The 57,671-nt window shown below is 64.4% G+C and carries 43 protein-coding genes and 1 other RNA gene (1 of these 44 running past the window's edge); 29 read left to right on the forward strand and 15 right to left on the reverse strand.

The features are described 5' to 3' along the window. Positions 1 to 101 precede the first annotated feature (101 nt). Complete coding sequence (locus tag OXU50_03620) at positions 102 to 725, reverse strand: hypothetical protein (protein ID MDD9868968.1); 624 nt, start codon at positions 723 to 725, stop codon at positions 102 to 104. Positions 726 to 1,305: 580 nt separating this feature from the next. Between OXU50_03620 and OXU50_03625 the strand changes: the two genes are divergently transcribed. Further along, positions 1,306 to 11,091 (forward strand): hypothetical protein, encoded by a 9,786-nt coding sequence (locus OXU50_03625; GenBank protein MDD9868969.1) that lies wholly within the window; start codon positions 1,306 to 1,308, stop codon positions 11,089 to 11,091. Between the two features lie 84 nt (positions 11,092 to 11,175). Continuing rightward, entirely contained in the window at positions 11,176 to 13,119 is a 1,944-nt protein-coding gene (locus tag OXU50_03630; protein ID MDD9868970.1) for a transglycosylase SLT domain-containing protein, read from the forward strand. 41 nt (positions 13,120 to 13,160) lie between these two features. On the opposite strand, the gene OXU50_03635 is transcribed toward OXU50_03630, so the two are convergent. Next, positions 13,161 to 14,438, reverse strand: a complete 1,278-nt coding sequence (locus tag OXU50_03635) for an aminotransferase class I/II-fold pyridoxal phosphate-dependent enzyme (GenBank protein MDD9868971.1) — start codon at positions 14,436 to 14,438, stop codon at positions 13,161 to 13,163. 156 nt (positions 14,439 to 14,594) lie between these two features. Between OXU50_03635 and OXU50_03640 the strand changes: the two genes are divergently transcribed. Beyond that, positions 14,595 to 15,014, forward strand: a complete 420-nt coding sequence (locus tag OXU50_03640; GenBank protein ID MDD9868972.1) for an ATP-binding protein — start codon at positions 14,595 to 14,597, stop codon at positions 15,012 to 15,014. Positions 15,015 to 15,041: 27 nt separating this feature from the next. Here OXU50_03640 and OXU50_03645 read toward each other — a convergent pair whose 3' ends face one another. Then, complete coding sequence (locus tag OXU50_03645) at positions 15,042 to 16,214, reverse strand: SpoIIE family protein phosphatase (GenBank protein MDD9868973.1); 1,173 nt, start codon at positions 16,212 to 16,214, stop codon at positions 15,042 to 15,044. 3 nt (positions 16,215 to 16,217) lie between these two features. Further along, positions 16,218 to 18,239, reverse strand: a complete 2,022-nt coding sequence (locus tag OXU50_03650; GenBank protein ID MDD9868974.1) for a PhnD/SsuA/transferrin family substrate-binding protein — start codon at positions 18,237 to 18,239, stop codon at positions 16,218 to 16,220. 115 nt (positions 18,240 to 18,354) lie between these two features. Here OXU50_03650 and OXU50_03655 point away from each other — a divergent pair, with 115 nt between their 5' ends. From OXU50_03655 to chrA, 8 genes are all read left to right on the forward strand, one after another. Beyond that, positions 18,355 to 19,884: a TolC family protein gene (locus tag OXU50_03655; protein MDD9868975.1), complete on the forward strand. Its 1,530-nt coding sequence runs from the start codon at positions 18,355 to 18,357 to the stop codon at positions 19,882 to 19,884. Next, on the forward strand, positions 19,884 to 21,146 hold the full coding sequence (locus OXU50_03660; protein ID MDD9868976.1) for an NHLP bacteriocin system secretion protein: 1,263 nt from the start codon (positions 19,884 to 19,886) through the stop codon (positions 21,144 to 21,146). The genes OXU50_03655 and OXU50_03660 overlap by 1 nt, the downstream gene beginning before the upstream one ends. Positions 21,147 to 21,179: 33 nt before the next feature. Next, on the forward strand, positions 21,180 to 23,543 hold the full coding sequence (locus OXU50_03665) for an NHLP family bacteriocin export ABC transporter peptidase/permease/ATPase subunit (GenBank protein MDD9868977.1): 2,364 nt from the start codon (positions 21,180 to 21,182) through the stop codon (positions 23,541 to 23,543). Further along, a complete protein-coding gene (locus OXU50_03670) occupies positions 23,540 to 26,497 on the forward strand; it encodes an NHLP bacteriocin export ABC transporter permease/ATPase subunit (GenBank protein ID MDD9868978.1) in 2,958 nt (985 codons plus the stop codon). The genes OXU50_03665 and OXU50_03670 overlap by 4 nt, the downstream gene beginning before the upstream one ends. Positions 26,498 to 26,560: 63 nt before the next feature. Beyond that, positions 26,561 to 28,090, forward strand: coding sequence for a SagB family peptide dehydrogenase (locus tag OXU50_03675; GenBank protein ID MDD9868979.1), 1,530 nt, complete (start codon positions 26,561 to 26,563; stop codon positions 28,088 to 28,090). Between the two features lie 10 nt (positions 28,091 to 28,100). Then, the gene (locus OXU50_03680; GenBank protein ID MDD9868980.1) at positions 28,101 to 29,639 is read left to right on the forward strand and encodes a SagB family peptide dehydrogenase; all 1,539 of its coding nucleotides are present in this window, start codon (positions 28,101 to 28,103) and stop codon (positions 29,637 to 29,639) included. 52 nt (positions 29,640 to 29,691) lie between these two features. Continuing rightward, the gene (locus OXU50_03685) at positions 29,692 to 30,699 is read left to right on the forward strand and encodes a sulfotransferase (protein MDD9868981.1); all 1,008 of its coding nucleotides are present in this window, start codon (positions 29,692 to 29,694) and stop codon (positions 30,697 to 30,699) included. Next, complete coding sequence (gene chrA, locus OXU50_03690) at positions 30,692 to 31,906, forward strand: chromate efflux transporter (protein ID MDD9868982.1); 1,215 nt, start codon at positions 30,692 to 30,694, stop codon at positions 31,904 to 31,906. Before OXU50_03685 ends, chrA begins: the two co-directional genes overlap by 8 nt. A gap of 4 nt (positions 31,907 to 31,910) precedes the next feature. Here chrA and OXU50_03695 read toward each other — a convergent pair whose 3' ends face one another. Together OXU50_03695 and asd are read right to left on the reverse strand one after the other, a co-directional pair. Continuing rightward, positions 31,911 to 32,249 (reverse strand): anti-sigma factor antagonist, encoded by a 339-nt coding sequence (locus OXU50_03695; GenBank protein ID MDD9868983.1) that lies wholly within the window; start codon positions 32,247 to 32,249, stop codon positions 31,911 to 31,913. A gap of 79 nt (positions 32,250 to 32,328) precedes the next feature. After that, positions 32,329 to 33,213: an archaetidylserine decarboxylase gene (gene asd / locus OXU50_03700; GenBank protein ID MDD9868984.1), complete on the reverse strand. Its 885-nt coding sequence runs from the start codon at positions 33,211 to 33,213 to the stop codon at positions 32,329 to 32,331. Positions 33,214 to 33,294: 81 nt separating this feature from the next. On the opposite strand from asd, the gene aroC reads away from it, so the two are divergent. Further along, positions 33,295 to 34,371, forward strand: coding sequence for a chorismate synthase (aroC, locus tag OXU50_03705; GenBank protein MDD9868985.1), 1,077 nt, complete (start codon positions 33,295 to 33,297; stop codon positions 34,369 to 34,371). A gap of 6 nt (positions 34,372 to 34,377) precedes the next feature. On the opposite strand, the gene OXU50_03710 is transcribed toward aroC, so the two are convergent. Both OXU50_03710 and trxB read right to left on the reverse strand, forming a co-directional pair. Continuing rightward, positions 34,378 to 35,637 carry a GNAT family N-acetyltransferase gene (locus tag OXU50_03710; GenBank protein ID MDD9868986.1) on the reverse strand — a complete coding sequence of 420 codons (1,260 nt, stop codon included), beginning with the start codon at positions 35,635 to 35,637 and terminating at the stop codon, positions 34,378 to 34,380. Then, the gene (trxB, locus tag OXU50_03715) at positions 35,627 to 36,598 is read right to left on the reverse strand and encodes a thioredoxin-disulfide reductase (protein MDD9868987.1); all 972 of its coding nucleotides are present in this window, start codon (positions 36,596 to 36,598) and stop codon (positions 35,627 to 35,629) included. Before trxB ends, OXU50_03710 begins: the two co-directional genes overlap by 11 nt. A 253-nt stretch (positions 36,599 to 36,851) precedes the next feature. Between trxB and OXU50_03720 the strand changes: the two genes are divergently transcribed. Next, positions 36,852 to 39,146 carry a DNA translocase FtsK 4TM domain-containing protein gene (locus OXU50_03720; protein ID MDD9868988.1) on the forward strand — a complete coding sequence of 765 codons (2,295 nt, stop codon included), beginning with the start codon at positions 36,852 to 36,854 and terminating at the stop codon, positions 39,144 to 39,146. Continuing rightward, positions 39,143 to 39,802 (forward strand): outer membrane lipoprotein chaperone LolA, encoded by a 660-nt coding sequence (gene lolA, locus OXU50_03725; protein ID MDD9868989.1) that lies wholly within the window; start codon positions 39,143 to 39,145, stop codon positions 39,800 to 39,802. The genes OXU50_03720 and lolA overlap by 4 nt, the downstream gene beginning before the upstream one ends. Positions 39,803 to 39,856: 54 nt before the next feature. Here lolA and smpB read toward each other — a convergent pair whose 3' ends face one another. Further along, a complete protein-coding gene (gene smpB, locus OXU50_03730; protein MDD9868990.1) occupies positions 39,857 to 40,327 on the reverse strand; it encodes an SsrA-binding protein SmpB in 471 nt (156 codons plus the stop codon). An 83-nt stretch (positions 40,328 to 40,410) separates the two neighbouring features. On the opposite strand from smpB, the gene OXU50_03735 reads away from it, so the two are divergent. From OXU50_03735 to OXU50_03750, 4 genes are all read left to right on the forward strand, one after another. Further along, positions 40,411 to 41,796 carry a sodium-dependent transporter gene (locus OXU50_03735; GenBank protein ID MDD9868991.1) on the forward strand — a complete coding sequence of 462 codons (1,386 nt, stop codon included), beginning with the start codon at positions 40,411 to 40,413 and terminating at the stop codon, positions 41,794 to 41,796. Between the two features lie 48 nt (positions 41,797 to 41,844). Continuing rightward, positions 41,845 to 42,312, forward strand: coding sequence for a type II toxin-antitoxin system RatA family toxin (locus tag OXU50_03740; GenBank protein MDD9868992.1), 468 nt, complete (start codon positions 41,845 to 41,847; stop codon positions 42,310 to 42,312). A 50-nt stretch (positions 42,313 to 42,362) separates the two neighbouring features. Continuing rightward, complete coding sequence (locus OXU50_03745; protein MDD9868993.1) at positions 42,363 to 42,647, forward strand: RnfH family protein; 285 nt, start codon at positions 42,363 to 42,365, stop codon at positions 42,645 to 42,647. Between the two features lie 128 nt (positions 42,648 to 42,775). After that, the gene (locus tag OXU50_03750; GenBank protein ID MDD9868994.1) at positions 42,776 to 43,522 is read left to right on the forward strand and encodes a sulfotransferase family 2 domain-containing protein; all 747 of its coding nucleotides are present in this window, start codon (positions 42,776 to 42,778) and stop codon (positions 43,520 to 43,522) included. A gap of 5 nt (positions 43,523 to 43,527) precedes the next feature. Here OXU50_03750 and OXU50_03755 read toward each other — a convergent pair whose 3' ends face one another. Next, a complete protein-coding gene (locus OXU50_03755) occupies positions 43,528 to 43,764 on the reverse strand; it encodes a hypothetical protein (GenBank protein ID MDD9868995.1) in 237 nt (78 codons plus the stop codon). Here OXU50_03755 and OXU50_03760 point away from each other — a divergent pair. Next, positions 43,747 to 43,899 (forward strand): RnfH family protein, encoded by a 153-nt coding sequence (locus OXU50_03760; GenBank protein ID MDD9868996.1) that lies wholly within the window; start codon positions 43,747 to 43,749, stop codon positions 43,897 to 43,899. The genes OXU50_03755 and OXU50_03760 overlap by 18 nt on opposite strands. Before the next feature lie 128 nt (positions 43,900 to 44,027). After that, positions 44,028 to 44,702 (forward strand): sulfotransferase family 2 domain-containing protein, encoded by a 675-nt coding sequence (locus tag OXU50_03765; GenBank protein MDD9868997.1) that lies wholly within the window; start codon positions 44,028 to 44,030, stop codon positions 44,700 to 44,702. Between the two features lie 5 nt (positions 44,703 to 44,707). Here the strand turns inward: OXU50_03765 and OXU50_03770 are convergent, their stop codons facing one another. Together OXU50_03770 and OXU50_03775 are read right to left on the reverse strand one after the other, a co-directional pair. Beyond that, on the reverse strand, positions 44,708 to 45,553 hold the full coding sequence (locus OXU50_03770; GenBank protein MDD9868998.1) for a DNA ligase: 846 nt from the start codon (positions 45,551 to 45,553) through the stop codon (positions 44,708 to 44,710). A 164-nt stretch (positions 45,554 to 45,717) separates the two neighbouring features. Next, positions 45,718 to 46,086, reverse strand: coding sequence for an outer membrane protein assembly factor BamE (locus OXU50_03775; GenBank protein MDD9868999.1), 369 nt, complete (start codon positions 46,084 to 46,086; stop codon positions 45,718 to 45,720). 86 nt (positions 46,087 to 46,172) lie between these two features. On the opposite strand from OXU50_03775, the gene fur reads away from it, so the two are divergent. Continuing rightward, positions 46,173 to 46,613 (forward strand): ferric iron uptake transcriptional regulator, encoded by a 441-nt coding sequence (gene fur / locus OXU50_03780; protein MDD9869000.1) that lies wholly within the window; start codon positions 46,173 to 46,175, stop codon positions 46,611 to 46,613. 11 nt (positions 46,614 to 46,624) lie between these two features. Here the strand turns inward: fur and recN are convergent, their stop codons facing one another. Both recN and OXU50_03790 read right to left on the reverse strand, forming a co-directional pair. Beyond that, entirely contained in the window at positions 46,625 to 48,319 is a 1,695-nt protein-coding gene (recN, locus tag OXU50_03785; protein MDD9869001.1) for a DNA repair protein RecN, read from the reverse strand. A 12-nt stretch (positions 48,320 to 48,331) separates the two neighbouring features. After that, positions 48,332 to 49,219 carry an NAD(+)/NADH kinase gene (locus tag OXU50_03790; protein ID MDD9869002.1) on the reverse strand — a complete coding sequence of 296 codons (888 nt, stop codon included), beginning with the start codon at positions 49,217 to 49,219 and terminating at the stop codon, positions 48,332 to 48,334. Positions 49,220 to 49,428: 209 nt separating this feature from the next. On the opposite strand from OXU50_03790, the gene grpE reads away from it, so the two are divergent. The 7 genes from grpE (at position 49,429) to bfr (ending at position 56,613) form a co-directional block, all read left to right on the forward strand. Next, positions 49,429 to 50,070, forward strand: a complete 642-nt coding sequence (gene grpE, locus OXU50_03795; protein ID MDD9869003.1) for a nucleotide exchange factor GrpE — start codon at positions 49,429 to 49,431, stop codon at positions 50,068 to 50,070. Between the two features lie 85 nt (positions 50,071 to 50,155). Further along, positions 50,156 to 52,081 carry a molecular chaperone DnaK gene (gene dnaK / locus OXU50_03800; GenBank protein MDD9869004.1) on the forward strand — a complete coding sequence of 642 codons (1,926 nt, stop codon included), beginning with the start codon at positions 50,156 to 50,158 and terminating at the stop codon, positions 52,079 to 52,081. 27 nt (positions 52,082 to 52,108) lie between these two features. Next, the gene (gene dnaJ / locus OXU50_03805) at positions 52,109 to 53,269 is read left to right on the forward strand and encodes a molecular chaperone DnaJ (GenBank protein ID MDD9869005.1); all 1,161 of its coding nucleotides are present in this window, start codon (positions 52,109 to 52,111) and stop codon (positions 53,267 to 53,269) included. Between the two features lie 143 nt (positions 53,270 to 53,412). Next, positions 53,413 to 54,204 carry a 4-hydroxy-tetrahydrodipicolinate reductase gene (dapB, locus tag OXU50_03810; GenBank protein MDD9869006.1) on the forward strand — a complete coding sequence of 264 codons (792 nt, stop codon included), beginning with the start codon at positions 53,413 to 53,415 and terminating at the stop codon, positions 54,202 to 54,204. A 198-nt stretch (positions 54,205 to 54,402) separates the two neighbouring features. Beyond that, a complete protein-coding gene (locus tag OXU50_03815) occupies positions 54,403 to 55,713 on the forward strand; it encodes a selenium-binding protein (protein MDD9869007.1) in 1,311 nt (436 codons plus the stop codon). 92 nt (positions 55,714 to 55,805) lie between these two features. Beyond that, positions 55,806 to 56,015 (forward strand): (2Fe-2S)-binding protein, encoded by a 210-nt coding sequence (locus OXU50_03820; GenBank protein MDD9869008.1) that lies wholly within the window; start codon positions 55,806 to 55,808, stop codon positions 56,013 to 56,015. A 133-nt stretch (positions 56,016 to 56,148) separates the two neighbouring features. Then, entirely contained in the window at positions 56,149 to 56,613 is a 465-nt protein-coding gene (gene bfr / locus OXU50_03825; protein MDD9869009.1) for a bacterioferritin, read from the forward strand. An 89-nt stretch (positions 56,614 to 56,702) separates the two neighbouring features. Here the strand turns inward: bfr and ssrA are convergent. After that, positions 56,703 to 57,057: a transfer-messenger RNA gene (gene ssrA, locus OXU50_03830) on the reverse strand. 93 nt (positions 57,058 to 57,150) lie between these two features. Here ssrA and purL point away from each other — a divergent pair. Then, on the forward strand, positions 57,151 to 57,671 hold the 5' portion of the coding sequence (purL, locus tag OXU50_03835) for a phosphoribosylformylglycinamidine synthase (protein ID MDD9869010.1). 3,445 nt of this gene lie beyond the right edge of the window; only the first 521 of its 3,966 coding nucleotides appear in the window; its start codon is at positions 57,151 to 57,153; the stop codon falls past the right edge of the window.

Genomic DNA, 57,671 nt, shown 5'->3' on the forward strand with positions numbered 1-57,671 from the left:
CGCCGGAACGGGCGCCTCATGGTACGCCGGCCTGTCATTCGGGCCGCCCGGCTGAGGGCGGCCCTTTCAACTCAACCAGTCATGCCCGGCAACGCCCAGAATCACACAACCGGGAAGAAAATGAGTTTGGCGAGTCCGGCAATTATGGTGATGAGTCCGACAACGATGGCGACCCCAAGCGTGCCCACAATCCATTTGATGGATTTTAAATCGCTTTCCATTACGCCCATGCGGGTTTCCACATTGCCGATTCGCTCCATTGCTTTGCCGTGCAGTTTGTCCATCTGCCCCATGGCTTCGCCGTGCAGTTTGTCCATCCGCTCCATGGCTTCGCCGTGCAGTTTGTGCATCTCTGCCTTGGTCGCCATGTGGTCCATGTGCGCTTGCATAACATCCATGCGCGCCATGGCTTCGCCGTGCAGTTTGTGCATCTCCGCCCTGGTTGCGTCTATCCGCCCCATGGCTTCCCCGTGCAGTTTGTGCATCTGCGCGACGGTTGCGTTCATATCCGCCTTGGTTGCCATCCTCTCCATGGCTTCCCCGTGCAGTTTGTGCATCTGCATAGTGGTTGCAGCCATCTGCTCCCTGGTTGCAAGATGATTCATGCGTTCCTGCAGAACCTCAAATTGCGGGTGCGGCGGCGTGACGGGCTCCACCTTTTCGGTGAGAGGCTCGACTTTGCGGTGCTGGCCGGGCAGCGGTTTCTTTTTTTGCGTCGTCATCATTGGATGTCCTCCAAACAAGGTTCAAGATTTATCGAGAACCCAATTTGGAGGAGTTTGCAAGGCTTGGCGCGCGCAAGCCGACAAGCGGTAGCATTTGGCCGACGAATGACCGTTGGGCGGCCCAGGCGCCGCCGCGCCACCGGATGCGAACAATTTGTCAATGCGCCGTTGTTCATGGATTCATTGTAAGCACATCACAGCGCCCCTGCACGGCCAAAAATCGCGCTTTCCGGCCAAAAAACAGCCAAGTGTATGAAGCGGCAATCAATCTCTTCTGACGAACGGCGTACGCGGGATGGAGGGGCAAAACACGGGGCACGGGGCAGGGCGGTCAGGCGGGCCGCGCCGCGCTCCTGCACCCCGCGCCCGCGCCCGCACCCCGCGCCGTGCCGCCATTTTTCGGCGTTGCGGCGGCCTTTGCGCGCCCGGAATCGCCTGTCGGGCGGCGGTTTTGCAATGGCGGCGGGGGCGGGATATAATTGCCCGCGCCCGGAACGGTCTCGTTGCACGGGGCGCCCGCGAGCAAGGCCGCGAAGGTTGCGGCGGGAAACGCGAGATTCGTTATAACAAACAGGGCTGAATGAAAATGAGAAATCATTGCATTGACATCTTTGCCGACCGGCGAGGCGCTCAGGCGCTGGCCGGGCGCACCGCCGCCGCCGGGCGCGGAGCCAACTCCGCCGTCAGCAAGATGATTCATGCGCCGGCAAGATTCGCCGTTGCCACCGCCGCCGCGTTTTGTCTTTATCTGCTGGCGCCGCAGGCGGCCAATGCACAGGCTTATTCCTGCTCCCACATGGTGACCGCCGGCACCGTCAGCATCTGCATCTCCGGCGACAACGGCGACCGGCGCACCGCCAGCACCGGCCTGCAACTGGCCGAGGGCGACAATGCCGTCGTCTCGGTTCGCGCCCACGGCCTGACAGCCGGCAGTTTGAGCGTAACCCTGAATCTCGGCGGCGGCGGCAGTTCAAGCACCGATATCCGGCGCTCCGCCGGCCTTGTCTTTAACCTGACTGTGGCTGACCCGGAGGTCCTCAGGAGCTTCTTCATTGAGGATGACGCGAACATGGAGTCCGATGAGACCGCCTTTTTCAGCATTACGGACGCCAACATCGTGGAAACAAGCACCACTCCCCCCTCTTTCTCTCGCGGCACGCCAAACAGCGTAAACTTCGGCATCATTTCCAACGACGCCCGCACCATCACCGTCACCGGCCCGGCCACCATCACCGAGACCAACAGCAATGTCCAGAGCAGCGACTACACCATCACCCGCGCCGGCACCGCCTTCGGCGCCGCCACCGATGTTAACTGGAGGGTAATCCACGGCACCACCACCGACGCCGACTTCAGCGCAACCAACGGCACGGTCAGTTTCGCCGCAGGCGACGCCACCAAGGCATTCCAGCTCACCGTCATCGGCGATGGCACATTGGAAAGTGATGAAACTTTCACTGTCCAGGTCAGCGTGGCCGACCCTCTCGGTGACGGCGGCACCAATTACGGCGCCGCCGCCGCCACCACCATCAACGACGACGACGGCTACACCCTTGCACCGGCCGGCCTGACTCCCGTCGGCTTTGGCATTGACGAGGGCGCGGTTGCAGCCAGCCGCACCCTCGCCGTCCGCTACACCGCCGACGACGGCAGCACCGCGTTGCGAGCACCGGCCACCATCACCCTCGAACTCACCGGCGAGGCGCAAGGCCACCTCAATACCGCCACCAGCGGCTATCCGTCGGGCCTGCTGTCCGAGCGTGCCGCCACCGTGGCCGATGATTTCGCCTCCGCCAGCGTCACCTGCACCATCCCGATGGGCACCGCCCACAATGCCATCGCCGAGTGCGTCCTGCCGGCCGTCACCGACGACACCCTGTCCGAGCGCGTGGAGCATTTCAGCGTGGCCCTGTCCGGCGGGCCGACCGGCGTGCAATACGGCGCCAAGCAGTTCCACTTCATCCGCGCCTCCGACCCCATCCGGATGCGCGTGGACCAGGCCTCGTACACCGCCGGGGAGGGCACCGCCACCACCGTGCGCATACACTTCGACGGCACGGCTGCCGGCACCACCGTTCCCTCCGGCCTCACCCAGTTCCGCATGCTGTTTGACAACGGCCCCGACAACCTCGGCGCCGCCACCCTCTCCGAGAACTACCGGCTGGAGTCGCCGCCCTTAGCCGACGGCCTCGTCCTGCTCGGCGCTATGCCGGTGTGGGAGCGCACGAACAAATACTACGATGTTGAAACCTGCATCATCTTGGCGAGCTGCGGCAGCGTGGAAGACACCACCGCCGAGGTGGATGATGTGCAGACCTGGCAGTTGCGCGGTTTCCACGATGTGCCGGTGAGTTGGGAGATAACCGGCGGCGACAGCGACAACGACGGCACCTTCCAGATTACCTTCATTGACGACGACCCCACCGAATGGACGGTGCGCGCGCGCGGCGGCGGCATCGCCACCGAGGATGTGAACGAGGACGCCGCGGCCATCGCTTTGCCCACCACTCCCGACACCGGCAGCGACCACGCGAACACCATGTATTTCCGCTTCGTCAACCACCAGTTTGCGGCGCGCGGCGATACAACCCTGACCTACTGCCTGCGCGGCACTGCCACCGGCGGCACTGCGGCGCAGGTGGCGGCCAGCCCGACGGAATATGACTACACCTGGCCCGCAGGCTACGACCCGGATTCCACCTCCGCCGCCGCCGCCGAATACCCCGGCAGTTGCAACACCGGGCGCGGCGATTTCGCGATTCCCGCCGGCAACCAGGTTTACCGCCTCGGCATCACGCTGAACAACGACAGCCTGAACGAGGGCGATGAGACCATCATTCTGGAAATCGTCAACGCCGCCGAGACCGGCTACCCGGTGCTGGTGGACAACAACGACAATGATCCGATGGATGCGACGAACATGCAAACGCACATCGCCACCCGCACCATCAAGGACAACGACGCCATCAGCGTCAGCATCGCCAACCGCGGCGTTGACTCCGACGGCAACGCCGCCAACGGCTTTCAGATACCGGAAGGCCGCAACGCCGAGTTCACGGTAACCCTCAGCGCCGCCGCCGACGGCGATGTCATCGTGGCCTGGACCATCGGCGGCGATGTGGGGCCTGGAGACTACACCGGCACGACCGACGGCACGATTACGATAGCCGCCGGCCTCACCGAAGGCGTCATTTCCATTCCGCTGACCGACGACGCCGACAGCGCCAGCGAAGACCTGACGGTAACCCTGTCGGCCACCGACTCCGACCACACCGCCCCCGGCACGATTGCGCGCAGCGGCACGGCCAGCCAGCAGAGCGCCACGCAGGCAGTCATTACCTTCGCCGCCGCGCGCGCGCTGACGCTGACGCTCCTTGACGGCATGGGCGGCAACGCGGCCACGACTTCCATCATCGCCGAGAGCGACAGCGACGCCGCCATCTGGTACAGGGCCGCCATCGCGTCCGGCGGCACGCCCTTCACCAACCCCGCCGAACTCCGGTGGACCGTCACCCCCGGCGACCCGTCCGTCAGCACACGCTCGGCGACCGCCGCCAACGACTTTGCCGCCGTATCAGGCACCGTAACCATGCCCGCGATGCCGACAACGCAGGTTGAGTTTTCCATCACGCTCGCGGGCGACAACCGCAACGAAGACACCGAGTATTTCACCGTGCAGGTCGGCGCCGCCGACGCCGACGCCGAGAGCGGCACGCGATCCAGCGACGGCGTGACCGGCGGCATTCGTGATGATGACCAGGTGCGTATCACGCTGAGCGGCGGGCGCAGTTTCCCGGAGGGCAGCACCGATGTGGATGTGGTGGTGGATTTTGACGCGGAACTGACTCTTCCTTTTGCTGTGCAGTTGCTGATTTTTAGAGATCCTGACAGAAATTCTACGGTCGTGAATCCCGCCCACAATGCCATTGAACTTGGTACGGACCTTACCACCGGGAATGGCTATCTTTCTGCGACGCCCCTTCCCCTGATCGGGCGTTCGCAGATTCATACCCTTTTCCTGGTCCCCGCGGGAGCAACCACCGCGGCACTCACGGTGGCCGGTCTTGCGCCCCCATTCGTTGATCTAACAGCCCCGCCCTCTTTCCACGGGATTGCCGACGACAATGTTAACGAGGCGGACGAGATGTTCTGGATTGCGGTCAATTCTGACTTCAGTTCCGACGGTTTCGGCGACGGCAGCGGCGTCTGGGGCGATGTTGATTTCCCCGACAATCTGGAGCCTTACACCGTGCTGGATGTCAACCCGATTACCATCACCGTAACCGCGACGGCGGCCACCGTTGCCGAGGGCCAGTCGGTGCAGTTTGATGTCATGTTGACAGGCGCATCGGGCGGCTCGGACGGAAACTTTGATGTGCTCTACACGCTGGGCGGACTCGGCGCAGGCATCACCCCGCGCGACTCCGGCAATGGCCGCCTGCAGTTCAGGCGGGCGGATGAAATCAACAACACGCCAATCACGGACACAGTAACTGTCGCTGTTCCGTTCACAGACGACCGGGGCAGCAGCAGTGAGCCTTCAATGCTGACCCTTACAGTAACCGATGTGGTAAAACAGCCCACTGATTCGTTCATTGTATCTCCTTCGGGTTTCCATCCAACAGGCGGAGAGGAAAGAGACTTCGCCGCCGGTGAAATCACCATCCCGTCCGCACCGGACAACCAGGCGTCGGTTGCCGTGCAATGGGTGGACTTCGCGCATGAATTCACGCTGTCCAACCCGCCGGCCACTCTTGCCGAACCCGCCGCGGCGCAGGGCACCTCGGCGACCTACACCGTCATACGCGGAGGCCCGGCCCCGAACCTTGCGAACCCGCTTGAGATTACCTGGAGCATACAGACCACCGGCGCCGCCGTCGCCGAAGACTTTGACGGCGCCACCGGCAGAGTGATGTTCAGCGGCAGCGAGACCTCGAAAGAATTCCACATCTACGCCGCCGCCGACAGCCTGAACGAGCCGTCCGAGAGTTTTGCAATCCGTTTCAGCGTTGACCCCGCCGCCGCCTCGTCCGCAGGCGGCGTCTCGCTGCCCGGCGCGCACGGCGCCGTCATCACCGACAACGCCGATGACGCCATTGCGGTCACCATCTCGCGCGATGCCGGCACGCCGGCTTCGGTTGCCGAGAGCAGCGCCGCCGCGACATTCCACATTGCGCTGTCGGGCGGCGTGCGCACCGGCGCGGTTACCGTGCCGTTTGAATTCTCCGGCCTTGCCGAACCCGACTTCAATATCGTGACCCCCACCGGCATTGCCGCGAACGCGCTCGGCGGCGAGGTTGTCTTTGCCGCCGACGGCATGCAGGCGGCGAATGATTCGATGCCTGTGCATGTGCGGTTTCCGGACAACGACCTGAACGAGGCCGCCAGAATGCTGACGCTGACGGGCGCCGCGGCGGGCGCCACGGGCCTGCGCAACGCCGGCGGCGGCGCGACAGGCTATGTCTCCGCCGACGCCGCCGCCACCAGCACCGGCACCGCCACCGTCACCATCACCGACGACGACGCCATCTCCGCCGGCATCGCGGTCATCAGCGCCGACGCCGGCACCGCCACAGGCCACCAGTTGGCGGAAACCACCTTCGCCGAGTTCCGGATTACGATGGACCACGCCAGCGCCGCCGATGCGAGGGTTCAATATGCCATCGGCGGCGATGTGGAGGCCGCCGACTACGCCGGCGCGACCACGCGCACGGTGGTCATACGCGCCGGGCAGACCTCGGCGGTGGTAATCATCGAGATTCTCGCCGACGCCGACACCGACGCGGCCGAGACGATGACGGTGGGGTTGACCGAGGGCGGCCACTCCGCCGCCGGCGCGATTGCGCGCAGCGGCAACGCCGGCGAGCAGAGTGTTACGGTGCAGATTACCGAGTTGATGACGGTGCGCACACTGGGAGTGGAGCGTGTCGGCGAGTTTTATGTTGACGAGACCGACGGCACGGTCATGGCCGATTACCGGGCGCGCGTCGCCTCCGGCGACCCGTTCACCGGCGCCGCCGACCTGCGGTGGGTTGTTACCCACGGCGATGCGTCTGTCAGCACCCGATCCGCCACCACCGCCGAGGACTTTGCTGGCGACAGCATTTCGGGCACCTTCCGGATCAACTCCGGCACCGGCGAGACGGCCGATTTTGCGGTGCCCATCGCAGGTGACAACCGCAATGAAGACACCGAGTATTTCACCGTGAATGTCGGCGCCGTCAACCCCGGCGGTGACAGCGGCACGAACCCCACCACGACGGGCGCGGTCAGGGGCATCCGCGATGATGACCGGGTGGAAATCACGCTGAGCGGCGGCGGCAGGCACCCTGAAAGCGGCCCGGCGGACGAACAGGCGTATCTGCATGTGGATTTCGGCGCGGAACTGACCCGTGATTTCCTCGCGCGGATTCAGATTTTAAGAGGGAGCAGCACACGTTCGAACCCCGACAACAAAGTTGTTGACACCAACGAGCGCGACACTGGAAATTTCTGGACCGGCACCGCCCCTAACGTTTTCATCATTTCACAGCTCAATGCCGCCTGGCTGGTTCCTGCAGGAGCAACCACTGCCTCATTCCGGCTCAACACTTTCATGGAGGACAACCTGAACGAGGCGGATGAGACGTACTGGGCACGACTGAACCCCGAGAGCACCGGCGCACATGGATACTTTTCTCCGGCTACCGGTCGTGCCGAGAATGCCGATGGCGCCTGGGGCGAGGTTGTCTTCGTTGTCGCTTCGCAGACCTACATCATCGCGGACGACGACCCGATTGAGATTACCGTAACTGCGGCGGCGGACGCCGTTACCGAAGGCCGGTCGGTGCAGTTTGACATCACGCTGACGGGTGCTGCCGATGGCGCGGACGGAAACTTTGATTTGCTCTATACGCTGGACGGGCCTGCCGGCGTCATGCCGGCTGACTCCGGCGGCGGCAGTCTGGAGTTCAGACGCAGAAGTGAAGCATTGGGCACGCAAACCGCCGGCACAGTAACCGTTACCATCCCGTACACAAACACGCTGGGTGATGGCGACGAGGCTTCAACACTGACCTTCAGGATAAACGATGTGGTGGAACAGTTCACACCGCCGGTGGTGACCCCCTTCGGGGATCTTTCCGGGCATGGCGAGCAAGTGGATTACGCCATCGGCGTCATCACCTCAACCGTGCCGCAGGCGTCGGTAACGGTAACCTGGACGGACGACACGCCCGACCATGTGTTCACGCTGTCCAGCCCGCCCGCCACGATTGCCGAACCTGCCGCAGCGCAGGGCGCCCCGGCGGTCTTCACGGTGATGCGCGCCGGCCCGGATGTGGCGACGACCATCGGCGTTACCTGGAGCATACAGACGGCAGGCGCCGCCGCCGCGGACTTTGACGGCGCCACACAGGGCAGCCTGATGTTCTTCGGCAGCACGACGACGATGGTCTTCACTGTCAACGCCGCCGTTGACAACCTGAACGAGGGCGACGAGGACTTCACGATTAATTTCGCGGTCTCCGATTCCCTCGCCGCCGTGCCGCCCGCCGCGCACAGCGCGCGGATTACCGACAACGCCGATGACGCCATCGTTGTAGCCATCTCCCGCGACGGCGCCACGCCGGCCATGATTACCGAGAGCAGCACGGCGACGGCGACATTCAACATCGTGCTGTCGGGCGGCGAGCGCACCGGCGCGGTTACCGTGCCGTACACCTTCAGCGGCGCCGGCATCACCGCCGCCGACTTTGACATCACCGCGCCGTCGGGCATCGGGACGGGCGCCGTGCGCGGCGAGGCGGTGTTCAGCGTCCCGGTGCAGCCGAACTCAACGACGAGCAGCGTAACGATAACGCTGCAAGACGACAGCCGGAGCGAGGGCACTGAAACGCTGACGCTGACGGGCGCCGCGGCGGGGCCTGTGGGCCTTCGCACCGCGAGCGGCGGCATGATTGGCTATGCCTCAAACGCCAACGCCGCGAGCGTCATGATTGCCGACAACGACATGGGCCGGGTGTTTGACACGCAGCCGCCGAGTTTGCAGGGCAACATCGGCTGGGCCGCCGGTCAGCGCACGCTGTGGGTGACGACGGACGAGGCCTACAAGGTGCTGGCGTATCCGTCGGGCGCGACGGCGTCCAGCGGCACGCCGAGCCTGACGACGCTGGATGCGCGCGGTTTCACGGTGGTAGAGAACAACGGGCTGGCGTCGGCGGCGACGCTGAGCGTGACATCGGTGCGTGTGATACCGCAAAGCCGGGCTTTTGCGCTGACGCTGGAGCGCGCGATTGGCGCCGGTGTTGCGAATGTGTATGTCGGCTACCGCCGCATCGCGGGCAACGCGATTTATGACACGGCGGTGGAAGACGGCGAGGCCGACCCGGCCATCGGGCGCAACCCGCTGCTGACGAACCCGCTGTTCATGCTGCCGATGTCGGGCAACACCGACAGCGACGGCGACGGCATGCCGGACACGGTAGAGATTGCCATCGGCGAGAACCCGCTGGAGGCTGTTGCGCCGGAGCGCAGGCCGGCGTTTTCGCTGAGCCGCCTGGCCACGCCGAACCCGGTTGCGTATTCGGGCATTCGCGAACACGGCGTGCGGGCGCATTTGGGCTATGCGGCGACCGGCGCGGCGACGGTAACGGCGTATTACCGCAGCGACACCTTTGGTTATGACGGAACCTACCAGTGCGCCGGCAACAGCCCGTTTCCGGCGAACTACGCCGCACCGCTGTCGGAAGGCGGCTGCGCGGCGGTGGATTGGGGCGACATTGTGCCGGGCATGGAGCACACGATTGCGTGGCTTGCGAGGTCTGCGGACGGCGTCTGGTTTGTGAGGGATGGCGGCAGCAGGCTGCCGGAGCAGAGGATAGAGCGGATACCGGAACTGAACATGGTGTCGCAGAGTCTGTTCACGACGGGCACTGCGGTGGTGGTGAGCGCGCGGCTGGAATCTGCGCCGGGCGAGACGCTGACGCTGGCGCTGTCGAGAACGCCGGTCGGGGGCGCCGCGGCGACAAGGCCGACGGTGAGCGGCGCCGGTCAGACGCTGTCGGTGACGGACACCGCACCGGTTTCTGCGGTGTGGGCGATTGACGATTTGACGGAAAGCGGCGGCGCATCGCGTCTCTACCGTCCGACCACGCCGACCGCCGGCTTCAGCGCCAACCATCCGGCATCCAACCAATACTCGCTGGGCCTGGTGCGTCGGACGCGGGTAACGCGCATCAACGCGCCGGTGCCGCCGGTGCTGGGGCGCGGGCTTTTGTTCCGTAACAACGATGTCGGCCAATCGGTTATTGCGCTGGAGGACGGCGATACGGATCCCCATCAGCTGGAAGTACCGATAGAGAACATCGGCAACATTGGCGACACCGACCCGGGCGCCGTGGCGACGCCGCTGAACGGAGCGGTGACGGTTGACAGCATGAACTTCGTTGCCGCGTCCGGCGCCGAGCCTGCGGCTTTCCGTTTCAACATGACGGTGGGCGGCGGTCTCAGAACTGCGGGAACGAACACGGCGGCGATACAGGTTGTGGTGACGGGCGGCTATGGCGGCGTGACCACGGCGACCTACAGTTACCCGGTGGTGGCGCCGACCTCGCCGCTGGCGACGCACCGCAGTGACGGCGACCGCGACGGCATTGCCGACGACTTTGACGCCTTTGACAACAGCGACCACCTGCCGGTGGTGGTGGACGAGACGGCGGGTGCGAGCGCGTGGCATCACATCCGGCCGGTGCTGCCGCTGCACGAGTTGCGTCTTGGCGAGATGACGGTTGAGCGTCTGGCGATGGCGACGATGAACGATGAAGTGGACGACTACGCCGAATACTCGGCGTCGGAGACGCCGCCGAGCACGAGCAACCTGGCGGTGATCTATGACTTTGAGATTGACGGCGTGGATTATGCGGAAGTGACGGAAGAAGGGCGCGTTGGCGGCGCGGCTGGTGTGATTATCCCGCTGCCGCGCAGTCTGTATGATAGCGCCGCGAGTCTGGTGAAATACCCTTCAAACGAGCCGTTCAGCGTGGAAGGCGCAAACGACTACGGTTTTGCGACGCTGCAAGAGGATGGCGCGTGCCCGGATGACACGATGACGGCGGGCAGCCCGTACCGCGAAGGCGAGACGCTGCGTCGCGCGAAGCGCGGCGGTGACGCCTGCCTGGTGGTGTATATCGTGGACGGCGGCGCGAACGACGAAGACGGCATGGCCAACGGCATCATCAAGGATCCGCTCGGCATCCGTGCTGCCGCCGCCGCCGTTGGCGGAGGCGGCGGTCGCAGCCACAGCGGCAGTTTCAGTGTGGCGGCGTTGGCGGTGTTGTCACTGCTGCTGTTGTTGCTGCCTCGCACACGCCGCCGCCGCACGGCCTGATTCAACCCCCGGCAGCCCGCCGCACCCCGTTGCGGCGGAATTGGTGGCACAATAGCCGCGCCTGACGGCGGCGGAACTGAACAGATGTGTGTGTCGCGCAAGTTGCTGGTGTGTTTTCCGGCGGTTTTGCTTCTGATCCCGGCGGCGCCCGTCGCGGCGACCGGCATTGAGGCGCAGCGCGTCCTGTTTGATCGCGCCGAACGCGACCTCAAACGCGGCAAGCGCAAGTCGTATCTGCGCTCTTCGGCGGCGCTGCGCGATTACCCGCTGTATCCCTGGCTCGCCTACCGCGACATGGCGCGGCGGATTTCGCGCGTGCCGGACGACCAGGTCATCGCCTTCCTGAAACGCCACGACGGCACGCCGGTGGCCGACAGGCTGCGCCACCGCTGGCTCAAGCACCGCGCGCGGCGCGGGCGCTGGGCGCTGTTCGCGCAGCACTACAAGCACGGCCCGTACATCACCGACAAGGCGATGCCGTGCTGGCACGCGAAGTCGCTGCTGCGGACAAAGCGCCTCGACGAGGCCGCCGCCGCCGCGCGCGAACTGTGGCTGGTGGCCTTTTCGCAGCCGTCGGAGTGCGACGAGGTGTTCCGGTGGGCGCGGCGCGAAGGCGTTGTGGACGACATGCTGGTGTGGCGGCGGATACTGCTGGTTGTGCAGAAAAGAAAGATGCGCCTCGCCGACCATCTTGCGCGCGGCCTCGGCGCCGACGCGCGCAAATGGTACCGGCGCCTGAAGCAGGCGCGCCGCAGGCCACTGCGCACGCTGAAGGAGATTGAGCGCCAGCCGGTGGAGTCGCCGTATATGCGCGACATTCTGTCGTACAGCCTGCTGCGCGCGCAGCGCGACGAGCGCGACAACCTGGCGCGCATCGCCGCGTTGTGGCCCGCCATCCGGCGCCGTCTCGCCGATTACCCGGACTGGATACACCGCGAGGAGCGCGGTTTCGGCCTGTATGCGGCGTGGCGACTGGAGCCGCAAATCGCCTACGACCACCTGTCTCGGCTGCCGCCGCCGGTTCACACCGATGAGTCGCGTTTCTGGACGATTCGCTCGGCGCTGCGCATCGGCAACTGGCATTATGTGCTGCACGCGCTGGCGCTGCTGGACGCCGCGCAGAAGGAGAACCCGAAGTGGCGCTACTGGCGGGCGCGCGCGCTGCACGGCCTTGGGCGCCGCCGCGAGGCCGCCGCCATCTGGCGCGCGCTGTCGCGTTTGCGGAATTACTACGGTTATCTCGCCGCCGACCGGATTGGCGCGGCCTACCGCTTTGACAGCCCGCCGCCGGCTTTTTCGGCGGGCGAACTGGCGGCGTTTGAGCGCCTGCCGGCGGTGCGCCGCGCCCACGAGTTTTTCCGGCTGCGCCGGCCTTTTGATGCGCGCCGCGAGTTGAATTACCTGCTCGACGGCCTTGATGCGCCGGCGCGCATGAAACTCGCGCTGCTGTGCCGCGACTGGGGCTGGGCCGCCGGCACCGTGCAGGCGCTGGCGCACGACGATTTCACCGGCGAACTGATGCTGCGCTTTCCGGCGCCGTGGCGCGAACTGGTGGCCGCCGAGGCGCGCCGCGCCGGCGTTCCCGAGCACTGGCTGTACGGAATCATGCGCCGCGAGAGCGCGTTTTTGCCGCAGGTCAGGTCACCGGTCGGCGCGCTCGGCCTGATGCAGTTGATGCCGCGAACCGCGCGCATCGTCGCCCGCAAACTGCGCCTGCGAAGACCGTCGCGGCGGCGTCTGCTTGAGCCGGCGCTGAACATTCGCCTCGGCGCGGCCTATCTGAAACACCTGCACAACCTGACCGGCGGGCGCCTGGTGCCGGCGCTGGCGTCCTACAACGCCGGCTACACGCGCGCGAAGAGATGGCTTGCGACCGCGCCGGTGCACGCGCCCGATGTGTGGGTGGACACGATACCGTTTGATGAGACCCGCCTGTATGTGCGCGCGGTGCTGTTCTATATGGCGGTGTACCAGCACAAGATTGAGGGGCGGGTGACGCGGCTGGCGTCGCTGATGCCGATACACTGAACCGCGCCGCTACCGGCGCGGTTCAGGTCCTGGCCCCGGCCTCAGGCGGCTTTGGCCATCGTTTTGGCGAGGGCCTGGTCAATGTCGGCGATCAGGTCGTCTATATGCTCAATGCCGATGGACAGGCGCACCAGGTCTTCGGTGACGCCGGCGGCCTTCAGTTCGTCCGCCGCCAGTTGCCGGTGGGTGGTGCTCGCCGGGTGGCACGCCAGCGAACGCGCGTCGCCGATGTTGACCAGCCGCAGAATCAACTGCAATGCGTCAATGAAGCGCGCGCACGCCTGCTTGCCGCCGCGAATGCCGAAACTCAGAATGCCGGAGGCCCTGCCGCTGAGGCAGCGCTTGACCAGCGCGTGGTCGGGGTGGTCTTCCAGCCCGGCGTAGTTGACCCAGGTCACCTGCGGGTGCGACTTCAGGAAGCGCGCCACCGCCAGCGCGTTGTCGGAATGGCGTTCAATTCGCAGCGGCAAACTCTCGATGCCCTGCAACACCAGGAAACTGTTGAACGGCGACAGCGCCGAACCCATGTTGCGAAGCGGCACGACGCGCGCGCGCCCGATGTAGGCGGCCTCGCCCAGCGCCTCGGTATAGACGACGCCGTGGTAGGAGGCGTCGGGTTCGTTCAGCATCGGGTAGCGGGCGGCGTGTTCGCGCCACGGGAAGCGCCCGGAGTCAACGATGATGCCGCCGATGCTGCTGCCGTGGCCGCCCATGTATTTGGTCAGCGAATGCACGACGATGTCGGCGCCGTGTTCAAAGGGGCGGCACAGGCACGGCGTCGGCACGGTGTTGTCCACAATCAGCGGCACGCCGCGCCGGTGGCAGGTGTCGGCCATCGCCTCCAGGTCGGTGATGTTGCCCGCCGGGTTGCCGAGCGACTCGCAGAACACGGCCTTGGTGTTTTCGTCCATGTGCGCGGCGATGTCATCGTCCTCGGCGAAACGCACGCCGATGCCGAGGCGCGGCAGGGTGTGGGCGAACAGGTTGTAGGTGCCGCCGTAGAGGCGGCTGGTGGAGACGATGTTGTCGCCGTTCTCGGCGATGGTGAACACCGCGTAGGTGATGGCCGCCATGCCCGACGACAGCGCCAGCGCGCCGATGCCGCCCTCCATTTCGGCGACGCGCTTTTCCAGCACCGCGGTTGTCGGGTTCATGATGCGCGTGTAGATGTTGCCCTCGACCTTGAGGTCGAACAGGTCGGCGCCGTGCTGCGTGTCCTCGAAGGTGTAGGAGGTGGTCTGGTAGATGGGCGTGACCGCCGCGCGCGTGGTCGGCTCGGACTGGTAGCCGCCGTGGACTGCTATGGTCTCTATTTTCATGTTTTTTTCACCGTAGTAGGGGTTTTCGGGCGTTTTCCGCATTATACGGCCCGGGCCGCCGAAAGTCCATAAAACCCGCGCCGGGGGCGGCGGATCGCGCCTGCGGGCGCGGTTGCCGAATGTTTTGTATAATGCCCCGGTACTTCGGGCAAGCCCATGGAGCAGATATTCCATTTCACGGCGCAGGATGGCGGCACGGGACTGACCGGGCTGCTTGAGAAGGTGTCCGGCACACTCCAGGACCGCAAGGTTCCGCAGGGCGTGATTTCCAAACTGGAGATTGCGGTCGAGGAACTTGTGCTCAACACCTTTCAGCACGGCGGCGGCGGCGACCGCGCGGTCGAGGTGGCCATCACCGGGCGCTCCGACGAGGAATGGCTTGATGTCGTCATCCTCGACAACGGCAACCTGTTCAATCCGCTTGAGCGCGTGCCGCCCGATTCCGTCGAGAAAGAACTGCAAGACCGCCCCATCGGCGGCCTCGGCATTCACCTGGTGCTGGAGTTGATGGACGAGGTCAGTTACCGCGAGGACGACGGGCGCAACTGCGTCACGCTGCGCTGCAAGTTCGGCTGAGCGCGCCGGGGGGCCGCGCGGCGCCGGCTACGATTTCGCCGGGCCGGTGTATTGAATCGCCAGTTGCGTGATGTCGTCGTAGCGTTTTGTCTCGCCGCGGAATTCCTCCACCGAGTTCCACACCGCGTCAACGATCTTGACGGGGTCGGCTGAGGCGCCTTCCTTTTCCAGCAGTTTTTTCAGGCGCGCCTCCGAATACAGTTCGCTGGCGGCGTTGTGCGCCTCGCTGACGCCGTCGGTGAACAGGTACAGCATCTCGCCGGGCTTCATCGTGTATTCGCCCTCGTCGTACGAGAAGCCGCCCTCCACCCCGAGCGGCACGCCGCGCGAGCACGGCAGTTCGCTGATCTCGCCGCCGGCGCCGATGAGCAGCGGCGGCAGGTGGCCGGCGTTGCAGTAGCGCAGCGCCCCGGTTTTCAGGTTCAGGGTGCCGTAGAACGCGGTGGCGAAGAACATCTCGGGGTTTTTCTCGCTGAGCAGGGCGTTGGTTCTCTTGACGGTCACCATCGGGTGGTGGTCCTTGAGCGAGGCGGCGGACACGAAAAGTATCGTGCGGCACACCGCCATGAAGATCGCCGCCGGCATGCCCTTGCCGGAGATGTCGGCGATGGCGAAGCCGATGAGGTCGCTGTCGAGATTGAAGAAGTCGTAGAAATCGCCGCCGACCTCCTGCGCCGCCAGCGTCTTGGCGAACAGTTTGTACTGCTCGCTTTCGGGGAAAATGGTCGGCAGGATGCGGCGCTGCAACTGGCCCGCATAGTCCATCTCGTTTCGCAGATGGGTCAGCGTCGCCTTGGTCTCGCGCGCCTGCTCCTCTTTCTTGATCTCCTCGATGGCCTTGTCGAGGGTCGCCTCGAGGTCGCGGAAGTCAATCGGCTTGACGATGAAGTCGTAGGCGCCGACATTCATCGCGTGGCGCAGGTTTTCCATGTCGCCGTAGGCCGAGACGATGACGGTGCGGATGGGCAGGCCGAGCTCAAGGATTTTCTTGAGCAGCGTCAGGCCGTCCATCTCCGGCATGTTGATGTCCGAAAACACGACGGTGATTTCGGGGTGCGCGGCCAGTTCCTTGAGCGCCTCGACGCCGTTGCCGGCGAAGTGGAAGTCAATCTCGCCCTTGCGAATGCGCCTGCCAAGGCGCTGCCTTACGATGTCCTCCAGGTCGCGTTCATCGTCCACATACAGCATTGAGTAAGCCATTTTTTATCCCCCCCTTGCGGCTGCAAGTTGTTGTTCCCGCGCCTTGGCCTCGAGGTCGCCGGGGATGAAGACGCAAAACTCGGTGTATTCGCCGGGTTTTGAGTCCACTGTCAGCCGTCCGTTGTGCATCTTGGTAACAATATCATAACTGATGGACAATCCAAGCCCCGTGCCGGAGCCGGTCGGCTTGGTGGTGAAAAAGGGCGTGAACAACTTTTCCACATTTTCCTTCGGTATGCCGGGGCCGTTGTCGCGCACCCGGATTTCAACGCCGCCGTCCTTCGCCTGGGTGGCGACCCGCACCTCGGGCGCGTAGTCGGCGTCTTTCTGCTTGAGTTCGTGGGTCGCCTGGAAGGCGTTGTTCATCAGGTTCAGGACGACGCGCTGCAAGTCCTGCGGCACGATATACATCGAGGTGATGCTGTCGTCAAATTCGGACTCCGTCCTGGCGTTGAATTCGGTGTCCACCGAACGCATGCTGTGGTACGACAGGTTCATCGCCTCCTCGACGAGTTTGTTGATTTCGCTGTTCTCAAAGTCGTGCGAGCCGCCGCGCGAGTGCGCCAGCATGTTGTGCACGATGCTGTCGGCGCGCCGGCTGTGGTGGCAGATTTTTTCGTTGTTGCCGCTCATGTCGGTGAGGATGTCCTCGACATTGCCGAGGGTTTTCTCGTCGAGCGACTTTTTCAGCGGCGCCATGGTTTCGGTCAGTTCGGTGCACAGGTCGTTGGTCAGTTCGGCGAAGTTCTTGATCAGGTTGAGCGGGTTCTTGATTTCATGGGCGATGCCGGCGGCGACGGTGCCGAGCGACGCGAGTTTCTCGCTGGCGACAATCTGGTCCTGCGCGACCTTCAGGTCTTGCAGCGTTTTCTCCAGTTCCGAGTTGCGCAGGCGCACTTCCTGCGACGCCGTCTCAAGGCTGGCCTGGGTGTCCAGCAGCCTGCGGTTGAGGCGCTGGAAGTAGAACGCCGCGAACGACAGCAGGATGATGAAAAACACAATCAGCAGCAGTTCTTTCCAGTACTGGGCGGCGACATCCTCCAGGCGGATTTCGCCGAAGCCGGTGTACGGGGGGACTTGCAGCCGTTGCAGCACATTGTGCACCGGCTGGTAGTTGCCGGGCACGGTCCAGCCGTAGTAGCGCCCGGTGCGGGCGGCGTCGCTGCCGGGCGGAATCCGCAGCAGCACTTCCAGCACCTCGCGCTTGAGCGCCTCCGGCACATGCGTCAGCGACGCGAAAGGCCAGTCCGGGTAGAGGCCGGTGCTGACGAGGTAGGGGAAGTCGTCGTGCTGCGCCGGGGTCAGCAGCGTGAAGTCATCCAGGTTGATTTTGCCTTCCTCGCTCATGCGCTCGAGGATGCCGGTGCGCACCGTGCCGGCGTCCGCCGCGCCGTCCCTGACGCTCATCACCACCTTGTCGTGCGAATGCACGAAGGTCAGTTCCGCGAAGTCGTCTTCGGGCACGACATCGTGCTCAAGCAGCCGGTTGAAGGCGAGGTACCAGCCGCCCCACGCCGACTTGTTGACGGCGGCGAAACGCTTGCCTTTCAGGTCGTGCAGCGTGCGGATGTCGTCGCGGTCCGAGCGGCGCAGAATGACCGAGCCGAAGTATTTCAGGTAGTTTCCGGCCTTGGCGTCCATCAGCGTCGCCAGCGGCTGTCCGCCGTGGTCCACTTCCAGCACGACATAGCCCGCCGGATTGGTCAGGATGAACTCAATGTGGCGTTGCTGGATGTGGCGGTCCATCTCTTCCCAGGTTGAGGGCACGATGCGGAATTCGCGGCCCGCAATATGGTCGCTCAGAAACTTCGCGGTTTCGCGCCACCTTTTCATCGCGTTCTCCTTGTTGCGAATTGCGATGACGCCGATGTTGACAATGCCCTCGCCGCGCTCATAGAAACTCTGCTGAGACGATTGCGACGGCGCCTGTTCCTGCGCCTGCGGCGCCGTCAGCGTCGCCAGCAGCAGCAGCGGCAGCGACAGCGCGCGCGCCGGCAGGAAACGGGTTTTTTCTTGCTGAAACATGGTGTTATAGCGCCCTGTCGGTGGTCACAGGGCGCTATTTTACCAGTTTTCCGGGTGCGTTGTTTTTTCATGTTTTTGTGGCACAATACGCCCGCTTATCGCCGGAATGCAATTTATGCCGAATTTCAAACGCCGCCTGTCGGCCTCCATGTGGTGCACCGGAGGGGTCTTGCTGTCGCTGGTTGCGGCGGCGCCCGTCCATGCCGCCGAAGCGCTGACCTCGGTGCTGGAACATGTCCACGAAAACCACCCGCGATTGCAGGCGGCGCGAAACAACCTGCTGGCCGAACACGAACGGGTGCCGTCGGCGCTGGCGGCTTTTCTGCCGAGGGTCTCCGCTACCGGGCGGCTTGGGCGAACCAGCACTGAACTGATACGCGACAGAGAGCGCACAGTGGGAGCCGTCTGCAACAACCCTGCCGAGTCCTTCCCCTGCGGCCAGAGCGGGATTGCAAGAACGATTACCGACCGGGTGGAAGGCGAGAAACTGGACACCTTCACTCCCGGCGCCAAGACCAACCCCTCATTTGTTGAGAGAGCATTGACCGGCAGCCTGAACCTGTTTCGTTCGGGCGCCGACCTCGCCCAATACCGCAGCGCCCACCACCTGGTGGACCGCCAGGAAGGGCTTTACCGCGATGTCGAGCAGCAAGTCCTGTTGCAGGCGATTCAGTCCTATCTGGAGGTGCGCCTCGCGCGCCGCACCATCGGCTACCGCGAGAGCAATCTGGAGGCGCTGCGCGAACGCCAGCGCGTGACCCAGGATCAGTTTGATATTCAGGACAAGACGCTGGCCGACCTCGAGCAGGTGCGGGCGCGCGTCGCCGTGGCGCGTTCCGATCTGGCGCTGGCAAGGGCGGCGTCGGCGCAGGCCGAGGCGACTTTCCTGCGCGTCGTCGGGCGGATGCCGGGGCCGGCGCTGGCGGAAGTGGAAGCCGCCACCGATGTTCCGGCCAGTCTTGAACAGGCCGTCAACGCCGCGCAGACGGCCAACCCGGGCGTGCACACCGCCCGCGCCGCGTGGATGTCGGCCCACTCACAGGCGCGCCGCACACTGGCGGTGAATGCCGGGCCTTCTCTTGAACTGCAAAGCCAGATCAGCGAAAACCACAGCCGTGAGGATCTGGTTGGCACCACCACGCGGTGGAGCCACATTTTTCAGTTGAACATTCCGCTTTATCAGGGCGGCGCGGTCGGCGCCGCGGTGCGCCAGGCGCGGCATCAGGTGGAACAGAGGCGCGGTGAATATCTTGACCAGGTGCGCGCGGCGCGCGAGGCGGCGACGCGCGCGTGGGAAGATTACCGGGCGGCCAGGGTGCGTAAGGACGCGCTGGAAGAAGCGGTGCGCGCCGCCGAAGTCGCGCTGGCGACGGTGCGCCTTGAGGTTGAGGTCGGGCAGCGCCTCGTCGTGGACGAACTGGACGCGGCGAGAGATTTGGTCAACAACCAGGTGACACTGGAACAGGCGTCGCGCGACTGGCTGCTGGCCGGTTACCAGTTGCGCCGTCACACCGGCGCGCTGACGGCGCCGTCATTGGGATTACCCGACCGCATGCCGCAGCGCAAGGGGCTCACCGCCGACATGCTGGCGCCGACCCCGTACCAGTTGTGGCGGCATCGCAAAGTGTATGGAGGAGTGGAATAATGGCCGGAATTTCTTTCAGGAAAGAGGCGCTTGATCATCTGACATCGCCGGAGCAACTGGATCGCACGGTGCCGATTCTGCGCCCGATGGACTGGCTGATAGGCATCGCCTTTCTGGTGATGTTCTCGTCGCTCGGCGTCTGGAGCATCGTCGGCGAACTGACCAAGCGCGTGCCCGCGACCGGGCTGCTGATCAACAGCGAAGGCAGGATTTTTGACGCGATGTCGGTCAGCGGCGGCGTTCTCGGCGACCTCAAGGTCGGACTCGGCGATGTCGTCGAGAAAGGGCAGGTCATCGGCGACATCCTGCAAAGCGAGGTGCGCCAGCAACTCGACATCGCCGAAGAGGCGCTGCAACGGCGCCGCGGCGAGTTTGCCGAGACCGAGCAGCAGTTGCTGGACCAGGACAAGATCAGCAAGGACTTCTACAACAAGCAGGCGCAGCGCCTGCGCGAGCAAATCAGCCTCGCGCAGAAAGTGGTGCAGACATCGCGCAACCAACTCGAGGACTACCGCAAACTGCTTGAAAGCCAGTCGGGAACGCGCGCCGGGCTGCGCTCCCAGCAGCAGGCCTACGACCAGGCGGTGGCCAACCTGTCGCGCCTCAACGACCAGTTGGAGCAGCGCGAAAAGCAGGAACTCGACCGCCAGCACCAGGCCAGGACGCGGATGACGCGGGCGAAGGAGGCCGTCATCAAGGCCGAAGACCGCATCGCCGAACTGAATGTGCGGCTGGCGGATTCAACCGCCGTGAAGGCGCCGATCAAGGGGCGCATCATCGAACTCAAGGCCAACCCCGGCTCGTCGCTGCGCCCGGGCCTGTCGGTGGCGAGCATCGAGACGCTGGGCGAGACGCTTGAGATGATCGGCTATATTCCGCCGCAACACAGCGGCAAGGTCAAGGTCGGCCAGGAAGTGCTTGTCAGCGTCGGCACCGACGACGATGCATCGGGCAGCCGCATGCTCGGCGAAGTGCGGCAGGTCTCGGAGTTTCCGGTCAGCGAGCAGGGCATCATGGTGCAGTTGCAGAACGCGGCGCTGGCGAGGTCGCTGATTCAGGCCGGCGCGCCCTACGAGGTTCGCATCGCGCTGGACCGCGATGAAACCAGCGCCAACGGCTACGCATGGACCTCCAAAAAGGGCCGCCAGAAGAAAACCGTCGCCAGCGGCACCTTCTGCAGCGCGAAAATCGTGCACGACAAGGTCAAGCCGATCTCAATGGTGGTGCCGCTGACAAAAGAATTCTTCGGCATCGAGAACTGATCGGCGGACTGCGGGCCGGAAGAAGACGGGACAATGGACAAGGAACCGGAAAACCAGCCGGAAGGCCAGGGGGAAAACCGGGCGGAAAACCCGCCGCAAGGCCGCGAGACGGAAAGCCCGCCGGAACAGCAGGACGACGAGGCTTCCGCGCGCAAGGCTCTCAAGCAGAAAAGAGAGGACAGCGGCGTTGAACTGGCGCCCAACATGGACACCGAAGGTGGCCGCAAGAAAGTCCCGACGATACTCCAGATGGAGGCCACCGAATGCGGCGCGGCGGCGCTGGCGATGGTGCTGGCGCATTACGGCTGCTGGGTGCCGCTGGAGAAAATGCGGAGCGACTGCGGCGTTTCCCGCGACGGCTCCAAGGCGCTCAACATCATTCGCGCGGCGCGCGAATACGGCATGACCGGGCGCGGCTACCGCTGCCAGGTCGAGAAACTTCTTGAACTGCCGTTCCCGATGATCCTGTTCTGGGAATTCAACCACTTTGTCGTCCTGAGCGGCATCAAGAATGACAAGTACTACCTGAACGACCCCGCCAGCGGGCCGCGCACCGTGACCGCCGGGGAATTCAACAAGTCCTTCACCGGCGTCGCGCTGGCGATGTCGCCCGGCGCCGACTTTCAGAAGCGGAAGTCGGAGCGCCCCAGCCTGCTGAAGGAACTGCTGGCCTACATGAAGGGCAACATCCGCTCCATGGTGTTTGTCTTTCTGGTTTCGCTGCTGCTGGTGGTGCCCGGCATCATCAGCCCGGTTTACAGCAAGATTTTCATTGACGATGTGCTGCTGGCGCAGAACACGGCCTGGATGCGCCTGCTGATTATCGGCATGGTGGTGACCACCATCTTCACCGCGATGCTGACCTGGATGCAGCAGAAAACCCTGAACCGCTTTCAACTGAAACTATCCATCACGCTGTCGTCGCGCTTTTTCTGGCACCTGCTGCGGCTGCCGACGGATTTCTACGCCCAGCGCTACATCGGCGACATCAACGCGCGCGTCGGCGCCTGCAACCAGATGGCGGCGCTGGTGAGCGGCCAACTCGCCACCAACGCGGTGCAACTGGTGATGGTCATCTTCTACGCCGCGGTGATGTTCTTTTACGATGTGTGGATGACGCTGGCCGTCATCGCCATGAACATGCTCAACATGGTCATGCTGGTGCTGCTGACCAAGGTGCGCGACGACACCTTGCAGCGAACCGAGAAGGAGGGGCGCAAACTGGCCGGCGTCTCCATCAGCGGCATCAGCATCATCGAGACGCTCAAGTCCAACGGGCTTGAGGGGGAATTTTTCTCGAAGTGGGCGGGCTACCACGGCAACATGCTCGTGGCGCAGCAGCGTTTCAGCATCTGGACCAATGTCCTGAACATGTTTCCGACGCTGACCGGCGGGCTGACGACCATCTTCATACTGGGCCTCGGCAGCTGGCGCATCACCGAGGGCGACTTGACCGTCGGCAGCGTCATCGCGTTCAACATGCTGTCCGGCGGTTTCAGCGGGCCGTTCAACGGGCTGCTTGCGGCGAGCCAGAGTTTGCAGGCGGCGAGAGTGGCGATTACGCAGATCAACGATGTCATGCGCTACGACAGGGACAAGCGCTACGAGCAGGAAAGCTGGGGCGACCTCGACTACACCGGCAAGTTCCACAAGGCGGGGCAGATGTCGGGGCAGTTGTCGGGGCACATCGAGGTTCGCAACCTGACTTTCGGTTACAGCAAGAAAGAGGACCCGCTGATTGAAAACCTTGACCTGGTGATTCGCCCGGGCAACCGCATCGCGCTGGTCGGCGGTTCGGGCAGCGGCAAATCCACGCTGGCGAAGTTGATTATCAGCCTGCTGAAGCCGTGGTCGGGGGAAGTCCTGTACGACGGCGTTCCGGTGGATTCCTTCGATCCGGCGGTGCTGGCGAAATCCATCGCCTTTGTGGACCAGGAAATCGTGCTGTTTGAGGGCTCGCTGCGCGACAACCTGGCGCTGTGGGACTACTCGATGAAGGAGTACAACATCACCGAGGCGCTGCGCGACGCCGATATTTTCGACGAGGTGGCGAAGCGCTCCAACCACTACGACATGCCGGTGGACGAGAACGGCAGGAATTTCAGCGGCGGCCAGCGGCAGCGGCTGGAAATCGCCCGCGCGCTGGCCACCAACCCGTCCATCATCGTGTTTGACGAGGCGACGGCGGCCCTCGACCCGATCACCGAGCAGCGCATTGACGAGCACATCCGGCGGCGCGGCTGCACCTGCATCATCGTCGCGCACCGCCTGAGCACCGTGCGCGACGCCGACGAAATCATCGTCCTGGAGGGCGGCAACATTATCGAGCGCGGCATCCACGACGACCTCATCGCCCGCGAGGGCAGCCGCTACCATCAACTGGTGAGTTCCGTATGAGCGACCAGGAAAACATCGTTGATCTGGACTTCATAAAGCAGCTGGACGGCGAGCCGGTCATGGTCGGCGGGCACCATCCGATGCTGCTGACCGATCCGGACGCCTTCTGGGTGATTGAAAGCGGCCAGGTTGAGTTGTTTGTCGTTGAACTGCTCAACGGCGAGCCGGTCAGCCAGCGCCACCACATCGCGACGCTGACGACCAACGATGTGATGTTCGGCGCGCCGGCGGTTTCCATCGGCGACGCGGGCGACCACAACCTCGCGCTGTTCGCGGCGGCGACGATGGACACGCACCTCTACAAAGGCTCGCTTGAAAAAATGAAGGAACAGGACTTCGACCTGGCGATGGTGGTGTGGCTCGACGGCTGGGTCAGCAACCTGGAACACGCCTGCGGGCGCGCCTTCAAGGTGCGGCCCAACGCCAGGCTGCTGGAGGCCGATCCGGGGCAGCAATTCGAGGCCGGCGACTGGGTCGGCGTTCATCACCTGGATGTGCTGTGGATGGAGATTGAAGGGGGCAAGTTGCTCTACCACGGCGAGGAGACGCTGGAGGTCGCCCCCGAGAGCGGCTTTTTCCCGATCACCGAGTGGTCGTTTCTGGAGGTCGCCGAGGGCGGCTGCACCCTCAACGCGCACCACACGCCGACGGCCCTGATACAAAACCGCCTGTGGGACCACCTGCTGGAATACAACCGCTATTTCCTGAAAGCCCAGGTGCTGCTGCTGACGAACCAGGCCGCGAAGATCGGCGAGAGTTTCAGCGAGTCGCGCAAGGGCAGCGAAGAATCCCTCGACCAGTCGCTGAGGCGGCTCAGCAGTTTCTTCCAGCGCCGCCCGTCCGGCAAGGTCGTGGTCGGCAGCGGCAGCAGCCATCCGCTCGCGAACATCTGCGAGGCGCTGGCCGACAAGACCGGCCACAAGATTCCGGACGAGGCGCTGAAGTCCGGCATTGACGAATTGTCGCTGTCGGATGTGCTGCGGCGCGCCGGTTTTCTCTACCGCAAGTTGAAACTGGCGGATTCCGGATGGCACATGCGCGACTCCGGCGCCCTGGTCGCGGTCATGCGCGAGGACGACCGCGCGGTGGCGCTGCTGCCGCAGAGAGGCAAGGGCTACCAGGTGTACGACCCGGTCAGGAAGCAGGATTACCCGTTTGAGCCTTCGATGCTCGCCGACATGTACCCGAGCGCCTACATGGCCTATGCCCCGATGACGGGCGAGATCAAGGGGCTGAAAGACATCTTCAAGTTCAGCCTGCGCCAGGACCTGATTCCCGACATCGTGATTGTCGCGCTGCTGGCGGTGCTGGCCGGGCTGCTCGGCATTCTGACGCCGGTTGCGACCAGTTACATCCTGAGCGACTACATTCCCAACCGCGACCATGTGATGATTTACAGCACGCTGACGGCGCTGTTTGTGGCGATGATCGGCAGTTTGATTTTCGCCGCGGTCAGTTTTGTCGCGACGATGCGGGTCACCCTGCGGATGTCGCTGTCGGTGCAGTCGGGAATGTGGGGGCGTTTGATGCACCTGCCGGTGAACTTTTTCCGCCGTTTCAGCGCTGGCGACCTCGCCAACCGCGCCCTCGGCGTTGACGGAATCCGCGAGGCCCTGACCGGCACCGTGATTTCGTCGTTCACCGCCATCATCGGCGGCGTGATGAATTTCGGCCTGATGGCCTATTACAGTTGGCGCCTGACCCTCGTCGGCATTGTCGTCGTCGCCGTGATGGCGGGCGTGACGGCGTTCATGATCCGCATGCAGTTGCCGTACCAGCGCGAGATTATCAAGCAGCAGGGCCTGATTGACGGGCTTGTGTTCCAGTTGCTGAGCGGCCTCGCCAAGTTGCGGGTCGCGGGCAGGGAGAACTTCGGCTTCGCGCACTGGGGCAAAAGTTACGCCACGCAGAAAGCGTCCGAATACAAGGCGCTGCAATGGCGCGCCGCGCAGGCCACGCTGAACAGCACCTTCGGCGTGTTCTCGACCGTCACGATGTTCTCGTTCATCGTCTATGTGCTGCTCGACGAGGGCGGCGGCACCCAGCCCGACTTCGACCTGACGAGTTTTCTGGCGTTCAACGCCGCCTTCGGGCAGTTCACCTCGGCGATGCTGGGGCTGACGGCGACGCTTGCGACCGTCATCGAGATCATCCCGCTGTATGAACGGATCAGGCCCATCATGGAGGAAGAGCCGGAAGACAGCGCCGGGCGGCTGCTGCTGGACCCGGTGCGCGGCAAGGTCGAGTTTGCGCGGGTGTCGTTCAGTTACAGCAAGGAAGTCGGGCAGGTGCTGCGCGATGTCAGTTTCAAGATTGACCAGGGTGAATATGTCGCTTTTGTCGGCGAGTCGGGGGCCGGCAAATCCACGGTCGGGCGCCTGCTGCTGGGGTTTGAGAACCCCGACTCCGGTTCCGTCTTCATTGACGGCCACGACCTCGGCGAACTCGACATCCGCGAATACCGGCGGCAGATGGGCATTGTGCTGCAAGGCTCGCAACTGATGTCGGGCTCGATCCTTGAGAACATCCGCAGCGGCCTGACCGACCTCGGCCAGAAAGAGGCCGAGGAGGCGGCGGAGCAGGCCGGCCTGCTGGACGACATCAAGGCCATGCCGATGGGCATGTACACGGTGCTGCCGGAAGGCGGCGCCGGGCTTTCGGGAGGCCAGAAGCAGCGCCTGATGATCGCGCGCGCGCTGGCGCGCAAGCCGCGCCTGCTGCTGTTCGACGAGGCCACCAGTTCGCTCGACAACATCAGCCAGGACATCGTCAAGAAAAGCCTGGGGCAACTGAATATCACGCGGATTGTCATCGCCCACCGCCTGAGCACGATTGTGGATGTGGACAGAATCTATGTGATGCTGGACGGCAGAGTCGTCGAGTACGGCACCTACACCGAGTTGCTGCAAAAGGACGGTTATTTCGCGCGCCTGGCGGAACGCCAGATGCTGTAATCCGCGGCTTGCCCGCCGCCGGGCCGCGGCGCGCGGGCGTTGCCAGGCCGTGCGCGAGGCGCCATGAGCATACTTCGTTTCTCCGGCAAACCCCACTTCCGGCTGTTCATCCACCCCGACCAGACCGTCGTCGCAAGGGCCGACGGGCGCTTTGTCATGCGCAACCTGATCGGCGACTGGAAGACCGCCTACCGCACCGGCACCGAGTGGCATTGCCGCCTGATGGACGCCATCGGGCGCGGCGCTTCGTTTGCCGACATCCGCGGCGCGATTCGCCCGCTGCTCGACGAGGAGCAGACGGAGCGGGCGCTGGAGCAGATCAACGACCTGTTCACCGGCGAGGTCGTGGTCGTGAAACTGGTGCCGGAGGACGGCGCCGCGCTGTTGTCGCTGGCGCCGCACGGCGTTGAATACACACCGCAATTCGCGCCCGTCGCCGACGACGAAAAACTGGCGTTGTCGCGCTTTGCGATGCTGCGGCGCGAGGAGGGGCGGGTGTTGCTGGAGACATCGCTCAAGCCCTACCACCTGCTGTCGGAAACGCCCGCGGGTGATGCGTTGCTGGGCCGCTTTCTGCGCGCCGCCGCGGTGTCGGATGTGCTGTCGCAATGGCCGGCGTCCTGGCGCGAACCGCTGCGCGACCTGCTGGCGCTGCTGAAACACGACGGCATTCTGCTGCCGGCGCCGGCGGGCAAAGACTGCCCGGGCCGCGATGACGAGGGCGCGGCGGCGGCGCAATGGGAGGCGCACGATTTGTGGATGCACAGCACCAGCCGCCTCGGCTGCACGCAGGCGGGCTACGGCGAGTTCGGCGGCGTTTTCCCGAACATTGGCCGCAGCGAGCCGGAACCCGCGGTGCGCCCGTCGTGGGACGGCGAGACGATTGAACTGGCGCGCCCCGACATGGAAAAACTGTACAGCAAAGACCGCCCGTTCGCGGCGGTGCAGGATGAACGCCGCACGGTGCGCGGCTACGACGAACAGCACCCGATTTCCGCCGAACAACTCGGGCATTTTCTGTACCGCAGTTGCCGCATCCTGTTCCGCAAGGAAGTGTTGGTGGCGAGTTCGCGTTCGGACACCCCGGGCAGGGCGGTGCTGGATCTGGCGTGGCGCCCGTACCCGTGCGGCGGCGCCAGTTACGAACTGGAGACCTACCTGTCGGTGGACCGCTGCGCCGGCATTGACAGCGGCTTTTATCACTACGACGCCGCCCGCCACTGCCTCGTCAAACTCGGGGGGCGCACCGCCGAAATGGACAAGGCGCTGCGCATCGCCTGCCTGGCGACGGGGCTTCAGGCGAGGCCGCAGGTTGTGCTGCACATGGCCGCGCGCTTTCGGCGGGTGACATGGAAATACCGCGCGGTGGCCTATTCCGGGATGCTGAGAAACGCCGGCGTGCTCTACCAGACCTTCTACCTGGTGGCGACGGCGATGGGAATCGCGCCGTGCGGCCTCGGCGCCGGCGACATTGAACTGTTCCGCAAGATGACCGGGCTGGACCCGATGATTGAGGGCAGCATCGGCGATTTCGCCCTCGGCAGTTTGCCCGCCGGTTACCGCGCGCAGAGCCGGGAGACATGGTTCAACTGAGGCGTTTACGATGAGCATACTCGGCCTTTCAACCAAGCCCCGCTTTCGCTTCCGCTTCCACCCCGCGCAGACGGTGGCCGCGAACGACGACGGCGCGTTTGTCTTTCACAGCATCACCGGCGACTTCGTTTCCACCTACCGCGCCGATGTCGAGTGGCAGCGGCTGTTCGTTGAACTGCTGCAACGCGGCGCGCCGCTTGCGGCCATCCGCAGCGCGGTTTTTCCGCTGCTCGGCGTTCAGAAAACCGCCGCCGTGCTGGCGCAGGTGGATTACTTTTTTCACACCGGCATCGCCGTGATGCAGTTGGCCGCCGATGACAACAACGATGACAACGACGACGGCGCGCTGCTGACCTTTGTGCCGCACGGCCCCCGCTACACGCCGAAATTCGCGCAAGTCGGCGACGACGAGCACCTTGCGTTCTCGCGCTTTTCAGCGGTGCGCCGCGAGGACGACCGCATTGTCGTGGACACGCCGCTGAAACCGTACCACCTGGTGTCGGAGACGCCGGACACCGACGCGCTGCTGATGCGGCTGATGCGCGGCGCGCCGGCGGCGCAGGCGCTGGCGGCAAGCCCGGCGCCGGCGCGCGACGCGCTGCGCGACGCGCTGGCGCTGCTGAAACACGACGGCCTTCTGCTGCCGCTGCCGGCGGGGCGCGCCTGCCTGACCCGCCACGACGAGGGCGAGGCGTCGGCGCAGTGGGATGTCCACGACCTGCACATGCACAGCCGCAGCCGCTCCGGCTACACGCAACTCGGCTACGGCGAGTTCGGCGGCGTTTTCCCGAACATCGGGCGCTACGAGCCGCGGCCCGCGGTGCGCCCGGCCTGGAGCGGCGAGACCGTCGCGCTGGCCAGGCCCGACATGGAAGACCTGTACAAGCAGGGTTTTCCGACCCTTGCCGGGGTGCAGGACTTCCGCCGCTCGGTGCGCGAATACAACGAGGAGCAGCCGCTGTCGCTTGAACAACTCGGCCATCTGCTCTACCGCGCCTGCCGCGTCATGTTCCGCGACGAGTTGGAGTTTGAAAGCCCGTTGCAGGGAGTGGAAGGCAGGCGCACGGTCGGGTTTGCGTGGCGCCCGTACCCGACCGGCGGCGCCAGTTATGAACTGGAGGTGTATTTGTCCGCCGACCGCTGCGCCGGCCTCGACAGCGGCTTTTATCATTACGACGCCGGGCGCCACTGTCTTGTCCGGATTGCCGGGCGCACGCCGGAAGTCGAGGAACTGCTGTACGGCGCGCATGTCGCGACCGCCCACCAGGCGAAGCCGCAGGTTGTGCTGCACATCGCCGCGCGTTTTCAGCGCGTCGCCTGGAAATACCGCGCCATCGCCTATTCGGTCATCCTGAAGAACGCCGGCGTGCTCTACCAGACGCTGTACCTGGTGGCGACGGCGATGGGGATTGCGCCGTGCGGCCTCGGTTCGGGCGACATTGAGTTGTTCCGGCGGATTACCGGGCTGGACCCGATGGTCGAGGGCAGCGTCGGCGATTTCGGCCTCGGCAGCCTGCCCGCCGATTACCACGACAGGCAGCGGCGGTGACTTGCGCGGCTGTCTTATAATGTGCCCTGGTGAACGCAACCGGGGAAGATAAATGCCGATTTTCATGATAGGGACGCAGCGTTCCGGCTCCAACCTGCTGCGGCTGATGCTGCACCAGTCGCCGGATCTCGTGGCGCCGCATCCGCCGCATATTCTGCAGAAGATGAGGCCGCTGCTTCCGCTGTACGGCGACCTCGGCGACGCCGAACGTTTCAACCTGCTGGTGGACGATGTCTGCCGCCTGGTCGAGACCAATCCGGTGGCGTGGCGCGAGTCGCCTTTCGACAGGCCGCACATCCTGGAGCGCTGCAAGGATCGCTCGCTGCTGTCGGTGCTGGCGGCGATTTACGACCAGCACATGTGCGATTTCGGCGCCCGCGACTGGGTGTGCAAAAGCCTCGCCAATGTGCATTTTCTCGACGAGATCAAGGCGCATTTCAACGGCGTCGTGCGCTTCATCTACCTGTACCGCGACGGGCGCGATGTCGCGCTGTCGTTCCAGAAGGCCGTCGTCGGCGAGAAGCACATCTATTCCATTGCGAAACAGTGGCACGAAGACCAGCAGGCGGCGCTGGCATTCTGCCGCGACCACGAAGACGCCGCCTTCGGGCTGGCCTACGAGGAACTGACGGACGACCCGGCCCCGGTGCTCAAGCGGCTGTGCGATTTTCTCGGCATCGGCTTCAACCGCGACATGCTCGCGCCGCACTCGTCGCAGGAGGCCGCGGCGACCTCGGTCGCCGGCGACCTGTGGTCCAATGTGAGCCGCCCGATTCTGCAGAATTCGCAGAAATTCCGCACCCAGATGCCGCCCGAATCGCTTCGCATATTCGAGGCCGTGGCCGGCGACTCGCTGCGCGCCCTCGGCTACGAACTGGTTTCCGGCCCGCCCGCCGGCGGCGCGCCTTTCGACGCCGCCGAAATCGCGCGTTTTGAGGAGGAAAACCAGCAACTCAAGGAGCGGTTCATGCGCGACAACGCCGGCTCGGCGGATTTGAAAAACCGCGCGCCGCAGGAAGAAGTCGTGCAAAGCATCCGCAGGCGCGCCGCCGATGGATGACGCGGGCGCCGCACGCCGCGCCTTCTCCATCGGCAGGCTGTTCTGGTTTTTCCTCCGGATAGGCTGCACCGCCTTCGGCGGCTTCATGAGTTTGATTTCAATCATCCAGATTGAGTTGACCGAGAAGCGCCGCGTGATGGAGCAGAAAGACATGCTCAACGGCATCGCGCTGGCCTCGATTCTGCCGGGGCCGGTCGCGGTCAATGTCACCGCCTACGCCGGGTTTCGCCTCTACGGCGTGGCCGGCGCCGCCGCCGCCATGCTGGCGGTGATTCTGCCGTCGTTTGTGCTGATGATAGTGGCCGCCGAACTCTATCTGCGGTGGGGCGAGTTGCCGGTGATACGCGCGGTGTTCAACGGCATCATCCCGGCGATTGTCGCGGTCATCCTGCAGGCCGGCTGGAACATCGGACGCAAGACCGTGACCGGCGTCAAGCCGTTTGCGGTGGCGCTGCTGGCGGCGCTGGCGATCATCCTGTTCAAGGGCTTTTATGTGACGCTCGCGGTCATCTTCATCGCCGGCGCGCTCGGGCCGCTGCTGTTCCGCGACGCCGCCGCCGCCGCGGACGACGCCGCCGCGACCTCAGCCGTGCCGTTCGCGCTGCAATGGTTGTTCGCCTTTCTGCTGGCGGTGCTGCTGCTGCTGTTTCTGCTGCCGGCGCCGGACTTCATCCGCGCCGCCCCCGTCGCGCACCTGTTCACGACCTTCTCCGGCATGAGTCTGACGCTGTTCGGCGGCGGCTATGTCTTTATCCCGATGATTCAGAAGATCGTCGTCGAGAGTTACCACTGGATTACCGCGGATGAGTTCAACGCCGCGATTGCGATGGGGCAGATTACGCCCGGCCCGATTCTGATCAGCGCCACCTTCATCGGCTACAAGGTGGCCGGCATCGCCGGCGCGGTCATCGCCACCCTCGGCATCTTCCTGCCGCCGGCGATGTTGCTGGTGCTGGCCGCCCACTGGCTCGGCCACTTGCGGAAGTCGGCGCTGTTGCAGCGGGTGCTGCATGGCATACGCATCGCCGTTTGCGGCATGATTTTCGCCGCCGCCGTGCTGATTGCGGGCACCGCAGGCAGCGAGTGGGGCGTGCTGGTGATTTTTGTGCTGGCGCTGGCGGCGCTGATGTTTTACAAGGTGACGCCGGTGCTGGTGATTCCGGCGGCGGGCGCGCTGGGGCTGGCGCTGCACGCGGCGGGGGTGTAGCGCCTCAGGCGTTCAGAAACTCGGCCTCGTCGCGCGACGGGTACACCTTGATAATCTGGTTGAAGCCGGAGACCTCGAAAATCTCCTCGACCAGTTGGTTCATCTTGCACAGGCCGAACGCGCGCTTGTCCTTCTGCAAAGTCTTGGCGATAATAAGAAACACGCGCAAACCGGCGCTGCTGATGAACTCGATGTCCGACAAATCAATCAGTATGCTGCTGTCTTTCTCCTGCTCGATAATCTCGGTTACCAGGCGCTGAAAGACGGGCGCGTTTTCATGTTCGATCTTTCCCTGCGGGGAAAGAACCCATGCGTTTTTGACTTTTTCTTTCTCTATTTCCATCATGAGAATGTTGGTTGGGCCCGGGAGCCGGGCGTTCAGGCGCAAGATTATACCATGCACCGCCCTTTGTCATATTGTGTCATATCGCAACGGCGTCGGCGTCGTCCCGCAGGCAGGCCAGTTCGCAGCCCATTTTCAACGCTGTTTCAACGGGATAGAGAGGATTCCAGGCCCAATGCCGGTTTTCTGCCAGCACGATGACGGACGAGCCGAGGTGAAAGCAGCCCATCTCGTCGCCGCGCGCCAGCGCGATTTCGGCGCCCGGCCCGCCGTAGTGGAAGAAGGCCGCGGCCTGCGAGCGCGGCGCGACCAGCCCGTGCCAGCGGGTTTCAATGGCGGCGACATTGACGGCGCCGACGAGGACGACGGCAATCTTGCCGAATTCGGTGTTGAAGATGCAGACGACGCGCTCGTTCCTCGCGTACAGCCGCGGCACCGTCCTGGCCGCGTACGGCGCCACGCTGAACAGGCGCCCCGGAATGTGGATCATCGTCTCAAGCGTTCCGGCAACCGGCATGTACACGCGGTGGCAGTCCGCCGGCGACAGGTAGATGGTGCAGAACTTGCCGCTGTCAAAATCCGCCGCCGCCGCGGCGCCGAGCAAATCCGCCGCGCTGTACACGCGCCCCTTGGCCTGCGCCAACTGCCCGGCCTGGAAATCGCCGGCTTGCAGCAGCGTGCCGTCGCACGGCGCGGCGAGCGTGCGCGGGTCATCGCAGAATTCGCGCGCGCGCGGCTGAAGACGGCGCGTGAAGAACGCATCAAAACTGGCGTAGGCTTCCGGGTCCGGCTGTTCGGCCTCGCCCATGTTGACATCGAAGCGGCGGATGAACAGGCGCACCAGCGGGTCTTTCAGGCGGGTTTCAAGCCGCGCCAGAAAGAACACCAGCCTCGACACCCAGTGGTGGGGGAAGCAATGGAACAGCCATGTCTTGCACTGTTCCCAGCGGGTTGTTTCACTCATTTGGCGGGTTTCCGGGGGTTCGGCGGCGCGTGGCCGCACCCGCTTACTTTACCCCGTGCGGTGAATTGATACAATCGCGCCATGTCCGGCAACACCACAGGCAGATTGTTCAGCGTGACCAGTTTCGGGGAAAGCCACGGCCCGGCCATCGGCTGCGTCGTGGACGGCTGCCCGCCGGGGCTTGCGCTCGCCGAGGACGACTTGCAGGCCGACCTCGACCGCCGCCGCCCGGGGCGCAGCCGCCACACCACCCAGCGGCGCGAGCCCGACCGCGTCAGCATCCTGTCCGGCGTCTTTGAGGGCGTGACGACGGGCGCGCCCATCGGCCTTTTGATCCAGAATGTGGACCAGAGGCCGAAGGATTACTCGGACATCAAGGACAAGTTCCGCCCGGGCCACGCCGATTACACCTATTTCAGGAAGTACGGCGTGCGTGATTACCGCGGCGGCGGGCGCGCCTCGGCGCGCGAGACGGCGATGCGCGTGGCGGCTGGCGCGATTGCGAAGAAATACCTGCGCGAGCAATTCGCAATCAAGATACGCGCCCACCTCGCGCAACTGGGGCCGATTGTGCTGGACGCCGTTGACCTCGACGCCGCCGAGGACAACGCATTCTTCTGCCCCGACCCGGCGCGCGTCGGCGAACTGGAGCACTACACCGACCGCCTGCGCCGCGACGGCGATTCGGTCGGCGCGCGGCTGCACCTGACGGCGTCCAATGTGCCGCCGGGGCTGGGCGAGCCGGTGTTCGACCGCCTCGACGCCGACATCGCGCACGCGATGATGAGCATCAACGCGGTCAAGGCGGTCGGCATCGGCGCCGGTTTCCGCTGCGTTGAGCAGACCGGTTCGGAACACCGCGACGAAATCACCGCGAAGGGTTTTCTCAGCAACAACGCCGGCGGCGTGCTCGGCGGCATTTCCAGCGGCCAGAACATTGAAGTGGACATCGCGTTCAAGCCGGCCTCGAGCATACGGGTTCCGGGGCAGACGCTTGACGCCGATGGCCGCGAGTGCGAGATTGTCACCAAAGGGCGCCACGACCCGTGCGTCGGGTTTCGCGCGGTGCCCATCGTCGAGGCGATGCTGGCGATGGTGCTGATGGATCACTGGCTGAGACACAAGGCGCAAAACGCCGTTGTCGCCGCCGCCGACTGACAAACTTCAGCGTTCGGCGCGCAGACAGGCGTCGCGCACCGCGCGCTGCGTTGCCGGCATGGTTTCCTCGCGGTATGGCGACGACCGGTAGAGCGCCGCGATTTGCGCGGTTTTCAGCGCGCGTTCCTCGCGGCAGAAGCGGTCGGCGGCGCGCATGAAGGCGGGGTCTTTCAGCCAGTGCGCCGACCAGGTCGGCGTCGGCAGGAACCCGCGCCAGATTTTGTTCTCGCCCTGCGCGCCCGGCTCGAACGCGCGCAGTTGGTGCTCAATGCAGTAGTCAATGCCGCGGTAGTAACATGCCTCGAAATGCAGGCATTCGTAGCGCCCGGAGCAGCCCCAGTAGCGCCCGTACAGTTTGTCGTCGTCACGCAGGTTGACCGCGCAGGCAATGTCCTCGCCGCGGCAACTGGCGACGACAACGACGACGCGGTCGGGCAGCGAACGCCCGATGTCGGTGAAAAAATCCGCCGACAGGGTCGCGTAGCCCCATTTGCGGTCGAATGTGCTCGCGTAGAAGGCGTGAATTTTCCGCCACATCGCCGCGTCAATGTCGCCGCCGTGCAGCACCCGGCACTCAATGCCCTGCTCGTGCACGCGGCGGCGTTCGCGCGCGATGGTCTTGCGTCTTTTCGACGACAGCGCCGACAGGAAGTCGTCAAAGTCGCGGTAGCGGTTGTTGTGCCAGTGGTACTGGCAATCAAGGCGCAGCGCCAGGCCGAGACGCTCGAAGCGCGCGCGTTCGGCGTCGGACAGAAACAGCCAGTGGACGCCGGAACAACCGGCGTCTTCGGCGACGGCGAGGGCGGCGGCGGTCAGGCCGTCGTGCAGGCGCGCGCGCCGCGGGTCGCCCGGCGCGCACAGCAGGCGCGCGGCGGTCACCGGCGTGTACGGCGCGGCGACGACCAGTTTCGGGTAATAGCGCATGTCGCGCTGCGCGTAGGCCCGCTCCCACGCCCAGTCAAAGACAAACTCGCCGTAGTTGTTGGTCTTTGCGTACATCGGCATCGCCGCGCACAGCGCGCCGCCGGCGTCGCGCGCCAGGATGTGGCGCGGGTGCCAGCCGAATTTCGGGCCGGCGCAGTCGCGGGTTTCAAGCGCGTTCAGGAATTCGTGCCGCATGAACACATGGCCGCCGCCTTCAAGGGCGTTCCATTCGTGTTTTGCGGCGGCGTTCAGGCGGGGGGCGATTTCGTACGCCGGTTCGGCGTCGGACGGCGGGTGCTGCGCCTGTTTCGGCTTGGCCGGCTTGGCCGGCTCAGCCGCCATTCGCCGCGAGACGGTCGAGATAGCGTTCGGCGTCGAGCGCCGCCATGCAGCCGGTGCCGGCGGAGGTGACGGCCTGGCGGTACACCGGGTCCATCACATCGCCCGCCGCGAACACGCCCTCAATGCTGGTCGCGGTCAGGTTGTCGGTTCCGCCGCCGGCGGCGGTCTTGATGTAGCCGTGTTCCATCTCGAGTTGGCCGCGGAACAGGTCGGTGTTGGGGCGGTGGCCGATGGCGACGAACACGCCCTGCACATCCAGTTGTTTCTCCGAGTGGTCCAGTTTGTTTCGCAGCGTGATGCCGGTTACGCCGGCGTCGTCGCCCAGCACCTCGGTCATCTCGCAGTTCCACTCGATGGATACATTCTCGTTCTTTTCCTTCTCGAACAGCCGCGTTTGCAGGATTTTCTCGGCGCGCAGCGCGTCGCGGCGGTGCACCAGCGTAACCTGCGCGGCGATGTTGGACAGGTAGAGCGCCTCCTCGACGGCGGTGCTGCCGCCGCCGATGACGGCGACATCGCGGCCCTTGAAAAAGAAGCCGTCGCAGGTCGCGCAGGCGGAGACGCCGCGCCCCTTGTAGGCCTCCTCCGATTCCAGGCCGAGGTACATCGCCGACGCGCCGGTCGCGATGATCAGCGCGTCGCAGGTGTATTCGCCGAGTTCGCCCTTCAGCCGCAGCGGCCTGCTGTTGAGGTCGCTCGCGACAATCTGGTCGTTGACCACCTCGGTGCCGAAACGCTCGACATGCGCCAGCATCTGTTCCATCAGGCCGGGGCCTTGCAGCCCCTCCTCGCCGCCGGGCCAGTTGTCCACATCGGTCGTCGTCATCAACTGGCCGCCCTGCTCAAAGCCCGAAATCAGCACCGGTTTCAGGTTGGCGCGCGCGGCATAGACGCCGGCGGTGTAACCGGCGGGGCCTGAACCGATGATGATCAGGCGGCTGTGGGTCGGTGGTCTGGCCATGGCGTTGCCCGCCGCAAGGGGCGGTTCCGGGATTATACCGGATAGCGCAAAGGCGTTGTTTCAGGTGTTGTGTCATGGCGAGAAACGCACGCGCTATCGCCTTTGTAGCGCGGCACGGGCTGTCCATCGTGGCGCCGCGCAGGACGCGCGTGCATGACGGTGTGCCGGCGGCATGCTGACGGAAGGGCGCGGTGCGGTTAGAATACGGGCGGAGCGGAAGGAGGCGTGTTTGGCGCGTAAATTGCCCGGCGGATTGTCCCGGCCGGAAATCGGTGAAATCAGCGCGGGTCTGCGCCGGCGGGTGCGCGAGGCGTGCGCGCTGCTGCTGGCGGGCGTCGGCCTCTACCTGCTGCTGATGCTGTTCGGCTACCACCCCGACGACCCGTCGTGGGCCAACAACCTGCCGGACGCCGGGGTTCGCAACCCGGGCGGCGTCTGGGGCGCGTGGCTCGCGCACACGCTGTATTTCATCTTCGGCGGCCCGGCGCTGGCGCTGTTTCCGCTCGCGGTGTTTGCGAGCGCGTGGCTGCTGTTTCGCGGCGGCACGTCTTCGCGCCCGTCTTCACGCCACTTCGCCGGCGACCACTGGGTTGTCTGGCTGGCCTTTGTGCTGACGATTTTTTCCGGCTGCGGCCTTGCGACGCTGCATTTCACCGCCGGCGCGCTGCCGGCCACCGCCGGCGGCGTGCTGGGCGAGGCGGTGGCCCGCAGTTTCCACGATGTGTTCGGCATGGTCGGCGCGACGCTGCTGCTGACGAGCCTCGTCATCGCCGGTTTCACGCTGATGACCGGCCTGCCGTGGCTGCGCCTGATGGACACATTGGGCGCGCTGCCGTTTCTGGCGGCGCGGCACGGCGCGGCGGCGTGGCAGTGGCTGCGCGAGCGCCGCCGCGCGAAAGAGGCCGGCGATGTGCGAACGCGCGCCGTCGCCGGCAGAAAACGCAAACTGACGCGCACGGAGCCGCCGCGAATCGAGCCGTCGGTCGAGAAACTGAAGCCGGGCAAGCGCATTGAGAAGGAACGACAGATTACGCTGCCGGTCGGCGGCGCCGGCGGCGAACTGCCGCCGCTGCAACTGCTCGACGAGCCGCCGCCGCACGCCGACATCTACTCAAAGGAAGACCTCGAGACGCTGGCGCGCCAACTGGAGATCAAGATGGGCGATTTCGGCATTGAGGCCGAGGTGGTCGAGGCGCGCCCGGGGCCGGTCGTCACGCGCTTTGAGGTGATGCCGGCGCCCGGCACCAAGGCCAGCGCCATCAGCAGCCTGGAGAAAGACCTGGCGCGTTCGCTGTCGGTGCCGAGTTTGCGCGTGGTCGAGGTCATTCCGGGCAAGTCGGTGATGGGCATCGAGACGCCGAACCGCGACCGCAACCCGGTGCTGCTCGGCGAGATTCTGCGTTCGGCGGAATACGACAAGGCCGCGGCGCCGCTGACGCTGGCGCTCGGCAAGGACATCTCCGGCGCCGCCGTGTTCACCGACCTGGAGCGGATGCCGCACCTGCTGGTGGCGGGCACCACCGGCTCCGGCAAGTCGGTCGCGGTGCACACGATGCTGATGAGCCTGCTGTTCAGGAACACGCCGGCGCAGGTGCGCCTGATTCTGATGGACCCGAAAATGCTTGAACTGAAAGCCTACGAGGACATTCCGCACCTGCTGACGCCGGTCATCACCGACATGAAAGAGGCCGCCAACGCGCTGCACTGGGCGGTGGTCGAGATGGAGCGCCGTTACAGCCTGATGGCGGCGCTCGGCGTGCGCAACATCACCTCGTACAACCGCCGCGTCGCCGACGCCGCCAAAAGCGGCCAGCCGCTGACCGACCCGCTGGCCGCCGCCGCTGCGGGCGAGGAGGGAGCGGCGCCGGCGCCGGCGCTGGAGAGCATGCCGCTGATTGTTGTTGTCATGGACGAATTTGCGGATATGATGATGATTGTGGGAAAGAAGGTGGAAGACTTGATTGTGCGTTTGTCGCAGAAAGCGCGCGCCGCCGGCGTGCACCTGGTGCTTGCGACGCAGCGCCCGTCGGTGAACATCGTAACCGGCCTGGTCAAGGCGAATGTGCCGGCGCGCATCGCCTTTCAGGTTTCGTCAAAGGTGGACTCGCGCACGATACTCGACCAGAACGGCGCCGAGCAGTTGCTGGGGCGCGGCGACATGCTGTTTCTGCCGCCGGGGCAGTCGGTGCCGGAGCGCGTGCACGGCGCGTTTGTCGGCGACCACGAAGTGCTGGCGGTGACCGACTTTCTGCGCGCGCAGGGCAAGGCCGAGTATCTCGACGGCCTGGTGGACGCGCCCGCCGCGGCGGCGACGGCGCCCGGTTTTGAGGACATGGCCGGCGACGGCGCCGACACGCTCTACGACGAGGCCGTCGCCATCGTTACGCAGTCGCGCAAGGCGTCCATCTCCTATTTGCAGCGGCGGCTCAAGATCGGCTACAACCGCGCGGCGCGGATGGTCGAGGACATGGAAACCGCCGGCATCGTCAGCCCGGTGCAGCCGAACGGCGGGCGCGAGGTGCTGGCGGCGGCGCCGCCCGAGGCATGAAACCGGTGACGCGCACCCGGCGGCAATGGCGCGCCCTGGCGGGCGTTGCGGGCGTTGTCGCGCTGCTGGCGCCGCCCGCCTTCGGCGATGCGCTGCGCGATCTCGACGCCTTCTTCAAGATTGAGACCTTTCGCGCGAATTTCGTCCAGCAGGTTTACGCCGCCGACGGCGGCGAGCCGGAGACCGTCTCCGAGGGCGTCGCGCTGTTTCACCGCCCGGGGCGCTTCCGCTGGGAATACGCGCTGCCCGACCCGCTGCTGATCATCACCGACGGGCTGCATTTGCTGATTTACGATTCGGTTCTGCGCCAGGCCTATGTGCAGCCGACGATGACCGCGCTCGGCTCGGCGCCGCTGTTGCTGCTGCTGCACGGCAACAGCCGCAGCATGTTCGAGGACTTTCGCGTCGAGTACATTGAACACGGCGACGACCATGAATGGATCCGGCTGAAGCCGAAGGCGGACGACACCGGGTTTGTGCAGTTTGATGTCGGCTTCAAGGGCGGCGTGCTGGCCGGCATGGTGCTCTACGACCGCTTCGGGCAGCGCACCAGGGTGCGCTTCAACGGCGTCGAGACGGAGATTGCGATTGCGCCGGAGCGGTTTCGCGTCAACCTGCCCGAGGGCGTGGACATCATCGGCAGCCACCTGCGCTGACGCCGCCGCGCGGCGGCGGTGCGCGCCGGCAATGTGCGCCGGCAGCGTGTTTCCTCAGTGCGCGAGTCTGCCGGCCAGTCTGCGTTTCTCGCGTTCCCATTCGCGCCGGCGTTCGTCGGCGCGCTTGTCGTGGGCCTGCTTGCCGCGGCCAACGCCGAGTTCCAGTTTGGCGCGGTTTTTCTGCCAGTACATTTTCAGCGGCACCAGCGTGTAGCCCTTGCGTTCAACCAGGCCGGTCAGGTGCGCGATTTCACGCCGGTTCAGCAGCAGTTTGCGCGTGCGCGTCGGCTGCGCCCCGCTTTGCGGCGAGCAGTCGGGCAGCGGGGTGATGTGCGCGCCAATCAGCCACGCCTCGCCGCCCTTGATCAGCGCGTAACTTTCCTTCAGGTGCGCGCGCTTCTGCCGCAGGCTCTTGACCTCCCAGCCCTCGAGCACGAGGCCCGCCGTCAGGCGCTCCTCGATGGCGTAATCATGCGATGCGCGCGGATTTCTGACAATCAGCGCCGGTGTTTTTGCCGCTTTCATTGCAAATCAGTATAATGGCGTCGCTCCGCCGGAATCCGCGCATTATAGATTGCGCCCGCGGAGAAAGGACGGAAAACGGCGCCATGGCATCCAGCACACAGCACTACACCCACGGCCAGTGGACTTCGCGCCTCGCGTTTGTGTTCGCGGCCACCGGTTCCGCCGTCGGCCTCGGCAACATCTGGAAGTTTCCGTATATGGCCGGTGAAAACGGCGGCAGTACGTTCATCCTGATTTACCTCGTGTGCGTGGCGTTCATCGCGCTGCCCATCCTGAGCGCCGAAATCCTGATTGGGCGGCACGGCAAGCGCAGCCCGATTAATGTGTTTCAGCGCTTTCACCGCGACTACGGCACGCCGCTGTTCTGGCGCTTCGCCGGCTGGCTCGGCGTGCTTGCCGGGTTTCTGATTCTGTCGTATTACAGCGTCATCGCCGGCTGGGTCATCGCCTATGTCTTTCAGGCCGGCGCCGGCGCCTTCGCCAACGCCACCGCCGACAGCATCACCAGCAATTTCAACGACCTGGTGAGCGACCCCGAGCGCCTGACGCTGTGGCACACCTTCTTCATGATACTGACGGTCGCGGTGCTGATGCGCGGCATCCACAAGGGCATTGAGCGCGTCGTCAAATACTTCATGCCGCTGCTGCTGGCGCTGATACTGGGGCTGATTTTCTACAACTTCTTCGTCGGCGACATGGCGCGCACCGCCGGTTTCATGTTCTCGTTTGATTTCGGCAAGGTCACCGGCGAGACTGTGCTGGTCGCGCTCGGGCAGGCCTTCTTCTCGCTGAGCCTCGGCATGGGCGCGATGATGATTTACGGCTCGTACCTGCCGGACAGCGCGCCGTTGTTCGGCACCGCGGCGGTCGTCGCCTTCGCCGACACGCTGGTCGCGCTGCTGGCCGGGCTGATGATTTTTCCGCTGCTGTTCGCCTTCGGCATGGAGCCGGCGCAGGGCGTCGGCCTGATATTCAAGACGCTGCCGCTGGCGTTTTCGCAGATGCCGGGCGGCGTTATTTTCGGCACGCTGTTCTTTTTTCTGCTGCTGATTGCGGCCTGGACATCGGCGCTGTCGCTGCTGGAGCCGATCATCGCCTGGGCCGTCGAGCATCTGGCGTGGAGCCGCGTCAGGGCCGCCGTTACCGCCGGCGCCGTCGCCTGGCTGATCGGGCTTGGCACGGTTTTTTCTTTCAACCTGTGGCAGGACATCCAACTGTGGGACAAGACGGTGTTTGACTTGCTCGACTACCTGACCTCCAACATCATGCTGCCGCTCGGCGGTTTGCTGATTGTGCTGTTCGTCGGCTGGATGCTGCCCGGCGCGGCGGTGCGGGCGGAAGCCGGTTTTCGCAGCGAGCGCCTCTACCGCCTGTGGCGCGTGCTGGTGCGCTGGATTGCGCCGGCGGCGGTGGTGCTGATTCTGTTTCACCTGCTCGGTTGGGAAATCGTCCGGCAGGTGATGAACTGACAGGCGGGCGGTGCCGCTGATTTTGTTTCACCCGGTCGGTCGGTCGGCATGAGCCGGGTGACGCGGGAAGCCGTCGTGCCCTACACCTGCGACCAGATGTACGCGCTGGTGACCGACATCTCCGCCTACGACCGCTTTCTGCCGTGGTGCCGCTCGACCGCCGTCGAGCCGCTTGCCGACGGGCGCGTGCGCGCGCGGCTGGAAATTCGCCACGGCGGCGTGGACTTGTCGTTTGCGACCGTCAACCGCAACACGCCGCCGCAAAGCGTCGAGATGGAACTGGCCGAAGGCCCTTTCCGGCAGTTGCGCGGCGGCTGGCGTTTCACGCCGCTGGGCGACGACGGCTGCAAGATTGCGTTCACCGTCGGCTTCGAGTTCGCCGCGCCGTTTTACCGGCTGTTCCTGAACCGGTTTTTCCACCGGATCACCGCGTCGCTGATGGACGCCTTTCTCGAACGCGCGCGCGCCGTTTATGGACAAAAGCATGGGCACAATCATGGGCGCCATCGCGGTTGAGGCCGCCGGCGTCCGCCGGACGCGGGCAATCACCATCCGCCCGCCGGTTGATGGACACCATCGCGGTTGAAGTCGCCTGCGTCGCCGGCGAACGCCGGCGCCTCGTCAGGCTGACGGTCGAGCGCGGCGCCCGCGTCGCCGACGCCATCCGCCTGTCCGGCCTGCCCGAGGAATTCACCGACATGGACCTCGCCCGCCACGCAGTCGGCGTGTTCGGACGCCGCGTCGCGCTCGACCGCGTGCTCGAGGAAGGCGACCGCATTGAAATCTACCGCCCGCTGCGCCGCACCCCGATGGAAGCCCGCAGAATCCGCGCCGGCCGTTCGGGGGAATGACAAGATGACACGAGTTTGCTCCGGAATACGGCATGTTATGCTATTGTTCCGTGTGCAAGCAGGGTGGCGGTGGCGGGCATCGTTGCGGTTGGCAGGGTATTTTACAAGGAGGTTCGGGGAAATTTGCCATGAGTAACGTGCATCCGATGACCACAGGCAGGATACTCAGCAAGTGCAGCAGGATTTTGTCCAAACTGCCTCTGCTCCATATTGACCCCAGGTACGAGGGTGGGTTCCAGGCTAAAATCTTTCGGGTTTTGTCCAAACTGCCTTTGATTCATATTGACCACTTCAAGAATTATGTGTGCATTGCTATTCCTAAAACGGGTAGCACCACAGTCCGGAGTATGTGCAGGCGTGGCATTGGAGATGGTACCGGACGTCATGAGACTGCCCGGAGCATCATTCGGGAAATAGGGATGGAGAGTTGGCAGAAAAAATTCACTTTTGCAACTGTCAGAAATCCTTATGCAAGAGTAGTTTCAATATATCATGTTAATGTTCCCGGCCATGTCCTTGACTCGAAAACTTATTTTTGTCAGTGGGCAAAAGCCCTTTGCTCTGAGGAGTTATATCCTTGCAGGCGTTCTGCGTATATTGCAGATCGATGGAATCAGGTTGAGTATATCAAGAATGACGAAGGCGATATACTTGTGGATTTCATAGTACATCTTGAAAACATTGAAGAAGACATGAAAATGGTTTGCCAACGACTGAACATTCCTTTCTCCGGTGTTCCGCATATCAACAAGGGCCGGATTTCCTGCGATTACAGGGACTATTACGATGACGAAGCCAGGGAAGTTGTCGGGAACTGGTTCCGGGAGGATCTGGAGCAGTTTGGCTACGACTTTGACGGACTGATAGCCCCCTGATTGACTTACTCCGGTTCGTCGGCGCGCACGCGCCAGAGCACCGGGAAGCGGGGCAGGCCGTTGGCGGTGTGGCCGTGGTGTCTGAAGGTGATGAGCGCGCCGATGGGCGGCGGGTTTTTGCGCTGTGCATCGGTGAAGCCGCTGCCGATTCTGAACGGCGGGCCGTGTTTTGCCTGGACGGTGATGCTGCCGGTCATGCTGGCGAATTTTCCCTTGCCGGGGTGATGGGCGATGCCCGCCACGCGGTCGGCGTGTTCGGGCGCCGCGTCGCGCTCGACTGCGTGCTCGAGGAAGGCGACCGCATTGAAATCTACCGCCCGCTGCGCCGCACCCCGATGGAAGCCCGCAGAATCCGCGCCGGCCGTTCGGGGGAATGACAAGATGACACGAGTTTGCTCCGGAATACGGCATGTTATGCTATTGTTCCGTGTGCAAGCAGGGTGGCGGTGGCGGGCATCGTTGCGGCTGGCAGGGCATTTTACAAGGAGGTTCGGGGAAATTTGCCATGAGTAACGTGCATCCGATGACCGCAGGCAGGATACTCAGCAAGTGCAGGAGGGTTTTGTCGAGACTGCCTCTGCTCCATATAGATTCCTTCAGGAACTATGTGTGCATTGCCGTTCCCAAATCGGGAAGCACCACAGTCCTGAGTATGTGCAGGCACGGCATTGGGGATGGCACATGGCGTCATGAGACTGCCCGGAGCATCATCCGGGAGACAGGGTTGGAGAGTTGGCGGAAAAAATTCACTTTTGCAATTGTCAGAAATCCTTATGCAAGAGTTGTTGCCAAGCATTTGTACTCCGTTCCCGGATGTTTTTACAATTCCAAAACCCATTTCCGGAAATGGGCACAGTGTGTTTTTGACGCAGAGTTGTATCCGTACAGGACTTTTCCCGAAATACTGGATCGCTGGAATCAGGTTGAGTACATCAAGAATGACGAGGGGGATGTGCTTGTGGATTTCATCGTGCGTCTTGAAAACATCGAAGAAGACATGAGAATTGTTTGTCAACGGCTGAATATTCCGTTCTCCGGTGTTCCGCATCTCAACAAGGGCCGGATTTCATACGATTACAGGGACTATTACGATGATGAAACCAGGGAAGTTGTCGGGAACTGGTTCCGGGAGGATCTGGAGCAGTTTGGCTACGACTTTGACGGACTGATAGCCCCCTGATTGACTTACTCCGGTTCGTCGGCGCGCACGCGCCAGAGCACCGGGAAGCGGGGCAGGCCGTTGGCGGTGTGGCCGTGGTGTCTGAAGGTGATGAGCGCGCCGATGGGCGGCGGGTTTTTGCGCTGTGCATCGGTGAAGCCGCTGCCGATTCTGAACGGCGGGCCGTGTTTTGCCTGGACGGTGATGCTGCCGGTCATGCCGGCGAATTTTCCCTTGCCGGGGTGGTGGGCGATGACGCGCGCTTCGGCGTCGTCGAATTTCTTCAGTTTCAGCAGGCCGGAGGAGCGCCCGCCGCGGTAGCGCGACTGGCCGTCGCGCAGCATCAGCCCTTCGCCGCCGGCGGCGGTGATGGCGTTGAGTGTTTCCATCAGCGCGGTGTGGCCGGACACCTTGCGCTGTTGCACGACTTCCATGTACGGACTGGTGGCGGTGGCCGCCAGCGCGCGCAGTCGTTGCAGACGCTCGTTGAAGACGCCGGGCGCGGGCAGGTCGAAGACCATATATCTTACGCGCCGCCACCCTTCGTGCGGCGCGGCGCGGGTGACGATGGACGCGGTTTCGGAGAAAAGGCCGCGCCCGGCCCATAACTCGCCGTCAAGCGGCGTCGGCGGAAAGCCGGCGGTGAACCAGGCCGGCGCGGCGAAGGCGTTGCCGCCGCGTGAAATCAGCCTCTCGCCGTTCCAGCGCGCGCGCACGCCGTCAAACTTTTCGCTGACCCAGTACTGCGACAAATCAATCCCGCCGCTGTACTTGCGCGCCAGCGGCAAGTCCGCCGCGTGCAGCGGCGCGGCGGTCATCAGCGCCGCGATGGCCCACACGACAGCGGCGGTTTTTTGCGGTTTCTGTTTCATGCCGCAAGTATCAAGGCGCACGCCACCACGCGCGGCGTGCGGCGGACAAGCGGTATCATTCAGCCGACGAACGGTCGGCAGCCGGGTTTCAGGCCGGTTGCTGCGGCGGTTCCGGCCTGCGAATGCACACGATGCGGCTGCCGTCAAAGAGCGGCGTCAGCGTTTCAGGTTGGTTCCTGCGGCTTCGGTTTGCGAACGCGCACGACGCGGTCTTCGTCGAAGAACAGCGTCAGGTGGTAACGCTCGTTTTCCTTTTCCAGCGAGTCCAGGTAGTAGATGTAATCCCAGCGGTCGTCATGGAACATGCTCGGCAGCACCGGGTTGCCGAGCAGATAGACGACCTGCTCGCGGGTCAGCCCCGGCCTGATGCGCGCGACGGCCTTTTCATCAAGCAGGTTGCCTTGCGAAATGTCCATCCGGTAGAAGCGCCAGGAGTCGCTTGAAAAGACTTTCCTGAAATAGTCCCCGGCCTCGCTGAAAAGGCCGCCGGAGCAGGCGCCGAGCAGCAGCGGCGCCGCCAGAATCAGCGCCATTCGCGCGTGCGGCGCGGGTTTCTTCCCGCCGGGCGGTTTGGGTGGTAACATGCCCTTATTGTACACCGCCGCCGCGCGGCAGAACGATGCACAAGCAGGATCTGAAAAAAGCCGGCCTCAAGGTCACCATTCCCCGGATGAAGATACTGGAAATCATGGAGTGCTCGGAAGAGCACCATCTGACCGCCGAGGACATCTACCGCAAACTGCTCGAGGAAAAGGAGGAAATCGGGCTGGCGACGGTGTACCGCGTGCTGACCCAGTTTGAATCCGCCGGCATCGTCATGCGCCACCACTTCTCCGAGAAGGGGTCGGCCTGCTACGAACTCGACCACGGCGGCCACCACGACCACATGGTCTGCATTCAGTGCGGCGAAATCACCGAATTCATGGACGACACGATTGAACGCCGCCAGTGCGAAATCGCCAGCAAGCACGGCTATTCCATCAGCGATCACTCGCTGGTGATGTATGTGGACTGCCTCGACCGCGACTGCAAAAACCGCGACCGCGCCAAGGACCGCTGACCGGCGCCGTCCTAAGGCAGCGGTGAATCCGCCGCCATTTCGCCGTCGCCGAGCATCTGCCTTGCGTGTTCAAGCGACTGCTTTGTGATTTTCTCGCCCGCCATCATGCGCGCGATTTCAACGCGGCGTTCGCGCCCGTCGAGTTTCTCCAGTTGCACGCGGGTCTGCGCGTCCTGCTCCTTGACAACGCGGTAATGGTGGGCGGCGCGGCTTGCGACCTGCGGCAGATGCGTGATGCAAAACACCTGCGCGCGGCGGCTGATGGCCTGCAACAGGCGCCCGACGGTGCCGGCGGTGGCGCCGCCGACGCCGCTGTCCACCTCGTCGAAAATCAGCACCGGCATCGGGCGTTTTTTTGACAGCGCCATTTGCAGCGCAAGGCTGATGCGCGACAATTCGCCGCCCGAGGCGGTCGCCGTCAGCGGCTGCAAGTCCTGGCCGGGGTTGGCGCGAATCATGAATTCGGCGCGTTCGCGCCCCGACGGCGCCGGCGCGTCGTCGCCGGCGCCGGCAAAACGCACCTTGAATTCGGCCTTGGCCAGGTTCAGTTTGTGCAGTGTCGCGACGACATTTTTCTCCAGCGCCGCCGCCGTCTTGCGGCGGCGTTCGCTGACGCCGGCGGCCAGTTCGCCGTAGCGTTTTTCCAGTTCGGCGCGCTCGCGCCGCAGTTGTTCGGGGTCGGTCGCCGGGTCGCCGAGTTTTTCCAGTTCGGCGCGCGCGTATTCCAGTTGTTCGGGCAGCGCGGCGGGCTGCGTGCGGTATTTGTCGGCCAGCGCCGACAGGCGGCTGATGCGCTGTTCCAGTTGCGCGAAGTACTCGTCCGACACCTCAATCCGTTCAAGCGCGCCGCGTATCTCGCGCGCCGCCTCGCCGGTCTGCCCCAGCGCCGCCGCGACCAGTTCGCCCGCCGCCGCCAGTTGCGGGTCGGTGTCGCGCAGCTTGTCAACAACGCCCGACGCCCTGCCCAGCAGCGTCGCGGCGTCGGCGCCGTCGTTGTCGTCGAGCATCGCGTGGACTTCGTGAAGCGCGCTTTTCAGGCTCTCCTTTTTCGACAGCAGGCGGTGTTCGCGCTCCAGTTCCCCGTATTCGCCCGGCTTGACGCCGCTGCCCTCCAGTTCCGCAACCTGGCGCTCCAGCCACTCGCGCCGTTCGGTCAGTTCGCGCGCGTTCTCGGCCAGTTGTTCAAGCGTCTCGCCGGCCTCTTTCCAGCGCCGCGCCAGTTGGCCGATTTCGCGCAACTGTTCGGCGTGGCCGCATTGCGAATCAAGAAGATACAGGTGCTTGTCGCGCCGCAGCAGCATCTGGTGGGCGTTCTGGCCGACGATGTCAATCAGGTGCGAGGCGAGTTCCCTCAGTTGCTCCAGCGTCGCCGGCTGGCCGTTGATCCATGCCTGCGAGCGCCCGTCGGCGCCGACGGTGCGGCGCAGAATGCAACTGTCGTCGGCCTGCGCCAGTTCGCGCCGCTCAAGCCACGCGCCGGCCTGCGGGATGTCGCCGACATCAAACACCAGGCTGATGGAAAGGCGGCGCGCGCCCGGGCGTATCAGCCGCGTTTGCGCGCGCTTGCCGAGGGCGAGTTCAATCGCATCCACGAGGATGGACTTGCCGGCGCCGGTCTCGCCGGTCAGCACCGACAGGCCGGCGTCAAACGCGGTTTCCAGCCGGTCTATGATGGCGAGGTTCTCGATGGCCAGGGTTTTCAGCATCGCCTTCGCCGCTCAGAGTTTCTCGCTCCACTTCAGTTTGGTCCTGAGGGTGCCGAAATAATTGTGGCCGAGCGGCTGTATCAGTTTCAGTTTCTGTTCCAGCGGCCTGGTGACGACGCGGTCGCCGGCGTCGAGGTCGCCGCGTATCTGCCCGTCAATCGCCAGCACCGCCTTGTCCGGTTCCGACGACGGCACCGTGACCTCGATGATTTCCCGCGAATGGACGACCAGCGGGCGGTGGCTCAGCGTGTGCGGGCAGATGGGCACAATCAGCGTCGCCTCAAGCGTCGGTTCAAGCAGCGGGCCGCCGCTCGACAGCGCGTAGGCGGTGGAGCCGGTCGGCGTCGCGATGATGACGCCGTCGGACCAGATGGTGTTGACGAAAACGCCGTCTATCGCCGTTTCCAGTTCAATCATGCGCGCCGGGTTCTTGCTGCGGACGGTCACATCGTTGCACGCGCAGAAGCGCGCGATGCAGTCGTCGCCGCGAAGGTGGCGCACATCCAGCATCGCGCGCTCTTCCAGTTGACAGCGGCCCGCGAACATCGCGTCGAGTTCGGCGCGGAACCTGTCCGGCGGAATCTCGACGAGAAAGCCGAGCCGCCCCAGGTTGATGCCGATGACGGGAATGCCGTGCGCGGCGCAGATGTGCCCCGCCTTCAGCAGCGTGCCATCGCCGCCGACGGCGATGACAAGGTCGCAGCGCCGCGCCATCTGCTCGCGCGTCGTGAAGTCAATCTCGTCGCGCGCGCTGATCCATTCGCGGTCTTCCTCGCAGACGGTCAGCGAGTCGAAGCGCTCCAGCAGGTACGCGCCGAGGCGGTCGGCGAGATCGCGCACTTTCTCGTCGCTGTGCTTCAGCACCAGGCCGGGCTGCGCGGCTTTGCGGATGTCTTTCATGGATGGCTCTGTCGTGTTCGGGCGCAATCTGCAAGGCGCCATTATGGAGCATCGGCGGGGATGTCCCATCACCGCCGTGCGCGGCGCGGCGGTGTAATGCGTTGATTGTCCGCCAAAACGGGAATCTCCGCCTGTTTCGCGCCGCCGCCCCCTTGAAACCCCCGGGGAATTCTCCATATATTACCCCACGGGCCGCCGCAGGGAACCAGATGAACGAACCAGAACAACCGGAAGACGCGCCGCCGCCGGAGCGCGACGGCGAATCCGCCGCCGCCGCGCCGCCAAACGGCCTGCGCGCGCAACTTGAAGAAGCCGAACAGCGCGCCGCCGCCGCCGAGGACAAGTGGATGCGCGCGCGCGCCGAAATGGAGAACCTGCGAAAGCGCGGCGAACGTGAATTGCAGCAGGCGCGAAAATACGCGATGGAAGGTTTTGCGCTGGAGATGCTCGCCGTCAAGGACAGCCTGGAACTGGCGCTGCACGGCGGCGCCGGCGAGGCGGGCAGTTCGGGCGGCGGCGACCACCGTGAAGGCGTTGAGTTGACGCTGAAAGCGCTGCAACAGGTGTTTGACAAGTTCGGCATTGAGGAAGTCAACCCGCAGGGCGAGGTCTTCAATCCCGAACACCACCAGGCGATGATGACGCAGCCGGGCGGCGCGCACCCGCCGGGCACGGTGCTGCATGTGATGCAGAAAGGCTACCTGCTGTGCGGGCGGTTGCTGCGCCCGGCGATGGTGGCGGTGGCCGGCGCGGCGCCCGCCGGCAGTGTTGAAAGCGCCGAAAACGCCGAAGACCGGCAAAACCGGCAAAGCAAAGAAAACACGGAAAATCAGCGGAATAACGAAAAATGAAGCCCCCCGCAAAGCACCCCGAAAGGCTTGAAAAACCGGATTTCCCCCTTATTTCAATGTGCACAACCCGAAGAGGAGACAGGGCATGAGCAAGATCATAGGCATAGACCTTGGAACAACCAATTCGTGCGTCGCCGTCATGGACGGTTCAACGCCGAAGATTATCGAGAACAGCGAAGGCGATCGCACGACGCCTTCCGTCGTCGCGTTCAATGAAAACGACGAAATCCTGGTCGGCCAGCCGGCCAAGCGCCAGGCGGTGACCAACCCCGCCAACACGCTGTATGCAATCAAGCGGCTGATTGGCCGCCGCCACCGGGAAGACGAGGTGCAGAAGGACATCAAACTGGTGCCCTACCCGATCGTCAAGGCCGACAACGGCGATGCGTGGGTCGAGGCGCGCGGCAAGAAAATGGCGCCGCCGGAAGTCTCGGCGCGCGTGTTGATGAAGATGAAGAAGACCGCCGAGGAATACCTCGGCGAGGAAGTCGGCGAGGCCGTCATCACGGTGCCCGCGTATTTCAACGACTCGCAGCGCCAGGCGACGAAAGACGCCGGCAAGATTGCCGGCCTGGATGTGAAGCGCATCATCAACGAGCCGACCGCGGCGGCCCTCGCCTACGGCATGGACAAGCAGCAGGGCGACAGGAAAATCGCCGTCTTCGACCTCGGCGGCGGCACCTTCGACATCTCAATCATCGAGATTGCCGAAGTGGACGGCGAGCACCAGTTCGAGGTGCACGCCACCAACGGCGACACCTTTCTCGGCGGCGAAGACTTTGACAAACGCCTGATTGACTACCTCGCCGAGGAGTTCCGCAAAGACCAGGGCATGGACCTGCAAAACGACCCGCTCGCGCTGCAACGGCTGAAAGAGGCCGCGGAGAAGGCCAAGATTGAGTTGTCTTCCGGCCAGCAGACCGAAATCAACCTGCCCTACATCACCGCCGACCAGTCGGGGCCGAAGCACCTCAACATCAAGTTGACGCAGGCCAAACTGGAGTCGCTGGTGGACGACCTGATCGAGCGCACCATCGGCCCGTGCCGGCAGGCGCTGGAGGACGCCGGCATGAAGGCCGGCGACATTGACGAGGTGATACTCGTCGGCGGCCAGACGCGCATGCCGAAAGTGCAGCAGCGCGTCGGCGAGTTCTTCGGCAAGGAGCCGCGCAAGGATGTCAACCCGGACGAGGCGGTCGCGGCGGGCGCCGCGATTCAGGGCGGCGTGCTGGGCGGCGATGTCAAGGATGTGCTGCTGCTGGATGTGACGCCGCTGTCGCTCGGCATCGAGACGCTCGGCGGCGTCATGACGCGCCTGATAGACAAGAACACGACGATTCCGACGAATGCGTCGCAGGTGTTCTCGACCGCCGAAGACAACCAGGGCGCGGTGACCGTGCATGTGCTGCAGGGCGAGCGCGAGAAGGCCGCCGGCAACAAGTCGCTCGGGCGCTTTGACCTGGCGGGCATCCCGCCGGCGCCGCGCGGCGTGCCGCAAATCGAGGTGTCGTTCGACATTGACGCCAACGGCATCCTGAATGTGTCGGCCAAGGACAAGGCGACCGGCAAGGAGCAGTCCATCGTCATCAAGGCGTCGAGCGGCCTGTCGGACGACGAGATACAGCAGATGGTGTCGGACGCCGAGAAACACGCCGAGGAAGACAAACGCTTCCACGAACTGGCCACCGCGCGCAACCAGGCCGAGGCGCTGATACACGCGACAGAGAAGTCGCTGAAGGAACTGGGCGACAAGGCCGAGGCCGGCGAGCGCAAGGACATCGAGGCCGCGGTGAACGACCTGAAAGAGGCCGTCAAGGGCGACGACAAGGCGGCGATTGAGGCGCGGACGCAGACACTGGCCGAGGTTTCGGGTAAACTCGCCGAGCGCATTTACTCGCAGCAGCAGACCGAAACCGCCGCCGCGGACGACGGCGCCGGCAAAAACGACGGTGACAAGAATGACGACATGGTGGACGCCGAATACGAGGAAGTGGACGACTCCAAAAAGTGATTTTTGGCCCGCGCCGCCGGCGGACTGATGGCCAAGCGCGATTACTATGAAGTGCTGGGCGTGCCGCGCCAGGCCAACGCCGACCAACTTCGCAAGGCGTACCGCAAACTTGCGATGAAACACCACCCCGACCGCAACAAGGGCGACGGGTCGGCGGAGGAAAAGTTCAAGGAAGCCAAGGAAGCCTACGAGGTGCTGTCCGACGCGCAGAAGCGCGCCGCCTACGACCGCTTCGGCCACGCCGGGGTCAATGCGTCGGCGGCGGGCGGCGGCTTTGGCGGCGGCGGTTTCGGCGCCGGCGGCATCCACGACATCTTCGACAACATCTTCAACGACTTCTTCGGCGTGTCGCCGGGGCGCGGCGGCGCGTGGGGCGGGCGGGCGTCGGCGCGGCGCGGCCACGACCTGGAATACGAGGTGGAGTTGACGCTGGAGGAAACCGCCTTCGGCGCCGAGAAGAACATTCCGGTTGCGACGATGCAGGCGTGCGGGCGCTGCGACGGCAAGGGCGCCGAGCCGGGCAGCGGCATCCGCGAATGCCCGGCCTGCGGCGGCAACGGCCAGGTGTGGGCGCGGCAGGGGCCGTTCTCGATACAGCGCGCCTGCCCGACCTGCAAGGGGCGCGGGCGCATCATCGAGAAGCCGTGCACCGCCTGCGGCGGCGCCGGGCGCGCGCGCAGCACAAAGACGCTGGCGGTGCAGATTCCGCCCGGCGTTGACCAGGACGACCGCATACGCCTCAGCGGCGAGGGCGAGGCCGGCGCCGGCGGCGGCCCGCCGGGCGACCTGTATATCGTCGTCAACCTGAGGCCGCACGATGTGTTCCGGCGCCAGGGCGACGACCTGCTGATTGATGTGCCGATTTCGCTGACAACCGCGGCGCTCGGCGGCGAGGTGGAGGTGCCGACGCTGAACGGGCGCGTCAGCCTGAAGGTGCCGGCGGGGACGCAGAACGACAAGTTGTTCCGGGTGCGCGGCAAGGGCATCAAGTCCAAGCGCGACTATTTCACCGGCGACCTGATTTGCCGCACCCGCATTGAAACGCCGGTGAACCTGACCGCGCGCCAGAAGGAACTGCTGCGCGAACTCGATGCGTCGCTCGGCAGTTCGCACAAGCATACGCCGAAGGTGGGGCGCTGGATGGAAGGCATCAAGAACTTTTTCGACAACCTGGATCTGAAACTGTGACGCAGCAGGATTCCACCGGCGCGCGCTCCGCCGCGCCCGCCAACACACGCGCCGCCGCGCACACAGGCACACCCGCCGCCGCGTCCGGCGCCGCAGCCACCGGCACATCCGTCGGCGCAGCCGCCGATGCGCGCGCGGTTCGCATTGCGATACACGGCGCCGAGGGGCGCATGGGCCGCGCGCTGGCCGAAGCCGCGCCGTCTTTCGCCGCGCTGGAATGGACGCGCGCCTATACCTTGCCCAACTCGCCGCAGTTGGGCGCGGACGCCGGCGTTGCCGCAGGCGGCGCTGAAAGCGGCGTGCGGCTGGAGTCTTCGGACGCGATCGCCGGCGGCGGCTTTGATGTGCTGATAGACTTCTCCGTGCCGCAGGCCACATTGCGCGCGCTGCAAGCGTGCGTTTCAATGAAGCGGGCGATGGTCATCGGCACCACCGGTTTTTCCGCCGCCGGGACGCGCGAGTTGGAAACCGCGGCAAAGACGATACCGCTGGTTGTCGCGCCCAACATGAGCATCGGCGTCAACCTGTGCCTGAAACTGCTGCGCGACGCCGCCGCCGTGTTCGGCGAAGACGCCGACATTGAAATCGTCGAGGCGCACCACCGCCACAAGGTGGACGCGCCGTCGGGCACCGCGCTGAAGATGGGCGAGGTGGTCGCCGAGGCCCTTGGCCGCAATCTGGAAGACTGCGCCGTCTATCAGCGCCACGGCCAGACCGGCGCGCGGCCTGCGGGCGCAATCGGCTTTCAGAGCATCCGCGCCGGCGACATCGTCGGCGAGCACAAGGTGCTGTTCGCGCTGGACGGCGAGCGCATTGAAATCTCACACAAGGCCGCCAGCCGCCTCGGATTCGTCCGCGGCGCCTTGCACGCCGCCGCATGGGTTGCGGGCCGCACGCCGGGCCTTTATGACATGCGCGCCGTTCTCGGGCTGTGAGCGGGTTTCAGCCGCAGTAAAGCATTGATGCCCCTTCCAAAAGGTATAGCCCGGGCTTTTCCGCGCCGTGCTATACTCCGCCGCAGTAATATGGTCAAAAGACCGGATTCCCTACAATTTCCAAAACTATTCAGGAGTTTCCAAATGAGGAGAATATTTTCTCGTTCCAGCCTGGTGTCCGCCGCCGCGGCTCTGGGGATGATTGCGGGCCTGGCGTCCACCGTGCATGCCGATGAAACCTGCATGTCTCCCTACATGGCCAAGATTGTGGGCCAGGAAGACTATGTCTATATCTGGACGCTTGGCGTCGAGGGATTGGGCGATGAGCAGGACAAACTGGTGACGGTGGCCGTCAACCCCGATTCAAAGGACTACGGCAAAGTGGTCGGCACGCTGTCGGTCGGCGGGCGCAACGAAGCGCACCACTCGGGCCTGACAGACGACCGCCGCTACCTTTGGGCCGGCGGCCTCGACAGCAACAAGATTTTCATCTTTGATGTCCACAGCAATCCGCGCGAGCCGAAATTGCACAAGGTCGTCACCGACTTTGTCGCAAAAACCGGCGGCATGGTCGGCCCGCACACGCTCTACGCGCTGCCGGGCCGCATGATGGTCTCGGCGCTGTCCAACAACAAGGACCACGGTGGCCGCACCGGTCTCGCCGAATACACCAATGAAGGCGAATATGTCACGGCGCACTGGATGCCCACCGACCAGGATCTGCGCGGCGCCGAAAAGAGCGGCAAACTGGCCGACGGCTACGGCTACGATGTGCGGGTGCTGCCGCGACGCAATGTCATGCTGACCTCGTCGTTCACCGGCTGGTCGAACTACATGATGGACTTCGGCACCATGCTGAAGGACGGCGAGGCGATGAAGCGTTTCGGCAACACGATGGTGCTGTGGGACCTGCACACCCGCAAGCCGAAGAAAGTCTTTGATGTGCCCGGCGCGCCGCTTGAAATCCGTTGCGCGTGGCAGCCGAACCACAACTACTGCTTCACGACGACGGCCCTGACCTCGAAGATGTGGATCATCTACGAGGACGAGAAGGGCGAATGGCATGCCAAGGAGAACGGCACCATCGGCGACCCGTCGAAAGTGCCGCTGCCGGTGGACATCTCGATCACATCGGATGACCAGGGCATGTGGGTGCAGACCTTCATGGACGGCAAGAGCCGCTACTTCGACATCAGCGACCCGTTCAACGCGAAGCAGGTCTATGAGCATGTCGTCGGCAGCCAGGTCAACATGATCTCGCAAAGTTGGGACGGCAAGCGCGTGTATTACACATCGTCGCTGCTGGGCAACTGGGACAAGACCGGCGACGCCGACGAGCAGTTCTTCAAGTCGTTCACATGGGATGGCAAGAAGGTGAAACTCCAGTTCGCCGTGGACTTCTACGCCGAGAAACTCGGGCGTCCGCACCAGATGCGTTTCGGCGCCTACTCACTCTACAGCGCCGCGCCCGAAGCCGGCGCCACCAAACTGACCGAGGCGACCCGCTAAGCGGTTTCCGCCAACGGCCCATCGCGGGGCGAGACGGGGGTGCGCCGCGCCGCGCCCCCGCCGCCCCGTTTTTTTGCGCCTATAATTCCTGCATGTATGTCTGTGTTTGCAGGGCCATCACCGAAGAGCAAATCCGGCGCGCCGTCGCCGGCGGCGCCGACACGCTCGCCAAACTGCGCGAAACGCTCGGGCTTGGCGTGGATTGCGGCAAGTGCCTTGAATACGCCAAACGCCTCCTCGGCGGCGCCAAACCCGGTGCCAACAACCCGCCGCGCGCGCCTGACCATTCCCGCCGGGAATGATTCTCAATGTGCGGCGCATTCGCATTTTCCGGCAGCGACAACTTTCGGCGGCGACAACTTCGCCGCCCGGCTTGCGCCCGGTTTATAATGGCGAAGACACAAACGAATTCATTGTTTCAGGAGGTGATGTGTCATGAAAGGCGACCATGGTGTCATTGAATATTTGAACAAGGTCTTGCGAAACGAGTTGACGGCCATCAACCAGTATTTTCTGCATGCCCGCATGTACAAGAACTGGGGCTTTCACAAACTCGACGAGCACGAATACAACGAATCCATTGACGAGATGAAGCACGCCGACCTGCTGGTCGAGCGCATCCTGTTTCTGGAGGGCCTGCCCAACCTGCAGGACATCGGCAAACTGCTGATAGGGCAGCAACCGGAGGAAATGCTGCGCTGCGACCTTGAACTGGAGCGCATGGCGGTGCCCGACCTGAAGGACGCCATTGCGTACTGCGAAAGCAACGGCGACTATGTGTCGCGCGAGTTGTTCGATAAAATTCTTGAAAGCGAGGAAGAGCACATTGACTGGCTGGAAACGCAGTTCGACCGCATCCGCCGGGTCGGAATCGAGAACTATCTCCAGTCCATGATGTGACGCCGCACGCAGGCGCCGTACACAAAAACGGCCTGACATTCCGCTGCGGAATATCAGGCCGTCACTGTCCCGAAGGAGGCCCGGGAATCTGGTGGAGGCGGCGGGAATCGAACCCGCGTCCGCCCATTCTCCGCCTTTGGCACTACATGCTTAGTCCGTCTTCGTATCCTGGCCGCTTTTGACGGACAAAAAATCCGGCCAGGCTGTCCGCATTAGGAGTTTAACCGGCAGGCCGCGAACCAGCCGTCCGGCGAGCTTGTAAAAATGACTCCCGCTCCGGCGTTACAAGCACCGCCGGGCGGAAGGCATAGCCGGTTTTTTAGGCCGCTAATGCGTAGTTGTCTTGGTTGGCAACTATTGGTTTGCGGCAAGTTTAACGAGTTTAGCCACCTGCTCGGCATGCGCCTCCGGTTTTGCAATGTGCGTCGAAGCCGAATCGCCCCCGGAAACTCCAGTATAGCACGGGCGCGCAACCCTGTGGCGCGGGCGGCGCAGCCCCGGCCCGCCGCCCGCCCGCCGCCGTCTATAATGGCCGCCATGCAAGTCCTCTACGGCCCCTCGCCCTTGTCGGAATTCAGGCGGCGGCAGTTGCTCGCCCGCTTGCAGTTGGCATGCGCCGTCGTTTCCGGCCTGCGGGCCGCCGCGGTTTATTTCCTCGACATGGACGGCGCCCCCGGCGAGGACGCGCGCCGCCGCCTTGAATCGCTGCTGGCGCCGGACGGCGTTCTTGCGTCGGCGCCTGCCGATGCCGGCACCGCCGACACTGCCGTTGATGTTATTCCAAGAACGGGAACGGTATCTCCGTGGTCCAGCAAGGCCACCGACATCTTCCATGTCTGCGGCCTGGAACAGGTGCGGCGTGTCGAGCGCGGCGTTCGCTACTGTCTGTCGTCAAACCGCCCGCTGTGCGCCGCTGAGCGCGATGCGTGCGCGGCGCTGCTGCACGACAGAATGACCGAGGAAGTGTGTTATTCGCCGCCGCCTTCGGGCCGTGTTTTTGCGCGCGCCGAGGCCGGGCCGCTGCGCGAGGTTGCGCTGGACGGCGACCCGCGTGCGCG

Source organism: Gammaproteobacteria bacterium (assembly GCA_028817225.1).
In the GTDB taxonomy this organism is placed as follows: Bacteria; Pseudomonadota; Gammaproteobacteria; order Poriferisulfidales; family Oxydemutatoraceae; genus Oxydemutator.

Excerpts from the sequence above, each read along its gene's own strand:
- OXU50_03620 (MDD9868968.1), bottom strand. The coding sequence starts at position 725 with ATGATGACGACGCAAAAAAAGAAACCGCTGCCCGGCCAGCACCGCAAA.
- OXU50_03625 (MDD9868969.1), top strand. The coding sequence starts at position 1,306 with ATGAAAATGAGAAATCATTGCATTGACATCTTTGCCGACCGGCGAGGC.
- OXU50_03630 (MDD9868970.1), top strand. The coding sequence starts at position 11,176 with ATGTGTGTGTCGCGCAAGTTGCTGGTGTGTTTTCCGGCGGTTTTGCTT.
- OXU50_03635 (MDD9868971.1), bottom strand. The coding sequence starts at position 14,438 with ATGAAAATAGAGACCATAGCAGTCCACGGCGGCTACCAGTCCGAGCCG.
- OXU50_03640 (MDD9868972.1), top strand. The coding sequence starts at position 14,595 with ATGGAGCAGATATTCCATTTCACGGCGCAGGATGGCGGCACGGGACTG.
- OXU50_03645 (MDD9868973.1), bottom strand. The coding sequence starts at position 16,214 with ATGGCTTACTCAATGCTGTATGTGGACGATGAACGCGACCTGGAGGAC.
- OXU50_03650 (MDD9868974.1), bottom strand. The coding sequence starts at position 18,239 with ATGTTTCAGCAAGAAAAAACCCGTTTCCTGCCGGCGCGCGCGCTGTCG.
- OXU50_03655 (MDD9868975.1), top strand. The coding sequence starts at position 18,355 with ATGCCGAATTTCAAACGCCGCCTGTCGGCCTCCATGTGGTGCACCGGA.
- OXU50_03660 (MDD9868976.1), top strand. The coding sequence starts at position 19,884 with ATGGCCGGAATTTCTTTCAGGAAAGAGGCGCTTGATCATCTGACATCG.
- OXU50_03665 (MDD9868977.1), top strand. The coding sequence starts at position 21,180 with ATGGACAAGGAACCGGAAAACCAGCCGGAAGGCCAGGGGGAAAACCGG.
- OXU50_03670 (MDD9868978.1), top strand. The coding sequence starts at position 23,540 with ATGAGCGACCAGGAAAACATCGTTGATCTGGACTTCATAAAGCAGCTG.
- OXU50_03675 (MDD9868979.1), top strand. The coding sequence starts at position 26,561 with ATGAGCATACTTCGTTTCTCCGGCAAACCCCACTTCCGGCTGTTCATC.
- OXU50_03680 (MDD9868980.1), top strand. The coding sequence starts at position 28,101 with ATGAGCATACTCGGCCTTTCAACCAAGCCCCGCTTTCGCTTCCGCTTC.
- OXU50_03685 (MDD9868981.1), top strand. The coding sequence starts at position 29,692 with ATGCCGATTTTCATGATAGGGACGCAGCGTTCCGGCTCCAACCTGCTG.
- chrA (MDD9868982.1), top strand. The coding sequence starts at position 30,692 with ATGGATGACGCGGGCGCCGCACGCCGCGCCTTCTCCATCGGCAGGCTG.
- OXU50_03695 (MDD9868983.1), bottom strand. The coding sequence starts at position 32,249 with ATGGAAATAGAGAAAGAAAAAGTCAAAAACGCATGGGTTCTTTCCCCG.
- asd (MDD9868984.1), bottom strand. The coding sequence starts at position 33,213 with ATGAGTGAAACAACCCGCTGGGAACAGTGCAAGACATGGCTGTTCCAT.
- aroC (MDD9868985.1), top strand. The coding sequence starts at position 33,295 with ATGTCCGGCAACACCACAGGCAGATTGTTCAGCGTGACCAGTTTCGGG.
- OXU50_03710 (MDD9868986.1), bottom strand. The coding sequence starts at position 35,637 with ATGGCGGCTGAGCCGGCCAAGCCGGCCAAGCCGAAACAGGCGCAGCAC.
- trxB (MDD9868987.1), bottom strand. The coding sequence starts at position 36,598 with ATGGCCAGACCACCGACCCACAGCCGCCTGATCATCATCGGTTCAGGC.
- lolA (MDD9868989.1), top strand. The coding sequence starts at position 39,143 with ATGAAACCGGTGACGCGCACCCGGCGGCAATGGCGCGCCCTGGCGGGC.
- smpB (MDD9868990.1), bottom strand. The coding sequence starts at position 40,327 with ATGAAAGCGGCAAAAACACCGGCGCTGATTGTCAGAAATCCGCGCGCA.
- OXU50_03735 (MDD9868991.1), top strand. The coding sequence starts at position 40,411 with ATGGCATCCAGCACACAGCACTACACCCACGGCCAGTGGACTTCGCGC.
- OXU50_03740 (MDD9868992.1), top strand. The coding sequence starts at position 41,845 with ATGAGCCGGGTGACGCGGGAAGCCGTCGTGCCCTACACCTGCGACCAG.
- OXU50_03745 (MDD9868993.1), top strand. The coding sequence starts at position 42,363 with ATGGACACCATCGCGGTTGAAGTCGCCTGCGTCGCCGGCGAACGCCGG.
- OXU50_03750 (MDD9868994.1), top strand. The coding sequence starts at position 42,776 with ATGAGTAACGTGCATCCGATGACCACAGGCAGGATACTCAGCAAGTGC.
- OXU50_03760 (MDD9868996.1), top strand. The coding sequence starts at position 43,747 with ATGGGCGATGCCCGCCACGCGGTCGGCGTGTTCGGGCGCCGCGTCGCG.
- OXU50_03765 (MDD9868997.1), top strand. The coding sequence starts at position 44,028 with ATGAGTAACGTGCATCCGATGACCGCAGGCAGGATACTCAGCAAGTGC.
- OXU50_03770 (MDD9868998.1), bottom strand. The coding sequence starts at position 45,553 with ATGAAACAGAAACCGCAAAAAACCGCCGCTGTCGTGTGGGCCATCGCG.
- OXU50_03775 (MDD9868999.1), bottom strand. The coding sequence starts at position 46,086 with ATGGCGCTGATTCTGGCGGCGCCGCTGCTGCTCGGCGCCTGCTCCGGC.
- fur (MDD9869000.1), top strand. The coding sequence starts at position 46,173 with ATGCACAAGCAGGATCTGAAAAAAGCCGGCCTCAAGGTCACCATTCCC.
- recN (MDD9869001.1), bottom strand. The coding sequence starts at position 48,319 with ATGCTGAAAACCCTGGCCATCGAGAACCTCGCCATCATAGACCGGCTG.
- OXU50_03790 (MDD9869002.1), bottom strand. The coding sequence starts at position 49,219 with ATGAAAGACATCCGCAAAGCCGCGCAGCCCGGCCTGGTGCTGAAGCAC.
- grpE (MDD9869003.1), top strand. The coding sequence starts at position 49,429 with ATGAACGAACCAGAACAACCGGAAGACGCGCCGCCGCCGGAGCGCGAC.
- dnaK (MDD9869004.1), top strand. The coding sequence starts at position 50,156 with ATGAGCAAGATCATAGGCATAGACCTTGGAACAACCAATTCGTGCGTC.
- dnaJ (MDD9869005.1), top strand. The coding sequence starts at position 52,109 with ATGGCCAAGCGCGATTACTATGAAGTGCTGGGCGTGCCGCGCCAGGCC.
- OXU50_03815 (MDD9869007.1), top strand. The coding sequence starts at position 54,403 with ATGATTGCGGGCCTGGCGTCCACCGTGCATGCCGATGAAACCTGCATG.
- OXU50_03820 (MDD9869008.1), top strand. The coding sequence starts at position 55,806 with ATGTATGTCTGTGTTTGCAGGGCCATCACCGAAGAGCAAATCCGGCGC.
- bfr (MDD9869009.1), top strand. The coding sequence starts at position 56,149 with ATGAAAGGCGACCATGGTGTCATTGAATATTTGAACAAGGTCTTGCGA.